Source organism: Citrobacter sp. EC_71 (assembly GCF_019584005.1).
Lineage (GTDB): Bacteria > Pseudomonadota > Gammaproteobacteria > Enterobacterales > Enterobacteriaceae > Citrobacter > Citrobacter werkmanii.
The window spans coordinates 55,707-113,074 of record NZ_VDAY01000013.1 but is presented as its reverse complement, the minus strand read 5'-3'; the positions used below and the strand labels follow the sequence as shown (position 1 = coordinate 113,074).

The window sequence follows — 57,368 nt, the reverse complement described above, 5'->3', positions numbered from 1 at the left end:
ATGGGTGGTGAGCTCAATGATGTTTGGTGCGGCTGTAGGCGCTGTTGGCAGCGGCTGGCTCTCCTTCAAACTGGGGCGTAAAAAGAGCCTGATGATTGGCGCAATCCTGTTTGTTGCCGGTTCACTGTTCTCCGCCGCCGCGCCAAACGTTGAAGTGCTGCTGGTTTCCCGCGTGCTGCTGGGCCTGGCCGTTGGTGTTGCGTCTTATACTGCGCCGCTGTACCTGTCCGAAATCGCACCGGAAAAAATCCGTGGCAGTATGATCTCGATGTATCAGTTGATGATCACCATCGGGATCCTTGGCGCTTACCTCTCCGATACCGCATTCAGTTATAGCGGCGCATGGCGCTGGATGCTGGGCGTAATCATTATCCCTGCTCTGTTACTGCTGGTTGGCGTTATCTTCCTGCCGGACAGCCCACGTTGGTTTGCAGCTAAACGTCGTTTTGTCGATGCCGAGCGCGTTCTGTTGCGTCTGCGTGATACCAGCGCCGAGGCCAAACGCGAGCTGGATGAAATTCGTGAGAGTCTGCAGGTTAAACAAAGTGGCTGGGCGCTGTTTAAAGAAAACAGCAACTTCCGTCGCGCAGTGTTCCTTGGCGTGCTGTTACAGGTGATGCAGCAGTTCACCGGGATGAACGTCATTATGTATTACGCGCCAAAAATCTTTGAACTGGCAGGTTATACCAACACCACCGAGCAGATGTGGGGAACGGTTATCGTTGGCCTGACCAACGTACTGGCAACCTTTATCGCCATTGGCCTGGTTGACCGCTGGGGCCGTAAACCTACGCTGATTCTTGGCTTTATCGTCATGGCGGTGGGTATGGGCGTGCTGGGCACTATGATGCATGTGGGTATCCACTCCGCTGCCGCCCAGTACTTTGCCGTGCTGATGCTGCTGATGTTTATCGTTGGCTTCGCGATGAGCGCCGGTCCGCTGATTTGGGTGCTGTGTTCTGAAATTCAGCCGCTGAAAGGCCGCGATTTCGGCATCACCTGCTCTACCGCAACCAACTGGATTGCTAACATGATCGTTGGCGCAACCTTCCTGACGATGCTGAACTCGCTGGGCAGCGCTAACACCTTCTGGGTCTACGGCGGTCTGAACGTACTGTTCATCTTCCTGACTCTGTGGCTAATCCCGGAAACGAAAAACGTCTCTCTGGAACACATTGAACGTAACCTGATGAAAGGTCGTAAACTGCGCGAAATTGGCGCACACGACTAATCACTCAAAGCTTCCTCCCCGGGCGGGAGGAAGCCTTCCTCTTGCAGTCCCTTCCCTGTCGCACTATCCTCTGGCGTTATGAAAACCTCCCGACTTCCCATCGCCATCCAGCAAGCCGTTATGCGCAGCTTGCGGGAAAAACTCGCCCAGGCCAATCTCAAGCTGGAATGTTATTACCCGGAGCCAAAGCTTGTTTACCAACAGCGCGGAACCGCCGCAGGTACGGCGTGGCTACAAACTTACGAAATCCGCCTAAACCCGGTGTTGCTGATGGAAAACGTCGATGCGTTCGTTAACGAAGTGGTCCCCCATGAACTAGCACATTTGCTGGTGTGGAAGCACTTTGGCCGCGTCCCGCCGCACGGAAAAGAGTGGAAATGGATGATGGAGAGTGTGCTGGGCGTCCCGGCCCGACGCACGCATCAGTTTGAACTGCAATCCGTGCAGCGTAAAACCTTTGCTTACCGCTGTAAGTGCCAGGAACATCACTTGACCGTTCGCCGCCATAACCGTGTTGTTCGCGGTGAAGCCACCTACCGCTGCGTCCATTGCGGCGAACCACTGATTGCAGAATAATATTCAGAATTATCAGGAACCTTTCTGATCTAGCTGATTGCATACAAGAACAACTTTCGCTACGTTGCGGGCTCGTTTTGACACGGAGTTCGTGATGTACCGTAATCTTTCTTTTGCCACGGCCATGTTAGCCGCTGCGTTTTCTGGCCCGGTGTTAGCCGAAGGTATCAACAGTTTTTCTCAGGCGAAAGCAGCAGGCGTCAAAGTTAACGCCGATGCGCCGGGCGATTTCTACTGTGGTTGCAAAATTAACTGGCAAGGTAAAAAAGGGGTCGTTGACCTTGAATCCTGCGGCTATAAAGTGCGAAAAAACGAAAACCGCGCCAGTCGTATCGAATGGGAGCACGTTGTTCCCGCCTGGCAGTTTGGCCATCAGCGCCAGTGCTGGCAGGACGGAGGGCGTAAAAACTGCGCCAAAGATCCGGTCTATCGCCGGATGGAAAGCGATATGCATAACCTGCAGCCTGCAGTGGGTGAAGTGAATGGCGATCGCGCAAACTTTATGTACAGCCAGTGGAACGGTGGCGAAGGACAGTATGGACAGTGCGCCATGAAGGTCGACTTCAAAGAGAAAGTTGCCGAGCCGCCAGCCCGCGCCCGCGGTGCCATTGCTCGTACCTATTTTTACATGCGTGACCAGTACGACCTGACGCTCTCCCGCCAACAAACCCAGCTTTTTAATGCCTGGAACAAGCAATATCCGGTCACCGACTGGGAGTGTGAGCGTGACGAACGCATTGCGAAGGTACAGGGGAACCATAACCCCTATGTGCAACGCGCTTGCCAGGCGCAAAAGAGCTAACCTACACTAGCGGCAATATTTTTAACCATGCCCTGGCCTTTCGCAGTCCAGGGCCATGATGCGGATGTTTAACTATGCGCATTCCTCGCATTTATCACCCTGAGCCACTCGTTTCCGGCAGCCAAATTTCACTGTGTGAAGATGCCGCCAACCATATCGGCCGTGTGCTGCGTATGGGACCTGGCCAGGCGCTACAGCTGTTTGACGGTAGCAACCAGGTGTTTGACGCCGAAATCACTCACGCAAGCAAGAAAAGCGTGGACGTGAAGGTGCTTAACGCCGAACTCGACGATCGTGAATCGCCGTTGCACATCCACCTGGGCCAGGTGATGTCGCGCGGCGAAAAAATGGAATTTACTATCCAGAAATCGATCGAACTGGGTGTAAGCCTCATTACGCCACTTTTTTCTGAGCGCTGCGGCGTTAAACTGGATAGTGAACGCCTGAACAAAAAGCTCCAGCAGTGGCAGAAAATCGCCATTGCCGCCTGCGAACAGTGCGGTCGTAACCGGGTGCCTGAAATTCGCCCGGCAATGGATCTGGAAGCATGGTGCGCGGAACAGGACGAAGGGTTGAAACTGAACCTGCATCCTCGCGCCAGCGCCAGCATCAATACGCTGCCGCTGCCGGTAGAGCGCATCCGCTTGCTGATTGGCCCGGAGGGTGGACTGTCGGCAGATGAAATTGCCATGACCGCACGTTATCAGTTTACTGATATTCTGTTAGGACCTCGCGTTCTGCGTACTGAGACAACTGCGCTCACCGCCATTACCGCGCTACAGGTGCGTTTTGGCGATCTGGGCTAACGGAGAAGAACAATGATCAAGCTCGGCATCGTGATGGATCCCATCGCAAGCATCAACATCAAGAAGGATTCCAGCTTCGCAATGCTGCTGGAAGCACAACGTCGTGGTTACGAAATTCACTATATGGAGATGGCCGATCTTTATCTGATCAACGGTGAAGCCCGCGCCCGTACGCGGACCCTGAGCGTAGAGCAGAACTACGACAAATGGTATGAGTTCAAGGGTGAGCAGGATCTCCCGCTGGCCGATCTGGACGTGATTCTGATGCGTAAGGATCCGCCATTTGATACCGAGTTCATTTACGCGACCTATATTCTGGAACGCGCAGAAGAAAAAGGGACGTTAATCGTCAACAAACCGCAGAGCCTGCGCGATTGCAACGAAAAACTGTTCACCGCATGGTTTGCCGACCTGACGCCAGAAACGCTAGTCACACGTAACAAAGCGCAGCTGAAAGCCTTCTGGCAAAAACATAGCGACATCATTCTCAAGCCGCTGGACGGCATGGGCGGCGCGTCTATTTTCCGCGTGAAAGAAGGTGACCCGAACCTCGGTGTCATTGCCGAAACGTTGACCGAACATGGTACCCGCTACTGCATGGCGCAGAACTATTTGCCAGCGATTAAAGACGGCGACAAACGCGTACTAGTTGTGGATGGCGAACCCGTTCCGTACTGCCTGGCGCGTATTCCGCAGGGCGGTGAAACCCGTGGCAACCTGGCCGCCGGTGGCCGTGGCGAGCCGCGTCCATTAACCGACAGCGACTGGGAAATTGCCCGCCGCATTGGGCCAACGCTGAAAGCGAAGGGATTAATTTTTGTCGGTCTGGATATCATTGGCGATCGCTTGACGGAAATTAACGTCACCAGTCCAACCTGTATTCGTGAGATTGAAGCAGAATTCCCGGTTTCGATTACCGGTATGTTGATGGATGCCATTGAGGCTCGTTTGCAAAAATAAAAGAACTCGCCGGTAGAAGGGATCCTACCAATACTCATAGTGACAGCGCTCGTATTTGTACGCATACTGGGCGCTGTTGCTTTTTTGAACCAGGAAACAGAACCTCTGACAATGAATTTACAGCATCACTTTCTTATTGCCATGCCTGCTCTCCAGGATCCGATTTTCCGCCGTTCCGTGGTGTATATCTGTGAACACAATGAGAACGGAGCAATGGGGATTATCATCAATAAGCCTCTGGAAAACTTACAAATTGAAGGGATTCTGGAAAAGCTGAAAATTACCCCTGAAGCGCGAGATCCGGCTATTCGTCTGGATAAACCGGTGATGCTCGGCGGACCGCTGGCGGAAGACCGTGGATTTATTCTGCATACCCCGCCGTCACGTTTTGCATCCAGTATCCGCATTTCAGATAACACCATCATCACCACCTCCCGCGATGTATTAGAAACCTTAGGTACGCAGGAGCAACCCTCTGAGGTGCTGGTTGCGTTAGGCTATTCATCATGGGAAAAAGGCCAGCTGGAACAAGAACTGCTGGATAACGCCTGGCTTACGGCCCCCGCCGATCTCAACATCTTGTTTAAAACGCCGATTGCCGACCGCTGGCGTGATGCGGCAAAACTTATCGGGATAGATATTCTTACCATGCCTGGCGTGGCGGGACATGCCTGATGAGCGGAACATTACTCTCTTTCGACTTTGGTACAAAAAGCATTGGCGTCGCAATTGGTCAGCGCATTACCGGTACCGCGAGACCCTTGCCCGCGATCAAAGCACAGGACGGTACGCCGGACTGGAATCTGATTGAACGTCTGCTGAAAGAATGGCAGCCGGACGAAATCATTGTCGGCTTACCGCTCAATATGGATGGCACCGAACAACCCCTTACCGCACGCGCACGCAAGTTTGCTAACCGTATTCATGGTCGTTTTGGCGTTACCGTGACGTTGCATGATGAGCGTTTGAGCACCGTCGAAGCCCGTTCCGGTCTGTTTGAGCAAGGCGGGTACCGGGCACTGAATAAAGGTAAAGTGGACTCCGCTTCTGCCGTTATTATACTCGAAAGCTATTTCGAGCAGGGCTACTAAAGCCGTCCCTGCGCCTGGCGCTGCTGCTGGCTCTGCGTAAACGTCTGCATGCCTGTCTGTTGCCCGGTTTGCATTATGCCGGGTAGCTGATGCGTTTTCCCTTCACGGATCAGGTTACCGACAGCGGGCGTGTTGACGAGCAGTTCGAATAGCGCCACGCGCCCTCCCTGCTTATCTTGTTCCAGCTTTTGCGCAAGCACTGCCCGCAGGCTGTCTGCCAGCTGATTACGCACCGGATCTTTCTCCTGTGCAGGAAAGGTATCCACCAGCCGCGCAATGGCCTGCGCCGCCCCTCGCGTGTGTAATGTTGCCAGCACCAGATGCCCGGTTTCCGCAGCCGTTAACGCCAGACGAATGGTTTCCACGTCGCGCAGCTCGCCCAGCAGAATGACGTCAGGATCTTCGCGCAGCGCGCCGCGCAAACCGGCGGCGAAAGAAGCGCAGTGTACGCCCACCTCCCGTTGTTGAATAAGACAACGCTGGCTGGTGTAGCGATATTCAATGGGATCTTCCAGCGTCAAAATATGTCCCGCAACGTGCTGGTTAAGATATGCCACCATCGCCGCCAGGGTCGTTGATTTACCGCTGCCGGTAGCACCGGTCACCAGAATTAATCCATTTTCACTGTGCAGTAGCTCAGGTAAGGCGGCGGGAGTCTGGAGATCATCTAAACATGGGCAATCAAGCGGCAACAGCCTTAGCGCCAGAGAGATTCCCTGCTGATGAACAAATGCGCTCGCGCGCAGACGCCGTGAGTTCGCCAGCGTAACGGCAAAATCCATCTGCCCCTGTTCCCGCCACTGTACCTGTTGTTGCTCACTGAGCCAGCACATCAGCAATTTCTCCACGTCAGGCGTGGAAAACGGTGCATTTTCGACTTTTCCGCGTATGCGCCAGCGCGCAGGCCATGCATTGCACAGGTGTAGATCCGACACGTTATGCTTTACACTAAGGGCCACTATTTCTTCCATATTCATATGAACATCCTCGGAAAATGAACGATATCGCGCATAACCTGGCACATGTCCGGGACAAAATCTCAGCCGCCGCGACGCGTTGCGGGCGGTCTTCAGAAGAAGTTACGTTGCTTGCAGTCAGTAAAACCAAACCTGCGAGCGCCATCGAAGATGCCATTGCCGCAGGTCAGCGAGCCTTCGGTGAAAATTATGTTCAGGAAGGGGTGGATAAAATTCGCTACTTCCGGGAACAAGGCGTCAACGATCTGCAATGGCACTTTATCGGCCCGCTGCAGTCCAACAAAAGCCGTCTGGTCGCTGAACATTTTGACTGGTGCCATACCATTGATCGTCTGCGTATCGCTACCCGTCTGAGCGAGCAGCGCCCGGCACAACTGCCGCCGCTGAATGTGCTGATACAGATTAATATCAGCGATGAGAACAGTAAGTCGGGTATTCCGCTGGCAGAGCTTGACGCATTGGCCGCTGAAGTCGCCGCATTGCCGCGTATTAACCTGCGTGGTCTGATGGCAATTCCGGCGCCTGAGTCAGATTATGTAAGGCAGTTTGAAGTTGCACAGCAAATGGCTGTAGCATTTACCGGGTTGAAAACACGCTACCCAGGCATCGACACCCTCTCACTGGGGATGTCTGATGATATGGATGCCGCAATTGCGGCGGGTAGCACGATGGTGCGCATTGGCACCGCCATTTTTGGTGCTCGTGATTACACTAAAAAATAAGGAAAACTAAGGAACACCATGAATACGTTGACCTTCCTGCTCTCAACGGTAATTGAGCTGTATACCATGGCGCTGCTGCTACGCGTGTGGATGCAATGGTCTCGCTGCGATTTTTACAACCCGTTCTCGCAGTTTATAGTGAAAATCACTCAGCCTGTTATTGGGCCGTTACGCCGTGTGATTCCCCCGATGGGGCCGATTGACAGCGCCTCGGCATTAGTTGCGCTCGTTCTCAGCTTTATCAAGGCAATCGTGCTGTTTAAGGTGGTCACGTTCCAGCCGATTATCTGGATCGCCGCCGTACTGATTGTCCTCAAGACCATCGGGCTGCTGATTTTCTGGGTACTGCTGGTGATGGCAATTATGAGCTGGGTCAGCCAGGGCCGTAGCCCTGTGGAATATGTACTGATCCAACTGGCAGACCCGCTGCTGCGTCCTATCCGTCGTATACTCCCGGGCATGGGCGGCATCGATTTCTCGCCGATGATTCTGGTTCTGCTGCTCTATGTGATTAACATGGGTATCGCGGAAGTGTTACAGGCGACAGGCAATATGCTGCTGCCGGGGCTGTGGATGGCGCTATGAGTGCCGTTACACCCTGCGACGACGGTCTGGTTTTACGGCTCTACATTCAGCCTAAAGCCAGCCGTGACAGTATTGTGGGTTTACATGGCGACGAAGTTAAAGTCGCCATTACCGCCCCGCCGGTGGATGGGCAAGCGAATAGCCATCTGGTGAAGTTTCTCGGCAAACAGTTCCGTGTGGCAAAGAGCCAGGTCATCATTGAGAAGGGCGAGCTTGGCCGTCACAAACAGGTTAAAATCATTCATCCGCAACAGATCCCGCCCGAAATTGCGGCGCTAACTGATTAGGTATCCCATGCAAAAAGTTGTCCTCGCGACCGGCAATGCCGGTAAAGTGCGTGAACTCGCCTCTCTTCTGAGTGATTTCGGTCTTGATGTCGTTGCCCAAACGGATCTGGGTGTTGATTCTGCAGAAGAGACCGGGCTGACGTTTATTGAGAATGCCATTCTGAAGGCGCGTCATGCAGCGCAAATTACCGGACTGCCGGCCATTGCTGATGACTCCGGTCTGGCGGTGAACGCCCTTGGCGGCGCGCCAGGCATCTATTCGGCCCGCTATTCCGGCGAAGATGCGACCGATAGGCAGAACCTGGAAAAACTGCTTCATACCCTGCAGGATGTTCCTGATGACAAGCGCCAGGCACAGTTCCACTGTGTGCTGGTGTATATGCGCCACGCAGACGATCCAACACCGGTAGTGTGCCACGGAAGCTGGCCGGGTATTATTACCCGTGAACCTGCCGGAAATGGTGGCTTTGGCTACGACCCGATATTCTTTGTGCCGACTGAAGGGAAAACGGCGGCTGAACTGACCCGTGAAGAGAAAAGTGCGATTTCTCACCGCGGACAGGCGCTGAAGCTGCTGCTGGATGCCCTGCGTAATGGTTAAGCTTCCGCCGCTAAGTCTTTATATTCACATCCCGTGGTGCGTGCAAAAATGCCCGTACTGCGACTTCAACTCGCATGCGCTGAAGGGCGACGTTCCTCATGACGACTATGTGCAGCATCTGCTGAGCGATCTGGATACTGAGGTGGCCCACGCCCAGGGACGTGAAGTAAAGACCATTTTTATCGGTGGTGGTACGCCGAGCCTGCTTTCTGGCCCGGCAATGCAAACGCTGCTCGACGGCGTGCGCGCACGTCTGAAGCTGGCCGCGGATGCAGAAATCACGATGGAGGCGAATCCTGGTACGGTGGAAGCCGATCGCTTCGTTGATTATCAACGCGCAGGCGTAAACCGAATCTCCATTGGCGTACAAAGCTTTAGCGCCGCCAAACTTAAGTGTCTGGGACGTATTCACGGGCCGGAAGAAGCCAAACGTGCAGCACACCTGGCGAGCGGTCTGGGGCTACGTAGCTTTAATCTCGATCTGATGCACGGCCTGCCGGATCAGTCGCTGGAAGAAGCATTGAGTGATTTGCAGCAGGCCATCGCGCTCAACCCGCCGCATCTTTCCTGGTATCAGTTGACCATCGAACCCAACACGCTATTTGGTTCACGTCCGCCGGTTCTACCGGACGATGACGCACTGTGGGATATTTTTGAGCAAGGCCACCAGTTGCTGACTGCAGCGGGGTATCAGCAGTACGAAACCTCAGCCTATGCGAAGCCGGGCTATCAGTGTCAGCACAATCTCAATTACTGGCGTTTTGGCGACTATCTTGGCATTGGCTGTGGCGCGCACGGCAAAATCACTTTCCCGGACGGACGCATTTTGCGCACCACCAAAACGCGGCATCCACGCGGATACATGCAAGGACGTTACCTGGAAAGCCAGCGTGATGTTGCCGAAGCCGACAAGCCGTTCGAGTTCTTTATGAATCGTTTCCGGTTACTGGAGGCCGCGCCGCGTGCAGAATTCACGCAATACACTGGGCTTGCCGAAGACGTTATTCGTCGACAGATTAATGCAGCTATCGCCCAGGGTTACCTGAGTGAATGCGATGAATACTGGCAGATTACCCAACACGGTAAGCTGTTTTTGAATTCGCTGCTGGAGCTGTTTCTGGCGGAGTAATACGGTAACGATGTAGGCCGGATAAGGCCTTGAGCCGCCATCCGGCCAATTGCCTGATGGCGCTGCGCTTATCAGGCCTACAGGGTTAGGGCGATAAGCGCAGCCACCTGCATCGATTAATACTGATTAAACATTTCCTGGATCTGCTTAGGATCCTTGGTTTGCGTCAGCGCAAGCTGCAGCAGAACACGCGCTTTTTGCGGGTTCAGAGAACCTGAAGCCACAAAGCCGTATTTCGCATCATCAACTTCAGCATCCTGCGTGGTGGAGCCGGTTGGTACACGGGAGGAACGCACCACGACGGTACCTTTATGCGCGGCAGTGGCCAGCGTATCGAATACCGTTTTATACAAGTTGCCGTTACCTACACCCGCACTGACGATACCCGCATAACCCGCGTCGACCAGCGCTTTGGCTGGCAGATCCGAGGCGTTAGCGTAGTTGTAAACAATCCCCACTTTCGGCAGTTCGGTCAGCTTAGACACATCGAACGGAGTAGACGTGGTGTGCTTACGCGCAGGCGTACGCTGGTAGTCAATCTTGCCGTTATGGATGTAGCCCAGCGGGCCATAGTTAACGGATTTGAAGGTGGCTACATCGGTAGTGTTGGTTTTGGTCACGTCGCGACCATCCATCACGGTGTCGTTCATCACCACCAGCACGCCACGGTTGGCAGAGGCTTTGTCTGCAGCCGTCACCACTGCGTTATACAGGTTGAACGGGCCATCGGCGCTCATCCCTGTAGACGGACGCATTGCACCCACCAGCACTACCGGCTTGTTGCACTTGACGGTCAGGTCGAGGAAATAGGCGGTTTCTTCCATGGTATCCGTACCATGTGTCACGACAAAACCGTCGGTTTTATCACACTCGGTGTTAATCTTTTTCGCCAGCGTTAACCAGACGTCGTCATTCATATCCTGAGAGCCGATGTTCACCACCTGCTCGCCTTTAACAACCGCGATGTCTTTCAACTGAGGTACGGCTTCAACCAGATTCTCTACGCCTACCTTGCCTGCCGTGTAGTTAGATTTTGTCGCGGAATCACCACCGCCGGCAATGGTCCCGCCGGTTGCTAAAATAGTGATGTTTGGCAGTGCAAGCGCCGCGCCGCTGAAACCCATAACCAGTGCGGCAAGTGCCGTTTTCTTGAAAAACTCCATGTTATTTCTCCAGTTACTTGAATTTGCAGCATTATGTCTATCTTACAGATGAATAATGTGACGAGTTGCAATTAACCAGATTTATATCTCCATCAAATTGCCATTCTTAGAGATGGATATCAAAAAAACAGAAAGATACAAAATAAAACGGCACAGAATGTTTCTGTGCCGTTAATAAGAGGTGAAGATTATTTCAGCGTGCTAACCAGCGTTTTACGATCATTTTCCAGCGTCACGACGCGGGCACAAACATCTTTGCCAAACTGCTGGAAGTCTTGTTCCTGATTCTTCCATTCGTTCTGAATTGAGGTTTGCAAACCACCGAGGCTCCCGAGCACGCCCTGCAGCGGGTTACCACCGCCTTTGAGCACAACTTTGGCGCCCATCTCGTTGATGCTGTCCTGCAAAATGCCGCCCATCGCCTGATTCACTAATTGCTGCCCGTCGGCGCGGACCTGGTCAATCGCCTTATAGTGGAAGGTCAGCCCATCAGTACGATGTTCGATGATGCGGTTCATCTGCGCTTTCAATTGCGCATCCAGCTTGGTTAAGCGGCCACGCATGTTGCTGCTTTCACCGACCTCTTTGGCGATGATTTTGTCCAGCGCCACGCGACCTTTCTCTACGCGCGTTCTGGCACCTTCGTCAATCCACGGCAGGCTGCTACGCAACGCCGCCTGATAATCTTTAGCCTGCTCACGCTGTGCGGCGTTGAGGTTGTACTGCTTACCGTTAAAGGTGACATCACCGGTCTGGGTAATGACCAGATCGCCGTTTTCGCCTTTTACCTGCACCGTTTGTGGGCTCAAAATCACATCGTCACGTGGGGTGACGCTGCACTTGTAATCGGCATGTGCGGCCATCGCCGTGAACGTGAGGACTGCCGCCAGCAGCGTTTTGCGCATCATATCTTTCCCTCAATACAAATCGGGCCGGCATTTGCCGACCCTGTGCTACTTAGTCCCACCAAATATCGAAAAGTTCGCTGGTACGCACTTCTTCAAGTTTGTGCTCTTCCAGCCACTTACGCACGATAGCCTGATGTTCTTCGGTGCATTTGCCGATTTCCTGCAGACAGATCAGACCTTCCCAGGCCAGATAGCCGCTGCCGTCAAAGGCCAGTTTGTTCGGTTCGATAACCTCATTGATAAAGTCATCAACGATTTTATCGACCTGCTCTCCAGATGTACCTTCCGGGAAACGCCATGCAACCGAAAATCCTATTTCCTGGAATTCGTCGATGTGCATTTTTTTACGCAGACGACGGCTACGGTTCTTTGCCATTATTTCACCCTCTCGAACATTAAGTCCCATACGCCGTGGCCAAGACGATGACCACGTTGTTCAAATTTGGTTACCGGGCGCGATTGTGGGCGCGGTACATAATCGTTACTCTCTGACTGGTTTTTATACCCGTCAATCGAGGACATCACTTCCAGCATGTGCTCCGCATACGCTTCCCAGTCGGTTGCCATATGGAACACACCGCCCAGCTTCAGCTTACTTAAGATATGCTCAGCAAACGGTACCTGAACGATACGGCGTTTATTATGACGTGCTTTATGCCATGGGTCAGGAAAAAACAGCTGAACCATAGATAAAGAATTGTCAGGAATCATTTTATGCAGGACTTCAACGGCATCATGGCACATGACGCGCAGGTTCTCGACGCCCTCTTCATGGGCGGAAGCCAGACACGCGCCAACGCCCGGCGAGTGTACCTCAATGCCGAGGAAATTTTGTTCCGGACGCTCTTTCGCCATTGCTACCAAAGACGCTCCCATACCGAAACCGATTTCCAGCGTGACTGGCGCATCGCGACCAAACAGTGCAGCGAAATCCACAGGCTCTTCGCTGAACTCAACGCCCATCACCGGCCAGTAGTTTTCCAGCGCGTGTTCCTGCCCTTTCGTCAGTCGCCCCTGGCGACGAACAAAACTACGAATCCGGCGCAGCGGGCGGCCGTTTTCATCAAATTCCGGTGAAATGACGTCGTTCTTCATAAAAGTTTAGTCTGCTGTGTTTGAGTTCTGAAAACGGGCATTATCCAAAGTTAGTTGCCGGATGCAAGTAAAGGAAGAAAGTGAGCAGCGGAAAGTTCCGGTTTACACCCCGTTGCCGCTGTGCTGCAATCTTGCCCCCGGCAATAATGAAACGGTAATCATGCAAGCCTCTCAATTTTCAGCTCAGGTTTTGAGCTGGTACGACAAATACGGGCGCAAGACGCTGCCCTGGCAAATTGACAAGACGCCTTACAAAGTATGGCTCTCTGAGGTGATGCTGCAACAAACTCAGGTTGCCACTGTTATCCCCTATTTTGAGCGCTTTATGACGCGCTTCCCGACGGTAACGGATTTGGCCCATGCGCCGCTGGATGAAGTCCTGCATTTATGGACCGGGCTGGGCTATTACGCCCGTGCGCGTAATTTACATAAAGCCGCGCAGCAGGTTGTGTCGCTGCATGGCGGTACTTTTCCGCAAACCTTTGATGAGGTAGCCGCCCTGCCAGGTGTTGGGCGTTCCACCGCAGGCGCGATCCTTTCACTCTCTCTGGGTCAGCATTTTCCGATTCTCGACGGTAACGTCAAACGCGTGCTGGCTCGCTGTTATGCTGTAAGCGGCTGGCCGGGGAAAAAAGAGGTCGAAAAAAGACTGTGGGAGCTGAGCGAGCAGGTTACGCCTGCCCACGGCGTTGAGCGGTTTAACCAGGCGATGATGGATTTAGGCGCTATGGTTTGTACACGTTCAAAGCCTAAATGTTCGCTATGTCCGCTAGAGAATGGCTGTGTAGCGGCCGCCAATGCAAGCTGGGCGCTGTATCCTGGTAAAAAACCCAAACAGACGTTACCGGAACGTACAGGCTATTTTTTACTGCTGCAGCATGATGACGAAGTGCTGCTCGCGCAGCGACCGCCCAGCGGCTTATGGGGTGGTTTATACTGTTTTCCGCAGTTTGACGACGAAGATGGACTGCGCAACTGGCTGGCGCAACGACAAATTAACGCAGATAATCTGACCCAACTTAATGCGTTTCGCCATACCTTTAGCCATTTCCACTTAGATATTGTGCCTATGTGGCTTCCCGTGTCTTCATTCAGTTCATGCATGGATGAAGGCAATGCGCTCTGGTATAACTTAGCGCAACCGCCATCTGTTGGACTGGCGGCTCCCGTGGAGCGTTTGTTACAGCAATTACATGCCGGTACACAGGTTTAACGTAGCGGTCGATAGAGAGGATTTTTTATGAGCAGAACGATTTTTTGCACTTTCCTGCAACGCGAAGCAGAAGGCCAGGATTTTCAGCTGTACCCGGGCGATCTGGGAAAACGCATTTATAACGAGATTTCTAAAGAAGCATGGGCGCAATGGCAGCATAAACAGACCATGCTGATTAACGAGAAAAAACTCAATATGATGAACGTCGAACACCGTAAGTTACTGGAACAGGAGATGATTAACTTCCTGTTTGAAGGTAAGGATGTGCATATTGAAGGCTATACGCCAGAGTCATAAAAACCGTTGCCGGATGGCGCTGCGCTGATCCGGCCGACGATTTAATCTGGTCCTTGCAAATAACAAACACAACACGCACTCCCGGAATGATGAAAAAATTTCTCGCGCTTGCCGTTATTGCGCCGTTGCTCATCTCCTGTTCCAGCTCGACCAAAAAAGGCGATTCCTATAACGAAGCCTGGGTCAAGGATACCAACGGTTTTGACATTCTGATGGGGCAATTTGCCCATAACATTGAGAATCTGTGGGGATTTAAGGAAGTGCTGATTGCGGGTCCGAAGGATTACGTAAAGTATACCGATCAGTACCAAACCCGCAGCCACATCAACTTTGATGACGGTACGATAACCGTCGAGACCATTGCCGGGACAAATCCTGCCGGGCATCTGCGTCGGGCAATTATCAAGACGTTGCTGATGGGCGATGATCCGGGTTCTATCGATCTCTATTCTGATGTCGACGACATTAAGATTTCCAAAGAGCCGTTCCTGTACGGACAGGTGGTCGATAATACCGGCCAGCCAATTCGTTGGGAGGGACGTGCAACCAACTTTGCCAACTACCTGCTGCAAACACGACTTAAAAGCCGCAGCAATGGTCTGCGTATCATTTATAGCGTAACGATCAATCTGGTACCAAACCACCTTGATAAGCGCGCGCATAAATACATCGGCATGGTGCGTCAGGCATCGCGTAAGTATGGCGTCGACGAGTCGCTGATTCTGGCCATCATGCAAACCGAATCTTCGTTTAACCCGTATGCGGTCAGCCATGCCGATGCGCTGGGACTGATGCAGGTGGTACAGCACAGTGCCGGTAAAGATGTGTTCCGCTCGCAAGGGCGCTCAGGCACACCTAGCCGCAGTTTTCTGTTTGACCCGGCCAGCAACATTGATACCGGCACGGCTTATCTGGCCATGCTCAACAATGTCTATTTGGGCGGCATTGATAATCCAACCTCGCGTCGCTATGCGGTGATCACCGCGTATAACGGCGGTGCTGGCAGCGTGCTGCGCGTGTTCTCGAATGATAAAATTCAGGCCGCGAATATCATTAACAGCATGTCGCCGGGAGACGTTTATCAAACTCTGACCACCCGACACCCATCAGCTGAATCACGCCGATACCTTTACAAGGTCAATTCCGCACAAAAATCATATCGACGTCGCTAATGTATCCCTCTTCTGCCCCCTAAAACGGGGGCCAGAAGAGCCAAAAGTGTTAACCACATCACTCTTTTGCCTTGCAATTAGAAATTGTTTGCAAATATTTGTCACAGGTAACAAAAAAAGAGTGCTTCTCATTGATAGAATCACATCATATAGCCACGGCAAATGTGCCTTTTAAAACATTCATCCGCATTACGGTGTGAGGAAATTAACATGAATCTTAAGCTGCAGCTGAAAGTTCTCTCGTTTCTGCAGTTCTGCTTATGGGGTAGTTGGCTGACTACTCTCGGCTCCTATATGTTTGTCACCCTTAAATTCGATGGTGCATCCATTGGCGCGGTGTATAGCTCGCTGGGGATCGCCGCCGTGTTTATGCCGACGCTGTTAGGGATCGTGGCCGACAAATGGATCAGTGCGAAGTGGGTTTACGCCCTTTGCCATCTGGTCGGCGCAGGAACACTGTTCGCCGCAGCCGAAGTCACCACGCCAGGCGCCATGTTCTTTGTGATCTTGCTTAACTCTCTGGCCTATATGCCAACGCTGGGGTTAATCAACACCATCTCCTACTATCGCCTGCAATCAGCCGGAATGGATATCGTAACTGACTTCCCGCCAATCCGTATCTGGGGCACCATCGGCTTTATTCTGGCGATGTGGGCAGTAAGCTTCTCCGGCTTTGAACTGAGCCATATGCAGTTGTATATCGGTGCGACATTGTCCCTGATATTGGTACTGTTCACCCTGACGCTGCCGCATATTCCGGTCGCCAATCAGCAGAAAAACCAGAGCTGGTCGTCTATGCTGGGTCTGGATGCCTTTGCGCTGTTTAAAAACAAGCGCATGGCGATTTTCTTCATCTTCTCAATGATGCTGGGCGCGGAGCTGCAGATTACCAATATGTTTGGTAATACCTTCCTGCACAGCTTCGACAACAACCCGCTGTTCTCTGGTAGCTTTATCGTTGAACACGCATCGGTGATGATGTCGATTTCACAGATTTCTGAGACGCTGTTTATCCTGACCATCCCGTTCTTCTTAAGCCGTTACGGTATTAAGAACGTGATGCTGATCAGTATCGTCGCGTGGATGCTGCGCTTCGGCCTGTTTGCCTACGGCGATCCTACGCCGTTCGGTACCGTACTGCTGGTTCTGTCGATGATTGTTTACGGCTGCGCCTTCGACTTCTTCAACATCTCTGGCTCCGTGTTCGTGGAGAAAGAAGTTCGCCCTGAAATTCGTGCCAGCGCACAGGGTATGTTCCTGATGATGACCAACGGCTTCGGTTGTATTCTGGGCGGTCTGGTGAGCGGCAAAGTGGTTGAACACTACACCCTGAACGGTATTACCGACTGGCAGACCGTGTGGCTGATCTTCGCAGGTTACTCGCTGGTTCTGGCTTTTGCCTTCGTTGCGCTGTTTAAATACAAACACGTGCGCACTCCGGCAGGCGCCCAGACTATCGCGCACTAATCTTTATTGATTAAAGAAGGTCACCATCAGGTGACCTTCTTTTTGACCAGTTCGTAAGCCGGATAAGCGTTTAGTGCCATCCGGCTTTTACTTCAGAACATATCCATACAGACGCTTAATGCCGTCTGCATCCGTCTCACTGTAAACGCCTTGCAGCTCCGGCGAGAAACCAGGCAGCAGGTTTACCCCCTCTTCCAACGCCAGGAAGTATTGTTGCACCGCCCCGCCCCAGACTTCACCCGGTACCACGCACAGCACGCCCGGAGGATAAGGCAGCGCACCTTCCGCCGCAATGCGGCCAGCGGCATCACAAATACGCACCAGTTCAACATCACCACGAATAAAAGCGCTGTTCGCATCCTGCGGATTCATCGCCACGGCAGGCAGACTCTCCTGACGGAACATCGCTTTTTGCAGATCTTTCACATCAAAGCTGACGTACAGTGAGTGCATCTCCTGACACAGTTCACGCAGCGTGTAATCCCGGTAGCGCACCGGATACTTGTTGAAGATAGTGGGCAGCACTTCAGCCAGCGGCGTGTCGTTCTCAATGTGTTGCTCAAACTGCGCCAGCATCGCCACCAGTTGCGCCATTTTCTCTGCGCTTTCAGCCGGGGTCAGCAGGAACAGAATCGAGTTGAGGTCGCATTTCTCTGGCACAATGCCGTTTTCACGCAGGTAATGCGCCAGAATCGTCGCCGGAATACCAAACTCAGTATATTGCCCGGTTTGCGCATCAATGCCCGGAGTGGTTAACAACAGCTTGCAGGGATCGACAAAATACTGGTCGCGCGCGTAACCGGAAAAACCATGCCATTTTGCGCCAGGCTCAAAGCTAAAGAAGCGACGCTCGCTGGCAATCACCGCCGTCGGATAGGTTTCCCATGGTTTGCCATCAACCACCGGGGGAATAAACGGCTGAATCATCTTACAGCGGGCAATAATCGCTTTGCGGGCCTCGATTCCCAACGCCACGCATTCCGCCCATAGCCGACGACCGCTCTCTCCTTCATGGATTTTAGCGTTAACATCCAGCGCCGCAAACAGCGGGTAAAACGGACTGGTGGAAGCATGCAGCATAAAAGCGTTGTTCAGCCGCTTATGCGGACAGAACCGCGCCTGGCCGCGAATGTGGTTATCCTTTTTGTGGATCTGCGAGGTTTGCGAGAACCCGGCCTGTTGTTTGTGTACTGACTGAGTGACAAAGATCCCCGGATCGTTAGCATTAAGCTCCAACAGCAGTGGTGAGCCATCGGCCATCATCGGGATAAATTGCTCGTATCCAACCCATGCGGAATCAAACAGGATGTAATCGCACAGGTGACCGATCTTGTCGATCACCTGCCGGGCGTTATAGATCGTGCCGTCATAAGTGCCGAGCTGAATGATCGCCAGACGGAACGGACGCGGCTGGTCAGCCTTTTGTGGCGCAACTTCACGGATCTGCTGACGCAGGTACTGTTCATCAAAGCAGTGCTCATCAATGCCGCCGATAAAGCCAAACGGATTACGCGCCGCCTCCAGATAAACCGGCGTGGTGCCCGCCTGGATCAGCGCGCCGTGGTGGTTCGACTTATGGTTGTTACGGTCAAAAAGCACCAGATCCCCACGCGTCAGCAGCGCATTGGTCACCACTTTATTGGCCGCAGAGGTCCCGTTCAGTACAAAGTAGGTTTTATCCGCGTGGAAAACTTTAGCGGCAAATTTCTGCGCATGTTTCGCTGACCCTTCATGAATCAGCAGATCGCCAAGCTTAACGTCAGCGTTGCACATGTCCGCACGAAACAGATTCTCACCAAAGAATTCGTAGAAATGCCGCCCCGCAGGATGCTTCTTAAAAAATTCACCGTGTTGGTGCCCCGGGCAGGCAAACGTGCTGTTCCCCATTTCGACATACTGGGTCAGTGTGTCGTAGAACGGCGGCAGCAAATCTTCTTCATACTGACAGGCAGCAGATTCCAGCTCCAGCCACTCCTGAGCCTGACCGCGAATGACCGCATTTACGCCCGCTGGCACATCCACATTAGACTCCGCGAACAGAAACACGGGTAAATGAAAACCTGTGCGTTTAAGCAAAGCAAGGATCCCGCTGCGGCTGTCCGCAACGGTAATGACGACTGCCGCAACGTCAGTAAAATCGGTACTGTCCAGCGAGACCACCTGACGATGGCTGGACAGACGAGAGACCAGTTCACCACTGGCGGCAATTTTCATTGATTTCATAAGCGCAATAACCCGTTTCGGGAAAATCAAAAGTCCCGGCAAAGCTGCGTTGCTTTGCCCACGAAATGACAGGTCAAACTGGTTACCAGCCCCGACCGCCAGACATCAGTAAAAGCAGATAGCCTCTGATCTTACTGTTATCCTGCAGTGAGCGTGCGCTGCCTTCACCGCATGGTGGGAGCGGGAAGATATGTTGCAGGAAGGGGCAAGCGTCGCGCAAAAAGGCGATATTGAAGGCGATGTAGGGGGAGTAATTTCATCCCAGGCAGCCCCATTCAGACAGGAGAAAATTCGCGCAATCATGGCACCTTTCACTTACAGGCGCAAGATAAAATCCAGAGCTAAAACCTCACAGATAAACAAACATTTTGTCTGAAATTAGCGGCATAATAATGCAATCTGAAACATAATTTCACCCAGTCAATTTTCTTTAGTTTCAAGATGATAATGGGTATGCAGGAGCAAACGTGGTAATCGGACCGTTTATTAATAGCGGCGCCATTTTATTTGGCGGCGTTCTCGGCGCACTACTCAGCCAGCATTTACCGGAGCGCATTCGGGTCTCAATGACCTCCATATTCGGGCTGTGCTCTTTGGGAATTGGTATCTTGCTGGTTATCAAATGCGCCAACCTGCCGGTAATGGTTCTGGCAACGCTGGTTGGTGCATTAATTGGCAAGTTCTGTTATCTGGAAAAAGGGATCAATACCGCAGTTGCCAAAGCGCAGCAGCTTTTCACCCGGTCAGATGCCAACACCACGCACGAATCCTTCATCCAGAGCTATGTGGCCATCATCGTGCTATTTTGCGCCAGTGGTACTGGGATCTTCGGGGCGATACATGAAGGCATGACCGGCGATCCAAATATTTTAATCGCGAAGTCGTTTCTTGATTTCTTCACTGCCATCATCTTCGCCTGTTCGCTGGGGATTGCGGTATCTGCCATTTGCGTGCCGATGCTGGCAATTCAGTTAACGCTTGCCACCTGTGCGGCACTGATTTTACCCCTGACGACGCCAGCTATGATGGCCGATTTCAGCGCCGTAGGTGGACTGCTGTTGTTGGCAACCGGTTTACGTATTTGTGGAATCAAAATGTTTGCGGTTGTGAATATGCTTCCTGCCCTGCTGCTGGCAATGCCGCTTTCCGCCGCGTGGACGGCGTTTTTTGCCTGAGAATGCGTGCAATAGCAGCAATGTGATGATAGATTGTGCAGTCTGCATTGATTTGAAGAAATTTCGTTGACGAAGCGAAGTGAATCAGGTTTAATGCGCCTCGTTGCCCGGATAGCTCAGTCGGTAGAGCAGGGGATTGAAAATCCCCGTGTCCTTGGTTCGATTCCGAGTCCGGGCACCACTATTTAAAGAACCCGCCCAAAAGGCGGGTTTTTGCTTTGGGGTATTTCTAAAATTATTCCCATCAAATAACCCCGTGATAGCAACATCACCACCACAGGGGTTCGCAATTATTCCTTCACCACAATCAGCGGTTCGATATCGCTCTCTTTTTTAATTACCAGCGACTCGTCACCGCGCAGGCAGGTACCGCCGTAGTTACCGCCTACGGTGAAGGTACAAACCTGAATATATTTACCAGCAACCTTCGGCAGACACCAAAGCTGCTGATAAATGTTCTTCTGTTCAGCAAACTTACCGCTGGTTTTATCCAGGAGCTCTTCCTGGTGGCTCACCAGATCGATGTTGCTGCCACAACGTCCTGCAATAGGTTTCACGGCATAACCGGTTTGCGCCAGCTCTTCATTAACAGTGAAATCAGTATCAAGCAGATAACGGTGGTGCGGGAACAGTTGCCAGAGGATCGGCAGAATCGCTTTGTTGCCAGGGATAACCGTCCACAGAGGTTCGAAGACCAGCACTTCCGGGCGCAGCAGCACGTCGATTAAACGCACTTCCTGATTCGTATGCCCGGTACGAATTGGCACCGCGGCGTACTCCGTTTCGCTGACCTCGCGCACCTGCTCAATCGCGGTTTCCCACGCCCAGGTCTTCCAGACGCAGTTCACCAGGCGACCGTCACCGTCAATCAGTTGACCGGCGTCATCCCAGCGTAGCTCATCCAGACCTCGCAGGATTTTGCTGTCAAACCCGGCCTGACGCAGCGCCTGCTGCATAAACTGCGCGTGATAGTTTTCTTCGATATCCTTATCCTGCATGATGTGGACAAACGGACGTGCGCGGCTGTGCTTCCAGGCCCCCGCCAGTTCGTTGATCAACCCTTCAGCCGGGTTGTGTCCCCGCCCAGTGTAGCCACGCTCGGCCCATCTTTCGAGAATCAAACCGGCTTCGGTATGGCACGAGGCTGAATCGGCGTTGTACTCATACACCTTCAGTCCGCGTTCATCCATACAGAAATCCATACGACCCGTAATCATATGATGTCGACGACGCTGCCAGGAAAGGCGCAGGCGCGGCCAGAGGATTTTAGGGATATCAAACAGCGCCAGCAGGTTGTCGTCTTTCAGCACTTTGTCAGTCGCGTGCAGATACATCAGGTGCAGCTCGTTGGTGGCTTTAATCAGCTCCTGCTCGGCACTCTCGGTAATGGTGAAGTACTGATGGGGGTCCTGATTAATCACATGGCCGTTCGCCAGCACGTAGGCTTTTTGCAGCGGATCCTGTTCATCCAGCCATTTACCATCAAATTGCCCGTTATCTTCCAGTCGTGCGCCGGCAATTTTCAGCGAGTCATTGGCTATCTCCGGCTGCGGCAGGCTGTAACGGGTATCATCGGTCTGGATCATCCAACCTAGAATGGTGGTGTCGTCAAAGGTGTCACGCAGGGTGTAACAACCGTTTTCAACCACCATCTCCAGTTCGCGCGTCCACTGCTGTCCGGGAGGCAGCGGTGTATGGAGCACGTTCTGTTCGGCAATACGGATTTTGTTTTCCAGCAACTGGGTGACGACCGCCACATGCCCGGTATCTTTAAATTCGCCGCCTTTTTGCCAGATAAGCAGAGCGCCTGCTACCGGCGCGCGGGGCGAACCATTCGGAAATGCCTGTAACGGTAGGATGTTGTCATTCACGACTTCGCGCAGGAAGCGTAAGGAGAAGATCTCCCAGGCCATGCCAACATCGGTGAAGACCACGCCATAGTTAAGGAAGAGAAAGCGGCGTGCGAACTCTACGCACTGCCATTTGTGGCCCATGTATTCATCGTCGATATAGCTGCGAAATGCCGCATCATCGTCGTAGTCCCGTGGGTCGAGGGAGCTGTAATCTGAAGAGTAGATTGCTACGCCACCTGGGGCGTAGCCCAATAATGTCCCGAATGGGGCATCCTGACTGGTCGTTCCTTTGCTCATGCACCTTACCTCAAAACAATACAGCCTGAGCAGGTTGGCGTGAATTTTTCGCTCTGATTGCCTGCTCTGCGACACTAACCGGACAGAGGTCGACATCATCATACACCTCAACGCAGCGGCTGGCGCTCAGAGGCGAAAAATTCACAGCAGGAACTACGCTTTTGTCAGGGTGACCGGTACGCTTTTATACGCCGGAGTCAAACTTTGTGTGTCTACCGCATCCAGCGAAAGCAGGACATTCGCTTCAGGCAGATAAGCGCCAACAGAGCCTGCCGCCATGTTGTAAATCACCACCGTTAAACCGTGCATAACACGTTCCGCACAGGGCTGGCCGTTGTCGTCCAGCGCCTGAACGTTGACCACATCTCCCTGGCTCAGACCGCGAGCCGCCGCTTCTTCGGCGCTTAAAAACACCACATCACGCCGACCGGTAATGCCACGATAGCGATCGTTCATACCATAGATAGTGGTGTTGTACTGATCGTGGCTGCGCAGCGTCGCCAAAACTAACGCATCCGCAGGTTGGTTTTCCCGCTCCACCGCTTGCTGATGACTGACGATAAAGTTGGCTTTACCATTCGGCGTTCGCCACTCACGGCGCGAAGCAGGCGTATCCATGCGAAATCCGCCCGGCTCGGCAATACGTGCGTTGTAATCGTGGAATGCCGGGATCACGGCTTCAATGGCGTCACGAATCAACGCGTAGTCTCCGGTTAACGCTTCCCAGTTGATCGGCGAAAGCGGTAGCGTGGCACGAGCCATGCCCGCCACAATCGCGGGTTCCGATTTTAGCCATCGGGAAGCCGGTTTCAGCGCGCCGCAGGAGGCGTGAACCATCGACATCGAGTCTTCGACGGTCACCGACTGAATCCCCGTCGCCTGCATGTCGCGCTCCGTTCGGCCTAATGCAGGTAGCAGGTAGTTATGCTTTGCCAGCAGCAGATGCGATCTGTTCAGTTTGGTCGCCACATGGACCTGCAGATCCAGGCTTTTCATCGCCGCAAAAGTACGCTGCGGCTGCGGCATCGCCACCGCCAGATTACCGCCCATGCAAATGAGCGCTTTTGCCTCTCCCCGTTCGATGGCACGAATGCTCTCCACGCTGGAGCGGCCATGCTTGCGCGGCACGCTGATAGCGAAATGCGACTCAAGGCGTTGCAGGAACTCTTCGGGCGCCGCTTCGTTGATCCCCACAGAACGATCGCCCTGCACGTTAGAATGACCGCGCAACGGGCAGATCCCCGCGCCGGGCTTACCCATATTGCCTTTCAGCAACAGCAGGTTTACCAGTTGCTGAACGTTCTCAGTGCCGTTTTTATGCTGGGTGATCCCCAACCCGTAACAAATAATGGTGGCGCGGGATTTGTTGTAGCTGTGTGCGAGGTCCTCCATCTGACTGCGCGTCAGTCCGGAATCCTGTTCCAGTTTTGCCCAGCTACACTGGCGTAAATCGTCATACAGCGTCGAATAGCCCTCGGTATGCTCATGAATAAAAGCATGATCGAGGCAGGGCTGTTGATCCAGTAAGATCCGCGCTTCATCCATTTCGATCAGCGCTTTCATTATGCCTTTGAGCAGCGAGCCGTCACCGCCTATTTTAACCTGATAGTAATCGCTGCTTAGCTCCGTGGCCTGGCCGCCGAACATCTCTTTTGGGCTTTGCGGGAAGCTAAAGCGCTCAAGCCCCCTTTCGTTCAGCGGGTTGATGGAGATAATTTTGGCCCCACGTTTGGCAACGTCGCGTAAGGTGGTCAGCATGCGTGGATGGTTAGTGCCCGGGTTATGCCCGATACAAATCACCAGATCGCAGTGGTCAAAGTCGTCCAGTTCAACGGTCCCTTTCCCAAGGCCAATGGCTGGTGTTAACCCTGCGCTGGTCGGCCCGTGGCACATGTTAGAGCAATCAGGGAAGTTACTGCTGCCGTATTCGCGGGCAAACAGTTGATACAGAAATGCCGCCTCATTTGAGGTTCTGCCGGAAGTGTAAAACTCAACTTGTTCCGCAGAATCATAGCTGCGCAAGCGCTCACCGATCTCGTGGAAGGCGATATCCCAATCCACTGCCTGCCAGGTGTCTGACGCTGCATCGTATTTCATTGGATGCGTCAAACGACCAATGTTTTCCAGTTCATAATCGCTGTAGTGCCAGAGCGTAGAAACCGGATGACGGCTGAAAAATTCCGGTGACGCTTTCTTACTGGTTGTCTCCCAGGAAACCGCCTTAACGCCATTTTCGCACAGCTCCATTGGCGCACGATGCCCTGGGTCCGGCCACGCACACCCCGGACAATCGAACCCTTTCACCTGGTTCATTTTGAACATCGCGATAATGTCGCGCGCGACAGCCTTTTGCGAAAACACCGAAGCAGTGACGGCTTTTACCGCGCCCCACCCACCCGCAGGGCCCTGATAACCGCTTACTCCTGGAACACCATTTTTCATTATTACTGCTTATTCACCGCCAATTTTTGATGGTGAATACGGTAGCAATTTCCGTCCAACATTGATTTCCTCTTCATGGGGTACGGGCCAGGTACAATGAACGGGTTAGATTTGTCTTCCCCTTTCAGCACAAAGCGACATAAAGTCCCAATCTGTTAAATTGAGTTCTACCTAACTGCTACACTGCATCAACACAACCACTCAGAAGGCAGGTCAATATGTCAGACAATACCTATCAGCCCGCGAAAGTCTGGACGTGGGAAAAATCGAACGGCGGCGCATTCGCCAATATCAATCGCCCTGTTTCCGGTGCCACCCACGAGAAAACGCTGCCGGTTGGCAAGCATCCGCTACAGCTCTATTCGCTGGGTACGCCAAACGGGCAGAAAGTGACGATTATGCTGGAGGAGTTACTGGCGCAAGGTGTGAAGGGCGCGGAATACGATGCCTGGATTATCCGCATCGGCGATGGCGATCAGTTTTCCAGCGGCTTTGTTGAGGTGAATCCGAACTCGAAGATCCCGGCACTGCGTGACCACTCGCAAAACCCACCGGTTCGCGTATTCGAATCTGGCGCAATACTGCTCTATCTGGCGGAAAAATACGGTTATTTCCTGCCGCAGGATTTGGCAAAACGAACTGAAACGCTGAACTGGCTGTTCTGGTTACAGGGTGCGGCGCCGTTCCTCGGCGGTGGTTTTGGTCACTTCTATAACTATGCGCCGGTAAAAATTGAGTACGCTATCAATCGCTTCACTATGGAAGCCAAGCGCTTACTCGACGTGCTGGATAAGCAGTTAGCACAGCATAAGTTTGTGGCCGGAGATGAATACACCATTGCCGATATGGCGGTCTGGCCATGGTTTGGCAATGTAGTGCTGGGCAACGTGTACGACGCGGCAGAGTTCCTCGATGCAGGAAGTTACAAGCACGTGCAGCGCTGGGCAAAAGAGATTGCAGCACGTCCGGCGGTTAAGCGTGGTCGTATTGTAAACCGCACTAACGGGCCGCTGAACGAGCAGCTTCACGAACGTCATGACGCCAGCGACTTCGACACCAATACCGAAGATAAGCGCCAGGGTTAACGCAAGATGCCGGATGGCGGCATAAATGCCTTATCCGGCCTACATAGAAGGCGTAGGCCTGATAAGCGCAACGCTATCAGGCACTAACCGGTTGTCACGCGCTGGTGACGTCGTACTCCATGCGGCGAAGTGCGTCTAACGTGGCTTTAGCTTCATCTTCATCAATGATGCTCATGGCGAACCCTACGTGCACCAGCACCCATTGCCCGACCAGCTCAGCGGTATCACCTTCACAAATCAGGGCAATATTGACATCACGTTTGATGCCGCACACTTCAACCTGCGCAAGCTGGTGAATATCTTCACCAACGGCCAGAACCTGACCAGGGACTCCAATACACATATCTGACTCCGCCCCATAGCAACCTATGGGTTATTCGACTTCAATACTTTTCACTTTCAGTGAATCGCCTGCATCAACCCGCAGACGATCGCCCTGACATAGTGGACACTGCGCATCATGCTGGGTGATTTCCACAACCTGACTGCAATCCCAGCACCATGCCTGGGCTGGTTTGTAATCAATATGCAGCTCACACCCTTGCGCCAGCGTCCCCTGACAGACGATGTCGAAACTGAAACGGACGGCGCTCTCTTCAACGCAGGAGAGCGCTCCGATTTCCAGCCAAACGCCGGTTACACGTTTGACACCGTGCTGCTCTGCCTGCTGTTGAACAATCTCAACCGCGCTCTGACAAAGGGACAGCTCATGCATTTTCGCAGTTCCGACGGCCCAGCAGCAGCGCACGGCGATTTAGCTGCGGCGCATTCGGATCGCTCACCGGCAGCGATAACAGCATGCGCGCGCAATCGTCAGTCAGACGCACACCTTCTTGCGCCGACATGCTGTGCGAAAGCGGCGACATCAGTGAGCAAGAAAGGTATTGCGATACGCCATCCAGTTCACCAACGGTAAAGGTCATCTCGCCATACGGCAGACGCAGCCCAATTTTTTCGCTGACTTTACGCACCGGCCAGATCTGGTCCGGTCCGGGGAAAATCAGTGCGCTGAGCATCCAGGGTGTGATAACACACCCCGTCCACTGTCCTTCAAACTGCGTAAAATCAGAGACATATACCGGCATATTCGGATGCAAAAAAGAGAGATCGTGCATCGAACGCCGGGCAACCTCTTCAAACGCTGCCTGAATCTGCGTCTTCGGGGCCGTCTGAAAACCGACAAACTCCTCAGACATGAGCCGCCTCCCGAGGGATCGCTTCAACGCCTGATTCACGAAGCGCGGCAAGAACCTGCTCAAGCGCAGGTTCAATCATCGCTTCAACCGTTGGCGTTAGCCCGATATGCGGCTCCAGCGATTCTGGAATAACGCCGACTAAGGTCAGCTTTTTCGGAAACTCGCCGGTAAAACGCAGGGCCGACAATACGTCGGCCAGGCCAAGCTGGTGCGGTGAGATTTTGTTGGTAAACAGCGCCGGAATCTCTTCATCCCGCAGGACCATCATCGTTCCTGGCGTGTTTTTCTTCGACACAATGGCGTCAGCAATGATCAGATGATCTCTGTTCGCCATATCGCCAAGAAGCTCCATCCCAGCAGTACCACCGTCCAGAACATCAACAAAGTCTGGCAGAATGTACCGTTGCTCTAATGCCTCAACGATACGTACCCCGATGGCTTCGTCGGTCAGCAAAATATTGCCGACCCCTAAGACTAATATCCGCATTACAGAACCTTAACTGAGACCACTTCGTTCCCGTCAACGTCCACCACATGCACCGCACATGACATACAAGGGTCGAAGGAGTGAATGGTACGAACCACTTCCAGCGGTTTGTTTGGATCGGCGATTGGCGTGCCTACCAACGAGCGCTCGTACGGTCCGACTTCATCGTTGAAGTTACGTGGGCCTGAGTTCCAGGTTGACGGAACAACCGCCTGGTAGTTGCTGATAATACCGTCTTTAATCACCATCCAGTGAGACAGCATACCGCGCGGCGCTTCGAGGAAACCAACGCCTTTAAATTCGCCCGTTGCCGGAATATCCGGTTTCACGAAGGTGGTGTGGTCGCCTTTACCGATGTTCACAATCAGCGCGTTGTACTGATCCTGCAGAACGTTCTGCAGTTCACAGCAGTGAACGGTACGGCCAATGATACGGCCCAGCGTTGAGTGCAGTTGCGACACTTCGATGGTTTTACCGGTCAGCTTGGTGTAAATCGCGATGATTTCATTCAGCTTGGCATGAGTAGACTCGCGTTTAGCCGCCAGTTTACACAGCATGTTGGCCAGCGGACCCACTTCAACCGTTTTACCGTAGAAGGTCGGCGCTTTAACCCAGGAGTATTTGCCGTCATCAGACCAGCCGGTGTAATCCGGAACCGTTGTGCCTTCCCACGGAGCCTGCGGCGCTTCGTCTTTGTACCACGCGTGTTTCGCACTCTCCTGAATCCCTTTGATCAGGTACTCATCGGAGTGAGAGGTGATCGGACGATAGGTCGACAGATCTTCATTGGTGATGTAACCACCCGGGAACAGGAAGCTGCCGTTTTTACCGTCAGTCGGGAATTCCGGCGCGCTGAGGTAGTTAACCGCACCCTGACCACGTTCCAGCCACTCAGGATAGAACGCAGCAATAACCGCGGTATCAACTTTGTAAACCTGCTCAACAAAGTCGCTCAGCTTGTCGATGAAGGACTTGATGTACATCAGACGCTCAAGGTTCAGCACGCCGAGGCCGTCGAGGTTAATTGGGTTAGCAACTCCACCTACCGCCAGGTTCTGGATGTGCGGCGTTTTACCGCCCAACAGCGCGACAACGCGGTTGGCATCACGCTGGCATTCCAGCGCCTGCAGATAGTGAGCAACAGCAATCAGGTTCACTTCCGGCGGCAGCTGCATTGCCGGGTGGCCCCAGCAACCGTTGGCAAAAATGCCTAACTGACCGCTGGCGACAAGATCTTTGATCTTATTCTGAACCTTGGTGAACTCTTCCGTGCTGTTCAGGTGCCAGGAGGACACACCGTTCAGCATCGCGGACGCTTTCGCTGGATCGGCTTTCAACGCGGAGGTGATGTCCACCCAGTCCAGCGCAGACAGCTGATAGAAGTGAACAATATGGTCATGCGTGGTGTGCGCGGCCAGAATGATGTTACGGATGTACTGTGCGTTCACCGGAACATCAATATTCAGCGCGCTTTCTGCTGCACGAACGGAAGAGATAGCGTGAGTGGTAGTACAAACGCCACAGATACGCTGAACAATCATCCAGGCATCGCGCGGATCGCGGTTTTTCACGATCTCTTCCATGCCGCGCCACATGGTACCGGAAGCCCATGCTTTAGATACCACGCCATTTTCGATTTCGCAGTCGATGCGTAAATGACCCTCAATACGGGTTACCGGATCAATAGTAATTCTCTGGCTCATGCTTTGCTCGCCTCATGACGATTTTGATCGTTTTGTTTTAAAGGAGGAAGTATCGGCAGTAGACGAATGAGTACGATGTATGCACAAATCTCAATAGCCACAAAACCAATAGAAATCAACAGTTCTTCCCAGGTTGGGAAGTAGTGGTAGCCACCACCAGGATTGAACGCCACCAGCGAATAGGACAGACGCCATGTCGCACAACCCAGCAATGCACTCAGCGCAGACAGATACAGCATGCGTGAGTCATTACGCAGCTTAGTGACGCGCAGCACCACCAGCGGGAAGACCATCAGTACGACTTCAATCCAGAACATTACGGAGTAAAGATCGCCTGCAAACGCATAGGACAGTTTGTCGCGATAGATTAACTCGCCAAAGCGCAGAACCACGAAAATCGCCAGCAATATGCTGATGGTATTCGTCAGCTTGATGAACAAGCTTTTCTCGTCCGGACCGTTACCTTTCAGACCAGCTTGTACCAGTGAGCCTTCAAAGATGACGATCGAGAAACCCATAATAAAAGCGGTTAATACGGAGAAAAGCGGCAACATTTCATACGCTTGCCATAGCGGATGCACCTTATAACCCGCAGAAATCATCAATGAACCCATTGAAGACTGATGCATGGTTGGCAGCAGTGCGCCGAGAGCGATAATAAAGAACATCACTTTATTCAAACGCTTGAGGGAGACTTTCCAACCCAGACGTTCAAACAGAGCCGGAGCAAATTCCAGCGCCATGATGCCGATATAGATGGTCATACAGACCGCCGTTTCGAACAATACCGAGTTCACGTTGAAGTGACCTGGAATGTAGAAATACGGCAGGTTCCAGTAACGACCGACGTCAATGGTGATCGACAGACCACCCAGCGAGTAGCCAAACAGGCTTGCCAGCAGCGCCGGACGCACCAACGGATGGTATTGCCCTCTGTTGAAAACATACACCGCCCACGCCAGCGCCCAACCGCCGCACGCGAAGCCGGTACCAATCAACAGGTCAAACGCGATCCAAACACCCCATGGGAAACCGCCGTTCAGATCGGAGACTGAACCCAATCCGAAGACCAGACGTTTCACGATCAGGAGCATACACAGGACGATTAACGGCCCAAAAATAATGACCGGTTTGCTGATTATTTTCCCGCCCAGCGGTTTAGGATCATGACTCATGATCGTCTCCTCCGTCGTGATGGTCGTTTTTCGTATTACGACGAACCAGCACGGTTAAGCCCGCCAGCGCAGCCAGGGGTAATATCATGCCCTTATACAGGGAATGTTGAACATGTTCAGAACGCGCACCGGTTGAAAGATCATCCAGTTTCGGCAGATCCAAATCTTCGTAAGGAACCCCCGTCAGCACCATCACCTGCGTACCACCACCTTCCTTCTCACCGTACAGGTGTGGGTAGTACTTCGGTACCGTATGCAGATAGGTATCGCCCGCTTTCACCGTCTGACGCGGATAGTGGTATTCGCTGCCAGGCTTCAGCGCGAGACGTTTTTTCGCCTCAGCCATCAGCTCTTCACGCGTACCAAAAATCACCGCACCGGCAGGACACACTTCAACACAACCCGGTAAACCGCCTTTATCCAGACGTTCAACACCTTTCTGGTTACACAGTTCACATTTGTGAAGCGCACCAAACGGGTTGTTATAGTCGTACTTAGGCACGTTGTACGGACAGGCGACCATGCAATAGCGGCAACCTGTACAGACATCTTTGTCATAGTGGACGATGCCGGTTTTCGGATCTTTCTTCAGAGCGGAGACCGGGCAAACGGAGACGCAGTTCGGATCGACACAGTGCATGCACTGTTTCTTAATGTATGCGTAGCCATTTTCTTCCTGGTCTTTGTTAACGCCTGTTCCACTACGCCACACCTGGATGATGTTATTGGTATACGGCGACAGCTTGTCGTTGTTTGACCAGGTCTGCTCGCCTTCCGGGTTACGCGCCGGAAAGTTGATGTCCTGACACTTGGTGACACAGGCCTGGCAGCCCACGCATAGCGTCGAGTCATAGAGCATCCCAAGAGACCCAGGGATTGGCGGACGGTTTTCTGCAGCCGCATGGCTGATGGACGGCGCAGCGCCCAACAGCAATGCCCCGCTGGAGGCTGCTTTAATAAAGTTACGTCTGTTCACGGTTATTCTCCCCGTGAGTCAGCGTTATCTTTCTTCTGCTGACGACCCAGTTCACGAACCGCCATCACGCTGACGCCGGCGACCAGCCCTACCACGCCACCAAGCAGCCCAATCGCGCCGGCAGAGACATTGCCACCTTCTTTCATGTTGACATCAGGCTTCTCGGAGCGCGGGGTTTGGTTTTCCACATGAGCAAGCTGGTGAATACCTTTATGGAAACCGACGCCTTCTTCGTTACAGCCGTAGCAAGGGTGACCGATAGCCACCGGCCACACGCCGCCAACATCGCAGAATTGCAGCGTTGAGCAGTTGCCGTAGGTTTCTGGTCCTTTACAGCCCAGATGGTAGAGACACCAGCCTTCACGATGGCCTTCATCGCCAAACTCTTTCGCAAAGCGGCCAGCATCGAAGTGCGGGCGACGTTCGCAATGTTCGTGAATCAAACGGCCATAGGCGAATGTTGGACGGTTTTTGGTATCCAGCTTCGGCGGCTTACCGTAAGTGATGATATGCGCGACCGTTGCCAGGAAGTTATGCGGGTTCGGCGGACAGCCCGGAATGTTGATGATGGTTTTGCCTGGCAGAACTTCCTGCAAGCCGACTGCACCCGTTGGGTTAACGCCAGCGGCAGCAACACCACCCCACGCGGCGCAAGAGCCGATGGCAATGATAGCGGCTGCGCCTTCAGCGGCCCGGCGGATATGATCCACGATCGGCTCACCGGCAACCATGCAGTAAATACCATTATCTTTCAGTGGGATAGAACCATCTACAACCAGAACATATTGCCCTTTGTACTTCTCCAGAGCGTTATGTTTATTCTCTTCAACCTGATGGCCGAAGGCGGCAGAGAGTACCTCGTGGTATTCCAGGGAGATTGTCTCCAGGACGAGGTTTTCCACTGTAGGGTGTGTCGCGCGAAGCAGCGATTCAGTACAACCCGTACACTCCTGAGCACCAATCCAGATAACCGGTGGGCGCTGAGGGCGGGAAACTGATTCGGCCATTTCTGCGGCGGCTTTGCTACTGAGCCCCATGGTGGCGGCCAGTGCTGCACAAAGCTTCATGAAATCGCGGCGATTGATGCCGCTCGAATTGATGAGAGAGTTATCTCCAGTCATTTTATAGTTATTCCGTTGCGAAGACCTGGCTTTTTATTTTGCACCATTCGCATGTTGCATATTGCGATCGGCGCGCCATTTACCACACTTTTTATATGGTTATGTGCGATATAATACTTCGACGGAGCAACAAAACGAAGGCGTAGGTCAATAGTGTAATTAATTAAAGCAAGATAATACCCCTTTCGGATCAAGCTTCGAGCCGATAGCCGGCCATGAAAAAGCGAATTGTTGTACTGGACTGGTTCTCTTTAAAGAAATCCATCACCATTTCCTTATCCAGTCCATAGCGACGCGTCAGGATGCCCGCTTCCCACGCGCTGAGCTGTCGATCGCCAGTTTTTTCAAACATTCGATGTGAAAACCCCAGTACAAAACCGCGTTTATAATCCGCGCAAAAATGCGCCACCGAGCGTGCGCTATCCGCATTTTCCGCGTTTAATCCGGCCATCAGGCCTTTACCAAAATGGTTGTCCATGCATAACCCTCAATCGCTATATAATAAATTATATAGCGATTTTTTAAGCAAAGACCAGAGGTATCAGGGACTTTTTTGTGCCAGCTTAAAACGACACCCAGTCATCCGTTTTAGCTGTTGCAGAGGTTTTGCGTTCTGCTGAAGGGGAAGCGGTCGCAGTAGCAGTGTATTGCACGTCGGTAGCTGATAGACGGAACTGTTGCACCGAACGTTGCAGATCTTCCGTTTGCCGTTCCAGCGCGACTGCCGCGGCGGAAACCTGTTCGACAAGCGCGGCGTTCTGTTGCGTAACGCTGTCCATCTGCGTGATCGCCACGCTTACCTGTGAGATGCCTTTGTTCTGTTCTTCCGAAGCAGAGGCGATTTGTTTCATGATGGTGGTGACTTCTGTCGCGCCGCGCAGAATCGCCTCCATCGTTAATCCGGTCTCTTTAACCAGACGAGCACCCTGATCGACACGACGCGACGATTCGCCAATCAGCGTCTCAATCTCTTTGGCCGCTCCGGCGCTACGGCTGGCAAGATTACGCACCTCACCGGCAACCACGGCAAAACCGCGCCCCTGCTCGCCCGCTCTGGCCGCTTCAACCGCCGCGTTAAGCGCCAGAATATTGGTCTGGAAAGCAATGCTGTTAATCACAGAGGTAATTTCCGCGATCTGTTTAGAACTGGCGGCAATGCCGTCCATGGTCTCAACCACTTCTGAAACCAGCGAGCTACCTTTACCTGCCGTTTCTGTCGCCGTATCGGCCAGTTGGCTGGCCTCACGCGCATTTTCGGCGTTCAGTTTTACCGTTGCGGTCAGCTGCTCCATGCTGGCGGCGGTCTCTTCCAGCGCCGCAGCCTGCTCTTCAGTACGTGAGGAGAGGTCGTTATTACCGGTGGAAATTTCCGTCGCCCCTCGCCAGATGTTGTCACTACCAGAACGAATGGTACTCACGGCTTCGCGCAGGCTGTCCTGCATCGCGCACAGTAACGGCACCAGTTGGCCCACGCAGTTACGACCAAAATCTTCAATAGAATGGCTGAGATCGCCCTGCGCAATTTGTTGAAATTGTTGGCGAATACGTCCCAGAGGTTTCACCATCATGGCGACGAGGTAGCGGTCGGTAAAGAACAGGAGCGCAATACCGAGGATTACGGCGGTGATAATCAGGGTCCGGATGATAGACGTTTTGCCATCGACCATAACGCGGGTGGTATCGAGCCTTTCACCCGCAGTGGTGTTAAAACGCTCAGCGCTGGCGCCAAATTCACGGCTCAAGGCTGGCGTAACGGTGCTGGCATGCTCCGCAAAGGCCGTGAGCGTGCCCTGCTGCGCCAGTTGCATTTGTGGGATCACGCCGTTATCCAGCAGCGCCTGCCACTTGGTCAGCACTGCCGCGGCGACTTCCGGATCCATGGGGCCGGGAGACAATGTTTTCATCTCCTGGAGTTTTTTACTCATATTGTCCAGGGACTGTTGCGCTGGCGCAAAATCCGGCGTTCCGCCGCTAATTTTGACATCCATTGCGCGACTTAACCGCGTCACAAAACGAAAATACTGATCGTTACCCTGGCTGAGAACAGTCATCTGATGGACAAGATGACGGTCAATATCATTCCCTTCTGATATTTTTGATAAAGAATGAAGACTGAATAAACCCACGCCCGACCACAGCAGGCAAAAAAGTCCCAGTATTGCCAACATGACAATACGAATAGTGAAGTTTTTCAGCAAACCCATAATAATTTCCTTGCCGTTGATGAGGAATTCGCCACCAGGCGATACTTATCCTTGTTATCGGCAGCCGATAGAGAAGATATAATGTGTTCTTTATTTTTTTACTTTCTTAAGTCCAACCCATATCTCTCCAGACGATATCAACATGAATGCTAATGAAATTAGCTAGCATTATTATTCAGATAACTCACCTAAATCATTTAATAATGCTTTGTTTTCTATCACAAAGATTTATAAAACCCAGCAAGAGTGTGCTCCCAGGCTAAATCAGCGGCAGCTTTCTCATAACGACAGGTCGGGGCATTATGAAAGCCGTGATTAACGCAAGGAGATATATAGCCTTCCCAGGCCAGCTCCTTCAATAATTGGCGGTTCGAATGCCGCTCAGTTTTTTATCCCAGTGTGACCTGTGAACGGAATATTCACCGAGAACCCGCTAGAATAGAAACGCTGTTTTGAAATTCACCTGCACTAAGGAGATCTCATGGCCTGGTTTGCCAATCCTGAACGTTACGAGCAAATGCTCTATCGCTACTGTGGACGCAGCGGTTTACGCTTACCCGCACTGTCGCTGGGTTTGTGGCACAGTTTTGGGCACGTTCAGGCGCTGGAGTCACAGCGCGCCCTGCTGCGTAAAGCCTTTGATTTAGGCATCACCCATTTTGATTTGGCCAATAACTATGGGCCGCCTCCAGGCAGCGCAGAAGAGAATTTTGGCCGTTTACTGCGCGAGGATTTTGCACAATACCGAGATGAGCTGATCATCTCCACCAAGGCGGGCTACGACATGTGGCCAGGGCCATACGGTTCTGGTGGTTCGCGTAAATACCTGCTTGCCAGCCTCGACCAGAGCCTGCAACGCATGGGGCTCGACTATGTCGATATCTTCTACTCACACCGCGTTGACGAAAATACGCCAATGGAAGAGACCGCCTCAGCGCTGGCCCATGCGGTGCAAAGCGGTAAAGCACTGTATGTCGGCATCTCGTCCTATTCTCCGGAACGAACGCAAAAGATGGCCGAGCTGCTACGGGAATGGAAAATTCCGCTTCTTATCCACCAACCCTCTTACAACCTGCTTAATCGCTGGGTAGACAGCAGTGGCTTGCTGGATACGCTGGAAGCTAACGGCATGGGCTGCATTGCCTTTACGCCGCTGGCCCAGGGGCTGCTGACGGGGAAATACCTCAACGGCATCCCGGAAGGTTCACGTATGCAGCGTGAAGGGAAAAAAGTCCGTGGGCTGACAGAAAATATGCTGACGGAAGAAAACCTTAGTAGCCTGCGTTTGCTCAATGAGATGGCGCAACAGCGCGGACAGTCGATGGCGCAAATGGCCTTAAGCTGGTTGCTGAAAGACAACCGGGTCACTTCGGTATTAATTGGCGCCAGCCGACCGGAGCAGCTGGAAGAAAACGTTCAGGCGTTGGCTAATCTGACGTTCAGCGCCGAAGAACTGGCGCAGATCGATAAACACGTCGCTGACGGTGAGCTGAACCTGTGGCAAGCCTCATCTGACAAATAGCCGTTTGTCACTCCGTGCCGGGTCGCAATAAAGAGCTACCCGGCCATGGTAATGCGCCATGACCTCATACTTCTTCTGCTTTGAGCTCTGGACGCTGGTATTCAGGCCACACCAGCGCGACGAGCGCAGGGTAAGCCTCCAGGCTGAACTCCCTGAAGCATTGACGTAAGTTGAGCACGTCCAGATCGGCATGCGGGACCTTCTCCCCGCTAAGACAGCGTTTTTTTATATTGTCGTAATATTTATACACCGCAGAGTTAAGGTCGCTACAACGCCGCTGCGCATCAAATAGGCCTGGTGTCTCATTCAGCTCCACCATCGTCATCCGTTTGATCGTCGAGTGGATAAAATCGATATATTCGTGATTAACGCGCCAATACCATACCGGGGTAATCGAATTCATCAATACAGAAAAATGATCTTCACCCTCTTCTTTACTCAAGATTTCCGGCTGGTGTCCAGCGTTACCATTTTCTGCATAGCGGTTTTTATTTGCGCTGCGCATCAACAAAAGCACCCCGCAGGTAAGCAATAGCAGGGTAATAACAGAATAAAATATACTGTTCATATACTGGCTCCATTTTTTTTGATTTTAAAATTACACCATGCTATTGTCAACGCAGCCTGACATATTAAAAACAATACAGTATTGGCATCAAAGGATATTTCAACATGCTTCCCGAGCATCTTGTTCCCGCGCATTATCATTTATCTCAAACATCGACTAATACAATTCCCAAAGAAAATAGTGAAAATTTGACTCAGGGAAAGAGAACATTAAGCGATTATGAAGCAGATATTTTGATCAGCGCTACAGCGACCGGCCAGGCGCGCAATATGTTGTTTGAGGAGTGCGACCGTCATTTAAAAGAACGTTTGTTTTGCGCGGCAAAGATTGAGTCATTCACGCGCTTGCTCAATTCATTGCAAGCGGAGGGCGACATTAACGCACAAGAATTAAGTAAAATCTTGACCGAAAAAACAGCCACCATTAATGAGCAAGGCAATAAAATTTGGCTTAATTTAATTACCCGCGAAACCAGCGACCCTATTTTTTATTCTCTGGAAGAGAAATAAAATGAAAGATGTTGAGGATAATAATGTTTATTTGGCTTTAGATGACCATAAAAGTGATGAGTTTGTCTTAAAGCAGAATTTAGCTATCCTGATTGCCAATAAAAACGCGACGCTGGAAAGCGTTGCCCAGGAAATGGTTTCTATACCCGCCGCACTGGTGCGGATGAAATGGCAAAATCGTCGCGAAATTTATGCGCTACAGGCGAAAGAAGAGATCTATGGCGCCGCGATTGAGGCCATCATAGCCCAACAACCCGAACTGCGGGATAAAATCATGGCCCGGCTGGAGAGCACCTACCAGCATATACTCGCGCGAGAAACGGCCACCTTACGCCTGACGCGCAAGCTGTCCGAAGGCAGCTACGAACCGACCAGGATAACCACGGTCGCGTTGGATGAAAACAGATAAGAACAGGTTTGTAAGGCGTGGAATCAGGATAAGCAGGCCGGGTAGGTGAAAACCACTACCCGGCGAGAAAGTTACTTCGCTTTCACGGTCTCTTCACCGACCAGACCAATCTTCAGGAAACCGGCCTGATGCAGCGTGTCCATTACCTTCATCATGGTTTCATAATCGACGGTCTTATCTGCACGGAAGAAAATCGTGGTGTCTTTCTTCCCTTCTGTCAGCGTAGTTAGCTCGCTAATCATGGTTTCATCCGTCACCTGATTATTGCCAATAAACATACTCTTATCGGCTTTGACTGACAGATAAACCGGTTTTTCCGGACGCGGCTGCGGCGTGCTGGTGGAGGCAGGGAGATTCACCTTCACATCCACTGTTGCCAACGGCGCGGCTACCATAAAGATGATCAATAAAACCAACATAACGTCGATAAACGGCGTCACGTTGATTTCATGCATTTCACCGTTATCGTCCAGGTTCTCATTAAAGCTCATTGCCATGGAACATTACCCTACACGTAATTTCTGCGCGGCACGTACCGGATGCGCGGAGGCGCTGGCGTTCAGGTCCAGATCGCGACTTTGCAGCAACAGCACCTGCGCCGCAACATCGCCCAGCATCGCTTTATAGCTGCCAATCTGACGTGCGAAAATATTGTAGATGACGACCGCTGGAATCGCCGCAACCAGACCAATCGCGGTCGCTAACAGCGCTTCTGCAATGCCCGGCGCAACAACGGCCAGGTTGGTGGTTTGGGTTTGTGCAATCCCGATGAAGCTGTTCATGATACCCCATACCGTACCGAACAGACCCACGAAAGGCGAGATTGCCCCGATGGTGGCCAGGTATCCGTTACCGCGTCCCATATGACGACCTACCGCCGCCACACGACGCTCCAGACGAAAACCGGTGCGCTCTTTAATACCTTCGTTGTCGTCACTGCCTTCAGAAAGTTCCAGCTCGTTCTGCGCTTCGTAAATCAACTGTGCGCCAAGGCTTTTAGCATCGAATCCTGCGGCAATCTCGTTTGCCTGGTCTAAGGAGCGGGCATCCGCCAGCAGTTGCTGTTCACGCTTAAGACGGCGTTTCTGAGTAAAGAACTCAAGGCTCTTACTAAAGAAGATAGCCCAGGTGACCACTGACGCTAAAATCAGCCCAATCATCACGCACTTAACCACGATATCGGCGTGCTGATACATACCCCAGACGGAAAGGTCCGTCTGCATCAAATTATTACCCACTCTGTATCTCCAGGACGCAAATCACAAAATCTAAGCGTAATCATATCAAAACAACGTCGAATTGATAGTCGTTCTCATTACTATTTACATATTGCCGCACCTTTGGTTTCTTTTCTTTGCGCTTACGCAGTAAAAAAGTCACCAGAGGCATTTTGAGATTATTTTCTACTGTATGACCGTTCTACAGGATGCGTCATCTTTGATTCATGGTAGTTTAGACATCCAGACGTATAAAAACAGGTAATACACCATGGCAGATAAGCAACTTGAAACCAAACTCGTTCACGCAGGACGCAGTAAAAAGTACACGCTGGGCTCGGTAAATAGCGTGATCCAGCGCGCTTCTTCGCTGGTGTTTGACAGCGTTGAGGCCAAAAAACAGGCCACGCGCAACCGCGCTAACGGTGCGCTTTTCTACGGACGTCGCGGAACCCTGACGCATTTTTCGCTGCAGGAAGCCATGTGCGAACTGGAAGGCGGCGCGGGTTGCGCGTTGTTCCCTTGCGGCGCGGCAGCTGTTGCCAACACCATCCTTGCTTTTGTTGAACAAGGCGATCATGTGTTGATGACCAATACCGCCTATGAGCCCAGCCAGGACTTCTGCACCAAAATTCTCGGTAAACTTGGCGTCTCAACGGGCTGGTTTGATCCGTTGATTGGCGCCGATATAGTGAAGCATATTCAGCCGAACACCAAAGTTGTCTTTCTGGAATCACCCGGCTCCGTCACCATGGAGGTACATGATGTACCAGCAATTGTTGCCGCCGTCAGAAGCGTTGCGCCTGAGGCTGTCATCATGATTGATAACACCTGGGCTGCCGGCGTGCTGTTCAACGCGCTGGATTTCGGTATTGATATCTCGATTCAGGCAGGTACGAAATACCTGATTGGTCATTCCGACGGCATGGTCGGCACAGCGGTATCCAATGCCCGCTGCTGGGACCAACTGCGCGAAAATGCCTATCTGATGGGACAAATGCTGGACGCCGACACCGCCTATATGACCAGCCGTGGATTACGCACACTGAGCGTACGCTTACGTCAGCATCATGAAAGCAGCTTAAAGGTCGCCGAGTGGCTGGCCAACCACCCACAGGTCGCTCGTGTTAATCACCCGGCGCTACCCGGCAGTAAAGGCCATGAATTCTGGAAACGTGATTTTACCGGCAGCAGCGGGCTATTCTCCTTTGTATTGAATAAGAAGCTTAATAATGAAGAGCTGGCCGCGTATCTGGATCACTTCAGCCTGTTCAGCATGGCCTACTCCTGGGGCGGTTTTGAGTCGCTAATTCTCGCCAACCAGCCGGAACACATTGCGGCAATCCGTCCGCAAGGTGAAGTGGACTTCAGCGGAACGCTTATCCGTTTGCATATCGGTTTAGAGAATGTTGACGATCTGATTGCCGATTTAGCCGCAGGATTTGTCCGAATCGAGTAACATTGCCATAGATGGACATATATGCAGACACTTCTGGTGGAAAAGTCTGCAATTGTTGCGTCCGGGATCAAGGCATCCCGGACAATTCAGGAGTACAATCCACACATAAACGCTGTTCCACAGGAAAGTCCATGGTAGTTATTCAAGATATTGTCTCCGCGCTCTGGCAACACGACTTTGCCGCGCTGGCGGATCCACACGTTGTGAGCGTGGTTTACTTCGTCATGTTCGCCACACTGTTTTTAGAAAATGGCCTGCTGCCCGCCTCCTTTTTACCCGGAGACAGCCTGTTATTGCTGGCTGGGGCGCTGATCGCTCAGGACGTGATGAGTTTTTTACCTACCATAGCTATTCTGACCGCCGCCGCCAGCCTGGGCTGCTGGCTGAGTTACATTCAGGGACGCTGGCTGGGCAACACGAGAACGGTAAAAGGCTGGCTGGCGCAATTACCTGAAAAATATCATCAGCGCGCCACCTGCATGTTTGACCAACACGGCCTGATGGCGCTGCTGGCCGGGCGCTTCCTGGCGTTCGTACGCACCTTGCTGCCGACCATGGCAGGAATTTCAGGGCTGCCTAACCGTCGATTCCAGTTTTTTAACTGGCTGAGCGGCCTGCTGTGGGTCACCGTTGTCACCAGCTTTGGCTACGCGCTGAGCATGATCCCGTTCGTTAAACGCCATGAAGATCAGGTGATGACCTTTTTAATGATCCTACCGATTGCCCTGTTAACCGCAGGTCTGTTGGGAACCCTGTTCGTGGTGATTAAAAAAAAATACTGTAGCGCCTGAGTCGCATCCGTAGGCCGGATAATCTCCGGCATTTTGCCTTATGGCGCGTAGCTTTAAGGCCTACGGTGTACCGTTCAGACGGACAAGCAATCAACTCCCCTGCATCATCCGAATTCTGGCCGCATCTTCCCCCGGCGTCACGCCAAAGAAACGTTTGAATTCCCGACTAAATTGCGATGCGCTCTCATAGCCGACACGCATGGCTGCCGCACTGGCCTTCATCCCGTCATGAATCATCATCATCCGCGCTTTATGCAGACGATAGCTTTTAAGGTATTGCAGCGGCGACGTGCTGGTCACCGCTTTAAAATTATGATGAAACGCCGACACGCTCATGTTCGCCTCTGCCGCCAGCTGCTCTACATTGAGGTTTTCGGTGTATTTAGTTTCAATCCGCTTCAGCACCCGGCTTATCAAGCTGAAATGCGTCTGACGACTGACCAGCGCAAGTAACGCGCCGCCGCGCGGCCCGGTCAGCACATGGTAGAGGATCTCGCGAATGATCTGTTTGCCGAGAATACGCGCATCCAGCGGGCGTTCCATCACATCCAACAGGCGCTCAGCGGCGCAGAGAATTTCGTCTGAAAGCGTCGCGGAGTTAATCCCACTGGCCGCCATAGCAGGCTGAAACAGCTCGTCTTCCCCAATGTCCATCAACAGCTCCTGCAATTGCAGGATATCGACATTCAGGTAGATTCCGGCCAACGGAACCTCCGGTGTCGCATACGTTTCACATTCAAAGGGTAAAGGTACGGTTAGCAGCAGGTATTCATTGGCGTCATAACGAAATACGCGTTCATTGATATAACCAATTTTATGGCCCGAAAAGAGAAATATGATACCTGGCTGATACATGACTGGTGTCCGTGCAGCTGGCACCGTACCGTGCATCAGGCGGACATCTGGTAGCAATACACTGAGGTTATTTTCATTATTTTTCAGCTGCTTAATTTTATCTGTCAGCAGAAGGCAGATCTCTTCACGGTTCATAAAGCACCATTTCACCATCGGTTTTCGACCCTGGCATCATGCGCAGATTTATCCGTTTTCTCCAGTAGTCTGTAGAAATGGGCAAGACATCGGCAGAAATGTGCATTGAGAGCAGCGCGGCTGGCGACCACAATGTTCATCATCCGGCAGACACTCTCCTGCCCTCTTTTTATTACCCACACAAGGGAACGAGCAATGAACAATTTTAATCTCCATACCCCAACCCGTATTCTGTTCGGTAAAGGCGCTATTGCCGAATTGCGCGATCAAATCCCTCAGGATGCTCGCGTATTGATTACCTACGGCGGCGGCAATGTGAAAAAAACTGGCGTTCTGGCACAGGTTCAGGATGCACTGAAAGGCCTGGACGTGCTGGAGTTTGGCGGTATTGAGCCGAACCCATCTTATGAAACGCTGATGAATGCGGTAAAGATCGTGCGTGATGAGAAAGTAACGTTCCTGCTGGCTGTGGGCGGCGGTTCGGTACTGGATGGCACCAAATTCATCGCAGCTGCGGCACAGTACGCTGACGGCATCGATCCATGGCGTATTCTGGAAACTCACGGCAACGACGTAAAAAGCGCCATCCCGATGGGCTCCGTATTAACCCTGCCCGCCACCGGTTCTGAATCTAACTCCGGCGCGGTCATCTCGCGGAAAACCACTGGCGACAAACTGGCCTTTATGACCCCGTTTGTGCAACCAGTATTTGCCGTCCTGGATCCGGTTTACACCTATACCCTACCGCCACGTCAGGTTGCGAACGGCGTCGTAGATGCCTTCGTGCATACCGTTGAGCAGTATGTAACTTATCCGGTCGACGGGAAAATTCAGGATCGCTTTGCCGAAGGCATTCTGCTTACGCTGATAGAAGAAGGTCCGAAAGCCTTGCAGGAGCCGGAAAACTACAACGTGCGTGCGAACGTCATGTGGGCGGCAACCCAGGCGCTGAACGGCCTGATTGGCGCAGGCGTACCGCAGGACTGGGCAACCCATATGCTGGGCCACGAACTGACCGCGATGCATGGTCTGGATCATGCGCAAACGCTGGCCATCGTTCTGCCTGCGCTGTGGAATGAAAAACGCGATACCAAGCGTGCCAAACTGCTGCAATACGCAGAGCGTATCTGGAATATCACCGAAGGTTCCGAAGACCAGCGTATCGATGCCGCCATTGCCGCTACCCGTGCTTTCTTCGAACAAATGGGCGTACCAACTCGCTTGTCTGACTACGGTCTGGACGGTAGCTCCATCCCGGCGCTGCTGGAAAAACTGCAAGCGCACGGCGGTACGAAACTGGGTGAGCACCAGGACATTACTCTCGACGTCAGCCGTCGGATTTACGAAGCTGCCCGTTAAGGTTTTTTAAGCTCCGCCTTTCGTTTTTGGCTATTTATACTCTAAATAATTCGAGTTGCATAAAGACGGCAAAGGAGAGAATCCCCAGGAGCTTACATAAGTAAGTGACTGGGGTGAACGAGTGCAGCCAACGCATATGCAGCTTGAAGTATGACGAGTATAGGCCAGACTTAAGTCACACCTAACTCACCGGAGCTTGCTCCGGTGACTGTAATCCAGGGGGGAATTATGACCGGTCCAACCATTATCAAACTACAGGATGGTAACGTCATGCCGCAACTGGGCCTGGGGGTCTGGAAGGCAAGCAACGAAGAAGTCATTACCGCTATCCATAAAGCACTGGAAGTGGGTTATCGTTCGATTGATACCGCTGCCGCGTACAAAAACGAAGAAGGTGTCGGCAAAGCGATACGTAATGCGGGCGTGCCGCGGGAAGAGTTATTCATCACCACCAAGCTGTGGAATGATGATCAGAAACGCGCCCGGGAAGCCTTACTCGAAAGCATGGAGAAACTCCAGCTCGATTACCTCGATCTTTACCTGATGCACTGGCCTGTTCCGGCGATCGATCACTACGTTGAAGCGTGGGAAAACATGATCGATCTGCAAAAAGAAGGGCTGATTAAGAGCATCGGCGTATGCAACTTTCAGATCAATCATCTCCAGCGACTGATAGACGAAACTGGCATTCATCCCGTGATCAACCAGATAGAACTACACCCACTTATGCAGCAGCGCCAGCTTCATGCCTGGAACGCTACGCATAAGATCCAGACCGAATCCTGGAGTCCATTGGCGCAGGGCGGGAAAGACGTCTTCGACCAAAAGATCATCCGTGACCTCGCAGAGAAATATGGTAAATCACCGGCGCAGATTGTCATCCGCTGGCATCTGGATAACGGTCTGGTGGTTATTCCGAAATCGGTGACGCCTGCCCGTATCGCAGAAAACTTTAACGTCTGGGACTTCCGCCTGGATAAAGAAGAATTAGGCGAAATTGCGAAACTCGATCAAGGCAGACGGCTGGGACCAGACCCGGACCAGTTCGGCGGTTAATCTCTTCTCTCCGGCCCGACACTCCCGTCGGGCCTTGCTGGCAATGAAATATCGGGAAACAATTAACATACATATATTGATGTATTTCTTGCAGTCGCTGGAGCAGCATTACGCAACATAACCTGTTAATTATTCAATAAATATATTCATGTCGTGAATGTATTTACCACACCTATAGGTGCGTAACCGTGGCTGATAAAAAAAGTAATGGCGTCAAATGGCTCCCATTAATTCTTATAGTACTCATTTCTGCCGGACTCTGGCAGCTTACGCCCCCCACTGGGTTAAGTGCGCCAGCCTGGCATTCGGCAATTATCTTCGTCGCCACCATCGCTTCTATTGTGGCTAAAGTATTACCCATCGGCGCGGTCGGCATTATTGGTATTACGGTATTCGCGCTCGCCTATGCTGCCGGGGATAAAACCGCCAGCGGCGCCATCACCACGGCGCTGAGTGAACTGAACAGTTCGCTTATCTGGCTTATCGTCGTGGCTTTTATGATTGCCCGTGGGTTTATCAAAACCGGTCTCGGGCGACGTATTGCGTTGCAGATGATCCGCCTGCTCGGCAAGCGAACGTTGGGACTCGCCTACGGTCTGGCTTTTGCAGATCTGATCCTCTCTCCCGCTATGCCGAGTAATACAGCTCGCTGCGGCGGCGTCATCTATCCGATTGCCGACTCTCTGGCGCGTAGTTTCCATTCGAACCCGGAAGATGAGTCCCGCAGTAAAATCGGCACCTTTCTTATCACCTGTATTGGCAACGTCAACGACGTGACGGCAGCACTGTTTATGACCGGATATACCGGCAACCTGCTGGCAGTAAAACTGGCGGCCAACGCCGGGGTTACGCTGACCTGGGGCGGCTGGTTTATGGCGGCGCTGCTACCTTGTCTGGTCTCTTTGCTGCTCGTTCCGCTACTGGTCTACTGGCTGGTGCGCCCGGAAATCAAACACACGCCGGATGCCCCGAACCTCGCCCGCAAAGAGCTGGCGGAAATGGGCCGCATGTCACGCGGTGAATGGCTGATGCTGGCAACCGTCGGCGTACTGCTGGTGCTGTGGATTTTTGGCGATACGCTGGGCGTTGACGCCACCACCGCCTCGTTTGTAGGGCTGTCGATTTTATTGCTGAGCGGCGTGCTGAGCTGGGAGGACGTCAAAAGTGAGAAAGGGGCATGGGATACGCTGATTTGGTTCGCCGCGCTACTGATGATGGCGAATCAGTTGAAAAAACTGGGCTTCACCACCTGGTTCGGCAATCTGATTGGCGACAGCCTGAGCAGTACTATGCACGGGACCAGTTGGGTGATCGTCCTGCTGCTGCTGAACGCCGCCTATTTCTATACCCACTACTTTTTTGCCAGCGGAAATGCGCAGATTGCCGCGCTGTATGCTGTTTTCCTCGGCGTCGGGCTGCATCTGAATATTCCCGCTGCTCCCACGGCGTTAATGCTGGCCTTCACCAGCAGTTTGTACTGCTCGCTCACCCAGTACACACATGCTCGCGGCCCTATTCTGTTTGGCGCCGGGTATGTTCCAACAGGCGTCTGGTGGCGCACAGGATTTATCATCAGCCTGTTTAACCAGGCGGTCTTTATTACCGTGGGTCTGATGTGGTGGAAGGTGTTGGGTCTGTACTAAACTGACTGCGTCCCGACGAAGACCTTACCTGCGGAGAAAAGGAATGACCTGTATTTTCTGTCAAATTGTTGAAGGCAAAGCGCCCTGCCATAAGGTATGGGAAGACGAACACCACCTGGCTTTTCTGTCGATTTTCCCGAACACCGACGGTTTTACCGTGGTGATCCCGAAAAAGCATTACCCCAGCTATGCCTTCGACATGCCGCCGCAGGCGTTAGCGGACCTGATGCTGGCGACCCAAAAAGTGGCTAAGAAACTGGATAAGGCGTTCCCGGATGTCAGTCGTACAGGAATGTTCTTTGAAGGTTTCGGCGTGGACCATGTGCACAGTAAACTAAGCCCCATGCACGGTACTGGCGATTTAACCCACTGGAAACCGATTGAATCGCGGCAGAACAAATTTTTCGAGCAATATGAAGGGTATCTGTCGTCACACGATCATGAACGGGCTGATGACGAAAAACTGGCCGCATTAGCGGCCAGAATACGTGAAGCATAAATACTGAGCACTTCTGCCGGATGGCGGTGCAAGCACCTTATCCGGCCTACAACAAAGTGCTATTCGTAGGCCCGATAAGCATTTCACCACCGGGCAAGACAGATTAACGTCCCGCCACTTTCCCGCGTTTTTTGTTTGCGGCAGGCGTCTGACGCTGGTGCGCCACTGGCGTGTGTTTGGTCAGCGCCGGACGAGTATGACGGTTCTGGCGACGCGCTTCGCGCATCTCTTCCAGCGTAGGCGCCGGAACCAGACATTCGCGACGCCCGCCGATCAGATGCTTTTTACCCATATCTTCCAACGCCTGGCGGATTAACGGCCAGTTGGCTGGATCGTGGTAACGCAGCAGGGCTTTATGCAGACGACGCTGCTTATCACCTTTCGGCACCACCACATCTTCACTCTTATAACCAATTTTACCCAACGGGTTTTTCCCGGTGTAATACATGGTTGTGGAGTTCGCCAACGGCGATGGATAGAAGTTCTGCACCTGATCCAGACGGAAACGACGTTGCTTCAGCCACAGCGCCAGATTCACCATATCTTCGTCACGCGTACCCGGGTGTGCGGAGATAAAATACGGGATCAGATACTGCTCTTTACCGGCCTGTTTAGAGTAGGTATCGAACAATTCCTTGAAGCGATCGTAGCTGCCCATCCCCGGCTTCATCATCTTCGACAGCGGGCCTTCTTCAGTATGCTCTGGCGCAATCTTCAGATAGCCGCCTACGTGATGGGTTGCCAGCTCTTTGATGTAGCGCGGGTCTTCCACCGCGATGTCATAGCGCACACCGGATGCGATAAGGATCTTTTTAATGCCTTTGAGATCACGCGCCCGGCGATAGAGGTTAATTGTCGGCTCATGATTGGTATCCATGTGCGGACAAATATCCGGATAGACGCATGACAGACGACGGCAGGTTTGCTCCGCACGCGGTGACTTACAGCGCAGCATATACATGTTCGCCGTTGGGCCGCCGAGATCGGAAATCACGCCGGTAAAGCCCGGGACAGTGTCGCGAATGGCTTCGATTTCATTGATGATCGAATCTTCAGAGCGACTCTGGATGATACGGCCTTCGTGCTCGGTTATCGAACAGAACGAGCAGCCACCAAAGCAACCACGCATGATGTTGATCGAGAAACGGATCATCTCATAGGCCGGAATACGGCTGTCGCCATACGCCGGATGCGGCACACGCTTGTACGGTAACGCAAAGACGCTATCCATCTCTTCGGTAGACAGCGGAATGGCTGGCGGATTGATCCAGATGTAGCGATCGCCATGCTTTTGCATTAGCGCACGCGCGCAGCCTGGATTGGTTTCGTGGTGCAGGATACGCGACGCATGCGCGTACAGCACTTTATCGCCCTTCACTTTTTCGAAGGACGGCAGCAGCACGTAGGTTTTTTCCCACGGTTTCGGACGCGGCGGCTGCACGGTGACCGCTTTCGCTTCCTGCTTTTTCGGTGCGACAGGTTTGTTGTCAGCACACGGCAGATCTTCACCGTAAGGATGCGGGATCGGGTCAATTTTTCCCGGCGTGTCGAGACGCGTGGAATCTACTCCACTCCAGCCCGGCAACGCTTCTTTAACCATAATCGCGGTGTTACGCACATCGCGGATCTGATCGATAGTCTCCCCCATCGCCAGACGATGCGCCACTTCCACCAGCGGACGTTCGCCGTTGCCGAACATCAGCATATCGGCTTTAGAATCCACCAAAACGGAGCGGCGAACGGTATCAGACCAGTAGTCGTAATGCGCGGTGCGGCGCAGGCTGGCCTCAATGCCGCCAAGAATAACCGGCACATCTTTCCATGCTTCTTTACAACGCTGGGTATAGACCAGCGTGGCACGGTCCGGGCGTTTACCCGCCACGTTGTCCGGCGTGTAGGCATCATCATGGCGCAGTCGGCGATCGGCGGTGTAACGATTGATCATCGAGTCCATGTTGCCTGCGGTCACACCAAAGAACAGGTTCGGTTTGCCCAAACGCATAAAATCGTCTTTGTTGTTCCAGTCCGGTTGGGCGATGATCCCCACGCGAAACCCCTGCGCTTCCAGCATACGGCCACAAATCGCCATACCAAAGCTTGGATGGTCGACGTAGGCATCGCCGGTAACCAGAATGATGTCGCAGCTATCCCAGCCAAGTTGGTCCATTTCGTCACGTGACATCGGCAAAAACGGTGCCGGGCCAAAACAGGCAGCCCAGTACTGCGGCCAGGAGAAAAGGTCTCTGTCCGGTTGGATCAGGGATATTGCGCTCATAGTGCTTCCAAAAATGGTAAAAAAATAATCAAAGGCCGGGGATTATACGCTGGATCAACAGGGGAAATGAAGGAGTATTGTGAAGATGTTAAATTTCATCTCTAAAGGCGCTTCGCTGGCCCGCGCTGCGGCTTTTTACCCTGTCCGTGCCGGATAAGACGAAACCGTCATCCGGCACGGGAATACACATTACGGCGCCGGGTTCACCAGGATCTGACCGATCGAGCCTCGATCCGCCATTTCCAGCGTCTGGCTGTTAAAGTAGAACGGGAAATGCGCCCAGGAAGGCTGACCGTAATAAACCAGTAACTCGACCTGACCATCTACCCAGACGGTATCTTTCCAGCCTCTGTCTTCCGGGAATGGCATCGCGCCGTTTACATTACGGATCAGGAACGAGACACCCTCAATATGGAAAGACTGCGGCATATCCGCCCGTACCGTCCAACGCTCCCAGGTACCCTGCTGCGCGGTAATATCCATGCGGTTGACGTCCCACAGTTGACCGTTGATCCCCGGATCGTCATCCAGACTGATATCACGGCTGCGAATCGGCGAACCGCTGAGGATCTCGGTTGGCAGCAGGCGCATTGGCAGGCTGTCAGTAACCAGCGGCAGGAGGCCGGTTGGTCGCAGAGTCAGCACCAGCGTGGAGATAAGAATACTCGATGGTTCAAAGAATCCACGGATCCTGTCGACAATGCTGGCCGCCTCGCCACAGGTAATAGAGACCTCATTACCGTTAGTCATATCCACCAGGATCTCACGACGTTCGCCTGGCGCCAGCGAGAGCTGTTTCAATGATACAGGCGCAGGTAAAAAGCCCTGATCGCTGGAAATCACATGCAGCGCACGGCCATCACTCATTTGCAGCTGGTAACGACGCGAGTTTGACGCGTTCAGCAAACGCAAGCGTACCCAGCCACGGGAGACTTCGACATAAGGACTTTGCGCCCCGTTGACCAGCAGCGTATCGCCAACAAAACCGCCGCTGCCAGGTTCGCTGTATTCCGGCGTACCAAAGTTGTCCAGACGCTTGTCCTGGATAATGATCGGAAAATCATCTACGCCGTAATGGTTGGGAATAGACAGGGATTTACTGACCTCATCTTCAACCAGCCACATCCCGGCAAGACCATTATAGACCTGCTGGGCAGTACGATTTGGCGTATTGGCGTGATACCACAGCGTGGCGGCATTCTGGCGGATCGGCAGCACTGGCGCCCAATCCGCATTAGGTGACATCATGCGCGCCGGGCCCCCCATCAGCGGACCAGGCACCTGTAATCCGGCGACGGTCATCGAGACATTTTCTGTCAGACGGTTGCTGTAGATAAGCTTGACGTCATCCCCTTTCCAGACGCGGATTGTCGGTCCCAGGTAGCGGCCGTTAATCCCCCAGACAGGCGCGCGTGTGCCTTGTGTAAATGACCAATGTGCGCGTTGCAGCGTCATAAATAACGGCTGCCCCCGACGAGACTCCAGCAGTGGAGGCACAGGTAACGGTTGTTGCTGACCGGCAGCATTAGCCTTCAGCGGAACAGCACCTGCACACAGTGCGATCCCCGATGCCTGAATGAACTGACGCCGACTGAATGACATATAAACTCCATGAAAAACTGGCGATTAACACGCAGGAAATCTTTTCCTGTAAAAAAACCGAATTGCGCGGATTAAACCTTACCGGCGGCTTCCCGCTCTGCAACTTCTTTATCGAGCTCTGCGATTTTTTGTTCCATCAGCGTGCGGCAATGCGCTGCCAGTTCACGAACCTGATCTTTACCAAAATGGCTAATATCCACCGGCGGCAACATCTCTACAATCGCCAAACCGTTATTGAGCCGGTTGAGTTTTATTTTGTTTGAGGTTGTTGAAACGCACACCGGAATAACCGGGACGCCCGCCGCAATCGCCGCATGAAACGCGCCGGTTTTAAACGGCAGCAGACCACGGCCGCGGCTGCGCGTCCCTTCCGGGAACATCCAGATAGAAATACGACGTTTTTTGAAATGGTTCACCACGGCTGCGATGGTGCTGTGCGCTTTAGCACGGTTGTTTCTGTCGATCAACAGGTTACCGGTTAACCAGTACAGCTGCCCGAAGAACGGGATCCACAGCAGGCTTTTTTTACCCACCGTTACCGTCGGCGGCTGAACGATATTCGAAGCAGTAACCATGTCATAGTTGTTCTGGTGGTTACAAATATAGATAGCATTACCATAATTCTGCGCGTCTGCCGGCATGCGGCACTCGACCTTCAGGCCATAAAGGGGAGCCAGGCGGCCAAACATATGACCGAACGTTGCGACGTGTTTTGGATTCCGTGGGCTGAACAGACAGTATATACAACCGAAAATACAGACCAGAATGCAGTAAATAACAGTAATGATTAAACGAAAAATATATAACATAACAACCTCTAAGGCCTAAGAGCCTGGCATTTTACGTCACCGGATACATAACTCTGCATCAGGTTAGGGCTTTGTTAAGGCGGCTCTCTGGAAAAGCGTATTGTTAATCGCAACGCACGAATAAACAACGGTTTTACGGGAAATTTTAACGTTGGCTCTCCCTGAGCGAAAGCAGGGAGAGCCGGGCAGTCGCGTTATTCTTCGCTGTCGCCCTGACTGGCGCGTCGAGGCGAGTCAATTTCAATGCGATCGATACGCTGTAGACCACGCATCAGCGTGCCGCGACGACCACGTTCGCCGGTCACTTTCTGCAACTCTTCAGGACGCAGTTTAATTTTGCGCTTACCGACGTGGATAGTCAGCGTGCTCTGTGGCGGCAGCACATAGAGCAGCGCCAGGCCATCTTCGCCTTTCGCCGCTTCTGCTGAAGGGATATTGATAATCTTGTTCCCTTTGCCTTTCGACAGTTGCGGCAAATCGCTCACCGGGAACATCAACATGCGACCTGCCTGGGTAATGGCCAGCAGCATATCGGTTTCATCTTCAATCACCACAGGAGGCATGACATGCGCATTTTCTGGCAGCGTAATCAATGCCTTACCCGCACGGTTACGCGCCACCAGGTCATTGAAGGTACAGACAAAACCGTAGCCCGCATCGGATGCCATCAGCAGTTTCTGATCGTCACCTTCCATCAGCATATGCTCAACCGTCGCGCCCGGCGGCAGCGTGAGCTTACCGGTTAATGGTTCGCCCTGGCCACGTGCCGACGGCAGCGTAATCGGGTCGATAGCGTAGCTGCGTCCGGTCGAGTCAACGAACACCACCGGCTGGTTGCTCTTACCCTTCACTGCAGATTTAAAGCTGTCGCCCGCTTTATAGCTTAATCCTGGCGCATCAATGTCGTGGCCTTTGGCGCTACGCACCCAACCACTCTGGGACAATACAATAGTCACCGGCTCAGACGGCAGCATGTCGTGCTCGCTCATCGCCTTCGCTTCTTCGCGTTCCTGCAGTGGGGAGCGGCGATCGTCGCCATAGGCCTCGGCATCGGCCTGCAGCTCTTTCTTCAGCAGGTTATTCATTTTACGCTCGGAAGCGAGAATGGCCTGCAGTTGATCGCGCTCTTTCGCCAGCTCATCCTGCTCACCGCGGATTTTCATCTCTTCGAGTTTGGCAAGGTGGCGCAATTTCAGCTCAAGGATAGCTTCAGCCTGCGTTTCAGAAATGCCAAACCGCGACATCAGCTCAGGCTTAGGTTCATCTTCATGACGAATAATCTCGATCACTTCGTCAATGTTGAGGAACGCCACCAGCAAACCTTCAAGGATATGCAGGCGCTTAAGCACTTTTTCCAGACGATAATTCAGGCGACGACGCACGGTATCACGGCGGAACGCCAGCCATTCGGTGAGGATCTCCAGCAGGTTTTTCACCGCCGGGCGACCGTCGAGGCCGATCATGTTCAGGTTGATACGGTAGCTTTTTTCCAGATCGGTGGTGGCAAACAGGTGGTTCATCACCTGTTCCATATCCACGCGATTGGAGCGCGGGACAATCACCAGACGGGTCGGGTTTTCGTGATCCGATTCGTCACGCAGGTCGTCAACCATCGGCAGCTTTTTATTGCGCATTTGAGCAGCGATCTGCTCCAGCACTTTTGCCCCGGAAACCTGATGCGGCAGCGCGGAAATCACTACTGCGCCGTCTTCTTTGGTCCATACCGCGCGCATACGCACGGAGCCGCGTCCGTTTTCGTAAATCTTACGAATTTCCGCACGCGAAGTAATAATCTCGGCTTCGGTCGGGTAATCCGGCCCTTGCACAATATCCAGCAGCTGATCGAGCGTTGTTTTCGGCTGCTCAATCAGCGTAATCGCCGCTTTCGCAACTTCACGCAGGTTATGCGGTGGGATGTCCGTCGCCATCCCAACGGCAATACCGGTCGTACCATTCAGCAGAATATTTGGCAGACGCGCAGGCAGCATCTTTGGCTCCTGCATAGTGCCGTCGAAGTTTGGCACCCAGTCCGACGTTCCCTGGCCGAGCTCACCCAGCAGGACTTCCGCATATTTAGACAGACGGGATTCGGTATAACGCATCGCCGCGAAGGATTTGGGATCGTCCGGCGCCCCCCAGTTCCCCTGCCCGTCAACCAGCGGATAACGGTAAGAGAACGGCTGCGCCATCAGTACCATCGCTTCATAGCAGGCGCTGTCGCCATGTGGGTGGTATTTACCCAGCACGTCACCGACAGTACGGGCGGATTTTTTAAATTTGGCGCTGGCATTCAGCCCCAGTTCGGACATTGCATACACAATGCGACGCTGAACGGGTTTCAAACCATCGCCAATAAATGGCAACGCCCTGTCCATGATGACGTACATGGAGTAGTTCAGATAGGCGTTTTCCGTGAATTCATGCAGCGCCAGGCGCTCTGCCATATCGCTCATTAATCGTGGTTCCTCAACTTTGTACCCCTCTATTGAAGGGCAATATTGCCGCAGATACTACCCTATCTGGCGTGTTGAGTCACAAAGAAAAGGGCCAGATATGCGGCAGTATCGCCATCACAAGCAGAGAGAAGGCAGGCTATTTTTTCTATTAGCGCTTCCTTTTACGATTAAATAATAAACTAAATTTGCGACTTAATTTGATTGATGGCAGGTTATTTTATCCGTTTTATCATTACGCTTCTTCCTGAGTAAAAACCTCCTTAAGGAAAAATAAATGAGCAACCTTATTTATTTAACGCTTGAGGGTGATATTCAGGGACCGATTTCTGCAGGCTGTAACTCGCAGGCCTCCGTGGGCAATCGCTATCAGTCAGCGCATGAAGATAGTATCTTTGTCTTCAGCCTGACGCAGGCGCAAAGCAGCATACAAGGCGGCGTTAAGCACCTCGGCCTGCGCTTTTGCAAACTCCTGGATAAAAGCTCTCCGTTATTCTGCAATGCTATTAATAATAATGAACGTCTTAAAATGACGTTTGATATATACCGCATCAATCGATACGGTCGCATGGAAAAATATTACTTAATCGAACTTCGTGGGGCGACGGTGCAGGCTATTCACCAGGAGTCCAAGATAAATGATATGGATTATGAATATATATCGATAGATTACGATCATATTCTGTGTCGTCATCTGATTGCCTGCACCGAGTTTGATTACCTGCTGACACCGGAAAATTACGATCGGCTTTTCCCGGTGGTGCAAAAGAGCATTTTGCCCGCAGAGCAGCCGGTGCGTAAGGTGACGCTGGTACTGGGGATATTCTTCGACGGTACCGGCAATAACGCCGTGAATACCCGCAACATGCTTGAGGCGCTCACCGCGCAGCATTTTGATATTGAGAGTCCGGATGCCCAAAGCATTCTTGCCAGAAATGCACGGGAGAAGATGGGGATCAGCGGGGCTGGAGCGACCAGCTATCTGGGGTATTACACGAATATTCACTGGTTGAATGAGTTATATCAGTGGCAATTTCCTGCAGACAGCAGTTATGTACAAAACAGACTGTATGTAGAAGGAATTGGTACCCGGGCGGGTGAACCCGATAACCCGATAGGTCTGGGACTGGGCACCGCAGAAACCGGGATTATTGCCAAAACCGATGATGCGGTGGCGCAACTGGGCGCAGCGATAAAAAAGGCACTGAAACAACTGGAAGGAAAATTTAAAGTCGAGGCGTTGCTGTTCGATATCTTCGGCTTCAGCCGCGGCGCAGCCGCAGCCCGCCACTTCGCTAACCGTGTCCAGGCGGAAGATCAGGCCATTATCAACGCCATTTCAGCGGGCATGGGCAAAATTAGCTATCGCGGAACTCCGGCTGGCAACACCCGTTTTCTCGGCATCATGGACACCGTGGCGGCTGTCGGTACGGTAACCAACGGACTCGACCCACACAGCGCCGACACCGGCAACGTTACCCTCCGGCTGCGTCCGGGCGTGGCGCAAAAGGTGTTTCATCTTACCGCCCGGAACGAGTGCCGCTACAACTTCGCCCTTAACAGCGTGGCCCCCGCCTGGCCAGAGCTGGCGCTTCCCGGCGTGCACTCCGATATCGGCGGCGGCTATTTGCCGCAACTACGCGAAGACCTCTTTCTCACCCGTCCGCAGGTGGAAACCCAGCCGCAGAGCCAGCCCGGGGCGCAGTCTCACATATACGCGCAGACGATGGCGCAACTGCGTGTGCTCGAACATTCACCGGCTATCATGCCCATTATACGCACCCATGAGATCATCCCGGAGGTCTGGGAGGACCCGCGGGTGCCTACTGACCGTTACAGCCAGCCACAGAAACGCACCTTTGCCGCCCTGACGTTGCGCCAGCGGACGGTCTTTTTCGACTGGTCGAAGGTAGCGTTGCGGGTGATGGTCGATGCGGCGGTTGAGGCCGGGGCGTTACTGTCGGACGTCGATAAAATTCAGAGACACGCCCTACCGGATGCGCTAAAGCCGTTGTGCGAACAAGCCCGGGAAATGGGAAAAGCAGCCCGTCAGCACAGAAGCACCGCCGGCTTTACGCCTGAAGAGGTGGATCGGATTGCCGGCCGCTATATCCACTGCTCAGCCCACTGGAATGCAGTGGAGCTCAAACAGAGCGGGGAGTTACAGGGTGGAGCATCAGCCTCGGAAACCGTCAGCTTTGTCAACCGGCCGGACGCTAACTGGATCAGAACCATTTACAACATGGATGGAAATAAACGATGAAAATATCTTACGCCCTGGCGCTTGCCCTGTTCCTGGCCGCTGCAGGCTGCAGCCCACATCAGTCTCACCCTTTACAGTCAAAACAGGCCGCCAGCGGCGACTGGACCCTACCTTACGGTAAGTGGATCTTCGCTTTTATCACCCCCTATGAATTACCCTCAATGGTCAACCACGCAAGAGTTATCGACACCGATGGTTATCTGTATACGTTTAATACGCTTGACCAGGCTTCTCCCGACCCTGATTCCGTCAAAGAATGGGCTGAAAACGCGCATGGTTTTGGCGATCAGTTCAACAAAGTCAACAAGCCCCCACAGTACATTGTCTTCTGCTGGGATTCCTATATTGACCAGCAGACCTATGAAACCAGCGCCGTCTTCGGCCCCGAAACCTGGCAGAGGATGAAAACACCTGCCGATCATACCTGGTATGGCGAGACCGTCTGGTACGACAGTATGGTGTTTGGCCTGTCTCCCGGCGGCAAGGTCAAAATCTGGTTTTCCGATGTCGCCGGACGCCCCAGCCTGCCGGTCACGCCCCTGAAACAAACAACCCGCTCCGGCAAGGACCTGACCCTGTGTAAAGACTACGTCGTCCCGGGCGGCAGTTTTACCTTCCTCCCGTCAACGCAGGCATTTATCAACGGTAAAACCTACCCCTATGGCAACTGGGATTAAGAGGGATGAAAATGCGCAAACTACTGATACTTGCCCTGTTACTGGCCGCTGCAGGCTGCAGCCCACATCAGTCTCACCCTTTACAGTCAAAACAGGCCGCCAGCGGGGATTGGACTCTACCTTACGGTAAGTGGAATTTTTCTTTTATCACCCCCTATGAGTTGCCAGCAGAAGCGCTTCATGTCCGGGTGATCGATACCGATGGTTACTTGTATACCTTTAACACGCTTGACCCAACCTCTCGTGAC

The 57,368-nt window shown here is 52.8% G+C and carries 56 protein-coding genes and 1 tRNA gene (2 of these 57 cut by a window edge); 31 read left to right on the top strand and 26 right to left on the bottom strand.

Annotated features, from left to right (window positions below; genetic code table 11):
• The 7 genes from galP to ruvX form a co-directional block, all read left to right on the top strand.
• Positions 1-1,231 carry the 3' portion of a galactose/proton symporter gene (galP, locus tag FHD02_RS15475; RefSeq protein WP_003027074.1) on the top strand. Its footprint begins 164 nt before the window's first position, so 1,231 of the gene's 1,395 nt are visible here — the last part of the coding sequence; its start codon lies off the left edge, out of view; it ends in the stop codon at positions 1,229-1,231.
• Positions 1,232-1,309: 78 nt separating this feature from the next.
• A complete protein-coding gene (locus tag FHD02_RS15470) occupies positions 1,310-1,807 on the top strand; it encodes a SprT family zinc-dependent metalloprotease (RefSeq protein ID WP_137360727.1) in 498 nt (165 codons plus the stop codon).
• 94 nt (positions 1,808-1,901) lie between these two features.
• Positions 1,902-2,609, top strand: a complete 708-nt coding sequence (gene endA / locus FHD02_RS15465) for a deoxyribonuclease I (RefSeq protein WP_137360728.1) — start codon at positions 1,902-1,904, stop codon at positions 2,607-2,609.
• Between the two features lie 74 nt (positions 2,610-2,683).
• Positions 2,684-3,415, top strand: coding sequence for a 16S rRNA (uracil(1498)-N(3))-methyltransferase (gene rsmE, locus FHD02_RS15460; protein WP_042310938.1), 732 nt, complete (start codon positions 2,684-2,686; stop codon positions 3,413-3,415).
• A gap of 12 nt (positions 3,416-3,427) precedes the next feature.
• On the top strand, positions 3,428-4,375 hold the full coding sequence (gene gshB / locus FHD02_RS15455; RefSeq protein WP_038633598.1) for a glutathione synthase: 948 nt from the start codon (positions 3,428-3,430) through the stop codon (positions 4,373-4,375).
• 111 nt (positions 4,376-4,486) lie between these two features.
• A complete protein-coding gene (locus tag FHD02_RS15450) occupies positions 4,487-5,050 on the top strand; it encodes a YqgE/AlgH family protein (protein WP_032940453.1) in 564 nt (187 codons plus the stop codon).
• The gene (ruvX, locus tag FHD02_RS15445) at positions 5,050-5,466 is read left to right on the top strand and encodes a Holliday junction resolvase RuvX (RefSeq protein WP_038633601.1); all 417 of its coding nucleotides are present in this window, start codon (positions 5,050-5,052) and stop codon (positions 5,464-5,466) included. The genes FHD02_RS15450 and ruvX overlap by 1 nt, the downstream gene beginning before the upstream one ends.
• Here ruvX and FHD02_RS15440 read toward each other — a convergent pair.
• Positions 5,463-6,443, bottom strand: a complete 981-nt coding sequence (locus FHD02_RS15440; RefSeq protein ID WP_220394069.1) for a type IV pilus twitching motility protein PilT — start codon at positions 6,441-6,443, stop codon at positions 5,463-5,465. The genes ruvX and FHD02_RS15440 overlap by 4 nt on opposite strands.
• Positions 6,444-6,460: 17 nt before the next feature.
• Here FHD02_RS15440 and FHD02_RS15435 point away from each other — a divergent pair, with 17 nt between their 5' ends.
• From FHD02_RS15435 to hemW, 5 genes are read left to right on the top strand one after another with little or no spacing between them, the layout of a single operon-like run.
• Complete coding sequence (locus FHD02_RS15435; protein WP_220394068.1) at positions 6,461-7,165, top strand: YggS family pyridoxal phosphate-dependent enzyme; 705 nt, start codon at positions 6,461-6,463, stop codon at positions 7,163-7,165.
• Between the two features lie 18 nt (positions 7,166-7,183).
• Positions 7,184-7,750: a YggT family protein gene (locus FHD02_RS15430; RefSeq protein WP_038633609.1), complete on the top strand. Its 567-nt coding sequence runs from the start codon at positions 7,184-7,186 to the stop codon at positions 7,748-7,750.
• Positions 7,747-8,037, top strand: a complete 291-nt coding sequence (gene yggU / locus FHD02_RS15425) for a DUF167 family protein YggU (protein WP_042310947.1) — start codon at positions 7,747-7,749, stop codon at positions 8,035-8,037. The genes FHD02_RS15430 and yggU overlap by 4 nt, the downstream gene beginning before the upstream one ends.
• Before the next feature lie 7 nt (positions 8,038-8,044).
• The gene (locus FHD02_RS15420) at positions 8,045-8,638 is read left to right on the top strand and encodes an XTP/dITP diphosphatase (RefSeq protein WP_038633614.1); all 594 of its coding nucleotides are present in this window, start codon (positions 8,045-8,047) and stop codon (positions 8,636-8,638) included.
• Positions 8,631-9,767, top strand: a complete 1,137-nt coding sequence (gene hemW / locus FHD02_RS15415) for a radical SAM family heme chaperone HemW (protein ID WP_220394067.1) — start codon at positions 8,631-8,633, stop codon at positions 9,765-9,767. The genes FHD02_RS15420 and hemW overlap by 8 nt, the downstream gene beginning before the upstream one ends.
• A gap of 116 nt (positions 9,768-9,883) precedes the next feature.
• Here the strand turns inward: hemW and ansB are convergent, their stop codons facing one another.
• The 4 genes from ansB to trmB all read right to left on the bottom strand — a co-directional run bounded on the left by ansB (position 9,884) and on the right by trmB (position 12,933).
• Positions 9,884-10,930: an L-asparaginase 2 gene (gene ansB, locus FHD02_RS15410; RefSeq protein ID WP_038633619.1), complete on the bottom strand. Its 1,047-nt coding sequence runs from the start codon at positions 10,928-10,930 to the stop codon at positions 9,884-9,886.
• 188 nt (positions 10,931-11,118) lie between these two features.
• Complete coding sequence (locus FHD02_RS15405; RefSeq protein ID WP_220394066.1) at positions 11,119-11,838, bottom strand: DUF2884 domain-containing protein; 720 nt, start codon at positions 11,836-11,838, stop codon at positions 11,119-11,121.
• Between the two features lie 49 nt (positions 11,839-11,887).
• The gene (locus tag FHD02_RS15400; protein WP_006686835.1) at positions 11,888-12,214 is read right to left on the bottom strand and encodes a YggL family protein; all 327 of its coding nucleotides are present in this window, start codon (positions 12,212-12,214) and stop codon (positions 11,888-11,890) included.
• Complete coding sequence (gene trmB / locus FHD02_RS15395) at positions 12,214-12,933, bottom strand: tRNA (guanosine(46)-N7)-methyltransferase TrmB (RefSeq protein WP_061382440.1); 720 nt, start codon at positions 12,931-12,933, stop codon at positions 12,214-12,216. The genes FHD02_RS15400 and trmB overlap by 1 nt, the downstream gene beginning before the upstream one ends.
• A gap of 160 nt (positions 12,934-13,093) precedes the next feature.
• On the opposite strand from trmB, the gene mutY reads away from it, so the two are divergent.
• From mutY to FHD02_RS15375, 4 genes are all read left to right on the top strand, one after another.
• Positions 13,094-14,146, top strand: coding sequence for an A/G-specific adenine glycosylase (gene mutY, locus FHD02_RS15390; protein ID WP_137360732.1), 1,053 nt, complete (start codon positions 13,094-13,096; stop codon positions 14,144-14,146).
• A gap of 27 nt (positions 14,147-14,173) precedes the next feature.
• Positions 14,174-14,443, top strand: a complete 270-nt coding sequence (locus FHD02_RS15385; RefSeq protein ID WP_003027126.1) for an oxidative damage protection protein — start codon at positions 14,174-14,176, stop codon at positions 14,441-14,443.
• A gap of 86 nt (positions 14,444-14,529) precedes the next feature.
• Positions 14,530-15,615 carry a membrane-bound lytic murein transglycosylase MltC gene (gene mltC / locus FHD02_RS15380; RefSeq protein WP_220394065.1) on the top strand — a complete coding sequence of 362 codons (1,086 nt, stop codon included), beginning with the start codon at positions 14,530-14,532 and terminating at the stop codon, positions 15,613-15,615.
• A gap of 210 nt (positions 15,616-15,825) precedes the next feature.
• Positions 15,826-17,082 (top strand): nucleoside permease, encoded by a 1,257-nt coding sequence (locus FHD02_RS15375; protein WP_220394064.1) that lies wholly within the window; start codon positions 15,826-15,828, stop codon positions 17,080-17,082.
• A gap of 87 nt (positions 17,083-17,169) precedes the next feature.
• Here FHD02_RS15375 and FHD02_RS15370 read toward each other — a convergent pair whose 3' ends face one another.
• Positions 17,170-19,305, bottom strand: a complete 2,136-nt coding sequence (locus FHD02_RS15370; protein WP_220394063.1) for an ornithine decarboxylase — start codon at positions 19,303-19,305, stop codon at positions 17,170-17,172.
• Positions 19,306-19,772: 467 nt separating this feature from the next.
• On the opposite strand from FHD02_RS15370, the gene FHD02_RS15365 reads away from it, so the two are divergent.
• Together FHD02_RS15365 and FHD02_RS15360 are read left to right on the top strand one after the other, a co-directional pair.
• Positions 19,773-20,480 (top strand): DUF554 domain-containing protein, encoded by a 708-nt coding sequence (locus tag FHD02_RS15365; RefSeq protein ID WP_220394062.1) that lies wholly within the window; start codon positions 19,773-19,775, stop codon positions 20,478-20,480.
• Between the two features lie 105 nt (positions 20,481-20,585).
• Positions 20,586-20,661: transfer RNA gene (locus tag FHD02_RS15360), tRNA-Phe, on the top strand.
• A gap of 109 nt (positions 20,662-20,770) precedes the next feature.
• On the opposite strand, the gene gss is transcribed toward FHD02_RS15360, so the two are convergent.
• Positions 20,771-22,630 carry a bifunctional glutathionylspermidine amidase/synthase gene (gene gss / locus FHD02_RS15355; RefSeq protein WP_220394061.1) on the bottom strand — a complete coding sequence of 620 codons (1,860 nt, stop codon included), beginning with the start codon at positions 22,628-22,630 and terminating at the stop codon, positions 20,771-20,773.
• 153 nt (positions 22,631-22,783) lie between these two features.
• Entirely contained in the window at positions 22,784-25,072 is a 2,289-nt protein-coding gene (locus FHD02_RS15350) for an FdhF/YdeP family oxidoreductase (RefSeq protein ID WP_220394060.1), read from the bottom strand.
• A 218-nt stretch (positions 25,073-25,290) separates the two neighbouring features.
• On the opposite strand from FHD02_RS15350, the gene yghU reads away from it, so the two are divergent.
• Positions 25,291-26,157, top strand: a complete 867-nt coding sequence (gene yghU, locus FHD02_RS15345; RefSeq protein WP_079939983.1) for a glutathione-dependent disulfide-bond oxidoreductase — start codon at positions 25,291-25,293, stop codon at positions 26,155-26,157.
• Between the two features lie 94 nt (positions 26,158-26,251).
• Here yghU and hybG read toward each other — a convergent pair whose 3' ends face one another.
• The 10 genes from hybG to FHD02_RS15295 form a co-directional block, all read right to left on the bottom strand.
• Positions 26,252-26,500: a hydrogenase maturation factor HybG gene (gene hybG, locus FHD02_RS15340; RefSeq protein WP_003024459.1), complete on the bottom strand. Its 249-nt coding sequence runs from the start codon at positions 26,498-26,500 to the stop codon at positions 26,252-26,254.
• Between the two features lie 30 nt (positions 26,501-26,530).
• Positions 26,531-26,872, bottom strand: a complete 342-nt coding sequence (gene hypA / locus FHD02_RS15335) for a hydrogenase maturation nickel metallochaperone HypA (protein WP_003828349.1) — start codon at positions 26,870-26,872, stop codon at positions 26,531-26,533.
• Positions 26,865-27,353, bottom strand: a complete 489-nt coding sequence (hybE, locus tag FHD02_RS15330) for a hydrogenase-2 assembly chaperone (RefSeq protein WP_220394059.1) — start codon at positions 27,351-27,353, stop codon at positions 26,865-26,867. Before hybE ends, hypA begins: the two co-directional genes overlap by 8 nt.
• Complete coding sequence (locus FHD02_RS15325) at positions 27,346-27,840, bottom strand: HyaD/HybD family hydrogenase maturation endopeptidase (protein ID WP_032944999.1); 495 nt, start codon at positions 27,838-27,840, stop codon at positions 27,346-27,348. The genes hybE and FHD02_RS15325 overlap by 8 nt, the downstream gene beginning before the upstream one ends.
• Positions 27,840-29,543 (bottom strand): hydrogenase 2 large subunit, encoded by a 1,704-nt coding sequence (hybC, locus tag FHD02_RS15320; RefSeq protein ID WP_038633838.1) that lies wholly within the window; start codon positions 29,541-29,543, stop codon positions 27,840-27,842. Before hybC ends, FHD02_RS15325 begins: the two co-directional genes overlap by 1 nt.
• Positions 29,540-30,718 (bottom strand): Ni/Fe-hydrogenase cytochrome b subunit, encoded by a 1,179-nt coding sequence (gene hybB, locus FHD02_RS15315; RefSeq protein ID WP_042310972.1) that lies wholly within the window; start codon positions 30,716-30,718, stop codon positions 29,540-29,542. The genes hybC and hybB overlap by 4 nt, the downstream gene beginning before the upstream one ends.
• The gene (gene hybA / locus FHD02_RS15310) at positions 30,708-31,694 is read right to left on the bottom strand and encodes a hydrogenase 2 operon protein HybA (protein WP_003828357.1); all 987 of its coding nucleotides are present in this window, start codon (positions 31,692-31,694) and stop codon (positions 30,708-30,710) included. The genes hybB and hybA overlap by 11 nt, the downstream gene beginning before the upstream one ends.
• A gap of 2 nt (positions 31,695-31,696) precedes the next feature.
• Positions 31,697-32,815: a hydrogenase 2 small subunit gene (hybO, locus tag FHD02_RS15305; protein ID WP_003024486.1), complete on the bottom strand. Its 1,119-nt coding sequence runs from the start codon at positions 32,813-32,815 to the stop codon at positions 31,697-31,699.
• A 190-nt stretch (positions 32,816-33,005) separates the two neighbouring features.
• A complete protein-coding gene (locus FHD02_RS15300) occupies positions 33,006-33,293 on the bottom strand; it encodes a DUF2623 family protein (protein WP_038633845.1) in 288 nt (95 codons plus the stop codon).
• A gap of 85 nt (positions 33,294-33,378) precedes the next feature.
• Positions 33,379-35,019, bottom strand: coding sequence for a methyl-accepting chemotaxis protein (locus FHD02_RS15295; protein WP_137361723.1), 1,641 nt, complete (start codon positions 35,017-35,019; stop codon positions 33,379-33,381).
• Positions 35,020-35,500: 481 nt separating this feature from the next.
• Between FHD02_RS15295 and FHD02_RS15290 the strand changes: the two genes are divergently transcribed.
• On the top strand, positions 35,501-36,541 hold the full coding sequence (locus FHD02_RS15290; protein WP_042310975.1) for an aldo/keto reductase: 1,041 nt from the start codon (positions 35,501-35,503) through the stop codon (positions 36,539-36,541).
• Positions 36,542-36,605: 64 nt separating this feature from the next.
• On the opposite strand, the gene FHD02_RS15285 is transcribed toward FHD02_RS15290, so the two are convergent.
• Complete coding sequence (locus FHD02_RS15285) at positions 36,606-37,109, bottom strand: ESA_00282 family adhesion-associated protein (RefSeq protein WP_061382445.1); 504 nt, start codon at positions 37,107-37,109, stop codon at positions 36,606-36,608.
• A gap of 104 nt (positions 37,110-37,213) precedes the next feature.
• On the opposite strand from FHD02_RS15285, the gene FHD02_RS15280 reads away from it, so the two are divergent.
• Entirely contained in the window at positions 37,214-37,618 is a 405-nt protein-coding gene (locus tag FHD02_RS15280; protein ID WP_220394058.1) for a hypothetical protein, read from the top strand.
• Between the two features lies 1 nt (position 37,619).
• Positions 37,620-38,027: a hypothetical protein gene (locus tag FHD02_RS15275; RefSeq protein WP_038633861.1), complete on the top strand. Its 408-nt coding sequence runs from the start codon at positions 37,620-37,622 to the stop codon at positions 38,025-38,027.
• A gap of 71 nt (positions 38,028-38,098) precedes the next feature.
• Here the strand turns inward: FHD02_RS15275 and exbD are convergent, their stop codons facing one another.
• Entirely contained in the window at positions 38,099-38,524 is a 426-nt protein-coding gene (gene exbD / locus FHD02_RS15270; protein WP_042310983.1) for a TonB system transport protein ExbD, read from the bottom strand.
• A 6-nt stretch (positions 38,525-38,530) separates the two neighbouring features.
• Positions 38,531-39,265, bottom strand: coding sequence for a tol-pal system-associated acyl-CoA thioesterase (exbB, locus tag FHD02_RS15265; protein WP_061382446.1), 735 nt, complete (start codon positions 39,263-39,265; stop codon positions 38,531-38,533).
• A gap of 250 nt (positions 39,266-39,515) precedes the next feature.
• Here exbB and metC point away from each other — a divergent pair, with 250 nt between their 5' ends.
• A complete protein-coding gene (gene metC / locus FHD02_RS15260) occupies positions 39,516-40,703 on the top strand; it encodes a cystathionine beta-lyase (protein WP_137370467.1) in 1,188 nt (395 codons plus the stop codon).
• A 131-nt stretch (positions 40,704-40,834) separates the two neighbouring features.
• Positions 40,835-41,494 (top strand): DedA family general envelope maintenance protein YghB, encoded by a 660-nt coding sequence (yghB, locus tag FHD02_RS15255; protein WP_003024510.1) that lies wholly within the window; start codon positions 40,835-40,837, stop codon positions 41,492-41,494.
• 90 nt (positions 41,495-41,584) lie between these two features.
• Here yghB and FHD02_RS15250 read toward each other — a convergent pair whose 3' ends face one another.
• On the bottom strand, positions 41,585-42,484 hold the full coding sequence (locus FHD02_RS15250; RefSeq protein WP_137361720.1) for an AraC family transcriptional regulator: 900 nt from the start codon (positions 42,482-42,484) through the stop codon (positions 41,585-41,587).
• A gap of 195 nt (positions 42,485-42,679) precedes the next feature.
• Here FHD02_RS15250 and yqhD point away from each other — a divergent pair, with 195 nt between their 5' ends.
• The 4 genes from yqhD (at position 42,680) to FHD02_RS15230 (ending at position 47,041) form a co-directional block, all read left to right on the top strand.
• Entirely contained in the window at positions 42,680-43,843 is a 1,164-nt protein-coding gene (yqhD, locus tag FHD02_RS15245; protein ID WP_220394057.1) for an alcohol dehydrogenase, read from the top strand.
• A 228-nt stretch (positions 43,844-44,071) separates the two neighbouring features.
• Positions 44,072-44,899, top strand: a complete 828-nt coding sequence (gene dkgA / locus FHD02_RS15240) for a 2,5-didehydrogluconate reductase DkgA (protein ID WP_220394056.1) — start codon at positions 44,072-44,074, stop codon at positions 44,897-44,899.
• Positions 44,900-45,087: 188 nt separating this feature from the next.
• On the top strand, positions 45,088-46,542 hold the full coding sequence (locus tag FHD02_RS15235; RefSeq protein WP_038633882.1) for a DASS family sodium-coupled anion symporter: 1,455 nt from the start codon (positions 45,088-45,090) through the stop codon (positions 46,540-46,542).
• A gap of 43 nt (positions 46,543-46,585) precedes the next feature.
• Positions 46,586-47,041, top strand: a complete 456-nt coding sequence (locus FHD02_RS15230; RefSeq protein ID WP_042310999.1) for an HIT family protein — start codon at positions 46,586-46,588, stop codon at positions 47,039-47,041.
• 103 nt (positions 47,042-47,144) lie between these two features.
• Here the strand turns inward: FHD02_RS15230 and FHD02_RS15225 are convergent, their stop codons facing one another.
• From FHD02_RS15225 to parC, 4 genes are all read right to left on the bottom strand, one after another.
• The gene (locus tag FHD02_RS15225) at positions 47,145-49,316 is read right to left on the bottom strand and encodes a YgiQ family radical SAM protein (RefSeq protein ID WP_103769726.1); all 2,172 of its coding nucleotides are present in this window, start codon (positions 49,314-49,316) and stop codon (positions 47,145-47,147) included.
• Positions 49,317-49,505: 189 nt separating this feature from the next.
• On the bottom strand, positions 49,506-50,918 hold the full coding sequence (gene ftsP, locus FHD02_RS15220; RefSeq protein ID WP_038633892.1) for a cell division protein FtsP: 1,413 nt from the start codon (positions 50,916-50,918) through the stop codon (positions 49,506-49,508).
• Positions 50,919-50,989: 71 nt separating this feature from the next.
• A complete protein-coding gene (gene plsC, locus FHD02_RS15215) occupies positions 50,990-51,727 on the bottom strand; it encodes a 1-acylglycerol-3-phosphate O-acyltransferase (protein ID WP_032940773.1) in 738 nt (245 codons plus the stop codon).
• Between the two features lie 194 nt (positions 51,728-51,921).
• On the bottom strand, positions 51,922-54,180 hold the full coding sequence (gene parC / locus FHD02_RS15210; protein WP_220394055.1) for a DNA topoisomerase IV subunit A: 2,259 nt from the start codon (positions 54,178-54,180) through the stop codon (positions 51,922-51,924).
• 277 nt (positions 54,181-54,457) lie between these two features.
• Here parC and tssD point away from each other — a divergent pair, with 277 nt between their 5' ends.
• The 3 genes in view from tssD to FHD02_RS15195 are tightly spaced (at most 5 nt apart) and all read left to right on the top strand, a layout consistent with a single transcriptional unit that may run on beyond the window.
• Complete coding sequence (gene tssD / locus FHD02_RS15205) at positions 54,458-56,443, top strand: type VI secretion system tube protein TssD (protein WP_137361718.1); 1,986 nt, start codon at positions 54,458-54,460, stop codon at positions 56,441-56,443.
• A complete protein-coding gene (locus FHD02_RS15200) occupies positions 56,440-57,120 on the top strand; it encodes a DUF2931 family protein (RefSeq protein WP_137361717.1) in 681 nt (226 codons plus the stop codon). The genes tssD and FHD02_RS15200 overlap by 4 nt, the downstream gene beginning before the upstream one ends.
• 5 nt (positions 57,121-57,125) lie before the next feature.
• Positions 57,126-57,368 carry the 5' portion of a DUF2931 family protein gene (locus FHD02_RS15195; protein ID WP_220394054.1) on the top strand. The gene runs 438 nt beyond the window's last position, so 243 of the gene's 681 nt are visible here — the first part of the coding sequence; its start codon is at positions 57,126-57,128; its stop codon lies beyond the right edge, outside the window.

What these genes read in the sequence shown, in the direction of transcription:
- yghB (WP_003024510.1), top strand. Translation starts at nt 40,835, where the DNA reads ATGGTAGTTATTCAAGATATTGTCTCCGCGCTCTGGCAACACGACTTT.
- ftsP (WP_038633892.1), bottom strand. Translation starts at nt 50,918, where the DNA reads ATGTCATTCAGTCGGCGTCAGTTCATTCAGGCATCGGGGATCGCACTG.
- hybB (WP_042310972.1), bottom strand. Translation starts at nt 30,718, where the DNA reads ATGAGTCATGATCCTAAACCGCTGGGCGGGAAAATAATCAGCAAACCG.
- FHD02_RS15435 (WP_220394068.1), top strand. Translation starts at nt 6,461, where the DNA reads ATGAACGATATCGCGCATAACCTGGCACATGTCCGGGACAAAATCTCA.
- metC (WP_137370467.1), top strand. Translation starts at nt 39,516, where the DNA reads ATGGCAGATAAGCAACTTGAAACCAAACTCGTTCACGCAGGACGCAGT.
- ruvX (WP_038633601.1), top strand. Translation starts at nt 5,050, where the DNA reads ATGAGCGGAACATTACTCTCTTTCGACTTTGGTACAAAAAGCATTGGC.
- hybO (WP_003024486.1), bottom strand. Translation starts at nt 32,815, where the DNA reads ATGACTGGAGATAACTCTCTCATCAATTCGAGCGGCATCAATCGCCGC.
- FHD02_RS15295 (WP_137361723.1), bottom strand. Translation starts at nt 35,019, where the DNA reads ATGGGTTTGCTGAAAAACTTCACTATTCGTATTGTCATGTTGGCAATA.
- exbD (WP_042310983.1), bottom strand. Translation starts at nt 38,524, where the DNA reads ATGGCAATGAGCTTTAATGAGAACCTGGACGATAACGGTGAAATGCAT.
- mutY (WP_137360732.1), top strand. Translation starts at nt 13,094, where the DNA reads ATGCAAGCCTCTCAATTTTCAGCTCAGGTTTTGAGCTGGTACGACAAA.
- yggU (WP_042310947.1), top strand. Translation starts at nt 7,747, where the DNA reads ATGAGTGCCGTTACACCCTGCGACGACGGTCTGGTTTTACGGCTCTAC.
- FHD02_RS15325 (WP_032944999.1), bottom strand. Translation starts at nt 27,840, where the DNA reads ATGCGGATATTAGTCTTAGGGGTCGGCAATATTTTGCTGACCGACGAA.
- plsC (WP_032940773.1), bottom strand. Translation starts at nt 51,727, where the DNA reads ATGTTATATATTTTTCGTTTAATCATTACTGTTATTTACTGCATTCTG.
- FHD02_RS15225 (WP_103769726.1), bottom strand. Translation starts at nt 49,316, where the DNA reads ATGAGCGCAATATCCCTGATCCAACCGGACAGAGACCTTTTCTCCTGG.
- parC (WP_220394055.1), bottom strand. Translation starts at nt 54,180, where the DNA reads ATGAGCGATATGGCAGAGCGCCTGGCGCTGCATGAATTCACGGAAAAC.
- FHD02_RS15350 (WP_220394060.1), bottom strand. Translation starts at nt 25,072, where the DNA reads ATGAAAAATGGTGTTCCAGGAGTAAGCGGTTATCAGGGCCCTGCGGGT.
- endA (WP_137360728.1), top strand. Translation starts at nt 1,902, where the DNA reads ATGTACCGTAATCTTTCTTTTGCCACGGCCATGTTAGCCGCTGCGTTT.
- FHD02_RS15405 (WP_220394066.1), bottom strand. Translation starts at nt 11,838, where the DNA reads ATGATGCGCAAAACGCTGCTGGCGGCAGTCCTCACGTTCACGGCGATG.
- ansB (WP_038633619.1), bottom strand. Translation starts at nt 10,930, where the DNA reads ATGGAGTTTTTCAAGAAAACGGCACTTGCCGCACTGGTTATGGGTTTC.
- FHD02_RS15280 (WP_220394058.1), top strand. Translation starts at nt 37,214, where the DNA reads ATGCTTCCCGAGCATCTTGTTCCCGCGCATTATCATTTATCTCAAACA.
- yghU (WP_079939983.1), top strand. Translation starts at nt 25,291, where the DNA reads ATGTCAGACAATACCTATCAGCCCGCGAAAGTCTGGACGTGGGAAAAA.
- FHD02_RS15400 (WP_006686835.1), bottom strand. Translation starts at nt 12,214, where the DNA reads ATGGCAAAGAACCGTAGCCGTCGTCTGCGTAAAAAAATGCACATCGAC.
- FHD02_RS15300 (WP_038633845.1), bottom strand. Translation starts at nt 33,293, where the DNA reads ATGGACAACCATTTTGGTAAAGGCCTGATGGCCGGATTAAACGCGGAA.
- trmB (WP_061382440.1), bottom strand. Translation starts at nt 12,933, where the DNA reads ATGAAGAACGACGTCATTTCACCGGAATTTGATGAAAACGGCCGCCCG.
- FHD02_RS15375 (WP_220394064.1), top strand. Translation starts at nt 15,826, where the DNA reads ATGAATCTTAAGCTGCAGCTGAAAGTTCTCTCGTTTCTGCAGTTCTGC.
- hemW (WP_220394067.1), top strand. Translation starts at nt 8,631, where the DNA reads ATGGTTAAGCTTCCGCCGCTAAGTCTTTATATTCACATCCCGTGGTGC.
- gshB (WP_038633598.1), top strand. Translation starts at nt 3,428, where the DNA reads ATGATCAAGCTCGGCATCGTGATGGATCCCATCGCAAGCATCAACATC.
- FHD02_RS15200 (WP_137361717.1), top strand. Translation starts at nt 56,440, where the DNA reads ATGAAAATATCTTACGCCCTGGCGCTTGCCCTGTTCCTGGCCGCTGCA.
- FHD02_RS15420 (WP_038633614.1), top strand. Translation starts at nt 8,045, where the DNA reads ATGCAAAAAGTTGTCCTCGCGACCGGCAATGCCGGTAAAGTGCGTGAA.
- FHD02_RS15470 (WP_137360727.1), top strand. Translation starts at nt 1,310, where the DNA reads ATGAAAACCTCCCGACTTCCCATCGCCATCCAGCAAGCCGTTATGCGC.
- FHD02_RS15370 (WP_220394063.1), bottom strand. Translation starts at nt 19,305, where the DNA reads ATGAAATCAATGAAAATTGCCGCCAGTGGTGAACTGGTCTCTCGTCTG.
- hybC (WP_038633838.1), bottom strand. Translation starts at nt 29,543, where the DNA reads ATGAGCCAGAGAATTACTATTGATCCGGTAACCCGTATTGAGGGTCAT.
- FHD02_RS15285 (WP_061382445.1), bottom strand. Translation starts at nt 37,109, where the DNA reads ATGAACAGTATATTTTATTCTGTTATTACCCTGCTATTGCTTACCTGC.
- FHD02_RS15230 (WP_042310999.1), top strand. Translation starts at nt 46,586, where the DNA reads ATGACCTGTATTTTCTGTCAAATTGTTGAAGGCAAAGCGCCCTGCCAT.
- FHD02_RS15430 (WP_038633609.1), top strand. Translation starts at nt 7,184, where the DNA reads ATGAATACGTTGACCTTCCTGCTCTCAACGGTAATTGAGCTGTATACC.
- dkgA (WP_220394056.1), top strand. Translation starts at nt 44,072, where the DNA reads ATGACCGGTCCAACCATTATCAAACTACAGGATGGTAACGTCATGCCG.
- hybG (WP_003024459.1), bottom strand. Translation starts at nt 26,500, where the DNA reads ATGTGTATTGGAGTCCCTGGTCAGGTTCTGGCCGTTGGTGAAGATATT.
- FHD02_RS15250 (WP_137361720.1), bottom strand. Translation starts at nt 42,484, where the DNA reads ATGAACCGTGAAGAGATCTGCCTTCTGCTGACAGATAAAATTAAGCAG.
- mltC (WP_220394065.1), top strand. Translation starts at nt 14,530, where the DNA reads ATGATGAAAAAATTTCTCGCGCTTGCCGTTATTGCGCCGTTGCTCATC.
- hypA (WP_003828349.1), bottom strand. Translation starts at nt 26,872, where the DNA reads ATGCATGAGCTGTCCCTTTGTCAGAGCGCGGTTGAGATTGTTCAACAG.
- FHD02_RS15385 (WP_003027126.1), top strand. Translation starts at nt 14,174, where the DNA reads ATGAGCAGAACGATTTTTTGCACTTTCCTGCAACGCGAAGCAGAAGGC.
- gss (WP_220394061.1), bottom strand. Translation starts at nt 22,630, where the DNA reads ATGAGCAAAGGAACGACCAGTCAGGATGCCCCATTCGGGACATTATTG.
- yqhD (WP_220394057.1), top strand. Translation starts at nt 42,680, where the DNA reads ATGAACAATTTTAATCTCCATACCCCAACCCGTATTCTGTTCGGTAAA.
- FHD02_RS15450 (WP_032940453.1), top strand. Translation starts at nt 4,487, where the DNA reads ATGAATTTACAGCATCACTTTCTTATTGCCATGCCTGCTCTCCAGGAT.
- FHD02_RS15440 (WP_220394069.1), bottom strand. Translation starts at nt 6,443, where the DNA reads ATGAATATGGAAGAAATAGTGGCCCTTAGTGTAAAGCATAACGTGTCG.
- rsmE (WP_042310938.1), top strand. Translation starts at nt 2,684, where the DNA reads ATGCGCATTCCTCGCATTTATCACCCTGAGCCACTCGTTTCCGGCAGC.
- FHD02_RS15275 (WP_038633861.1), top strand. Translation starts at nt 37,620, where the DNA reads ATGAAAGATGTTGAGGATAATAATGTTTATTTGGCTTTAGATGACCAT.
- FHD02_RS15290 (WP_042310975.1), top strand. Translation starts at nt 35,501, where the DNA reads ATGGCCTGGTTTGCCAATCCTGAACGTTACGAGCAAATGCTCTATCGC.
- hybE (WP_220394059.1), bottom strand. Translation starts at nt 27,353, where the DNA reads ATGTCTGAGGAGTTTGTCGGTTTTCAGACGGCCCCGAAGACGCAGATT.
- tssD (WP_137361718.1), top strand. Translation starts at nt 54,458, where the DNA reads ATGAGCAACCTTATTTATTTAACGCTTGAGGGTGATATTCAGGGACCG.